The following is a 57,171-nucleotide window of genomic DNA, read 5'->3' on the forward strand; positions in this document are numbered from 1 at the left end:
AATTCCGCGGCGTGGTTTTGTTGTTCGCGGCCATCCCGCAACCGCCCCCCTGCGGGGCCTCTTCCTGCGTGCGGCGTGCCGCCCGCACCCAGTCCCGGGGTGCGGGCGCCTCGTCGTGCCGGATGGACTAGCGGCGCGTGCGGTTGCGGCCGCGCCAGCCGCTGTAGCTGCTGCGGAAGCTCGCCGTACCGATGCCGGCCTGATGCAGCGCCAGCAGGCACAGCCCCAGCAGCATGATCGTGGTCCCCGAGATCCCGATGCCGGCGTCAACCAGCTGAAGCAGGAATCCCAGACCGAAGATGATCGCCGAGACGATGGCCAACATGTCCCGTCACCGCCCTTCGCGGCCCGCCAGCGACACCAGTCGCTCCAGAACCGCTCGATAGTCGCGCAGCGCCAGCCGGAGCTGCTCCGTGTCGTTCTCGCTGGAGTTCTGCCAGCGGTTGCGCAGCTCCGAGGTGCGGGAGCCGAGCGTGTTCGTCAGCGCGGTGACCACCTCGTCGACGAGCTGGTCGGCCCGCTCGACCGCCTCGCGCGGCTCGTCCACGAAGCCCGCCTGCACCTCGCGCCACCGCTCGTGGAGCTGGACGGGGTCCTGGTCGAACAGCTCGAACGGCTGCGCGGTGTGCGCGGCCGGGGGCGGGGCGGGCTGGGTGGGGGCGTCGGAGGCGATCAGGATGTCGCCCGCCTCGCCCTGCCCTTCGGGGGTCCGCTGGCTCGGGACGTGCAGCTCGTCGCGGTCGTCGTTGTCGTGCTGGAGATAGGGGTGGGTGCGATCCGGATCCCCGTGCGGCCCGCCGTGCTGGTCATCGGGCTGCTCGGCGTGGTGGTCGTTGTGCTGGTCGTTGTGCTGCTGCCGGGCCTGGTCGTCGTCGATCCGCTCGTGCCGGCTGGCCAGCTCGTCGTTCGGCTCGCCGTACAGACCGGTCGGCTGCGTCCTCTCCTGCGCGCTGTCCGCGATGCCGTCGCCGTCCCTGTCGCGGGCGTCATCCGCGTGGTCCTGCTCTTCTCGGTGCCCACCGGCCACCAGCCGGTCGCCGTGGTGCTCACCGGTGCCGTCGCCGTCGTGGAAGCCGTGCTCGCGCCGCTCCCGCTCCAGCTCCTCCTGCGTCCTGCCTCTGTCCGTCATATGTCGTCACGTCCTGCGGGGTCTCTGCGCTGCTGAGGGGTGCCGTGGCCGTTGTGCGCGTGCCGCTCGTGGTCGGTGTGATCGGTACGGTCGTCGAGCAGCTCCTGGAACAGGGCCCGGTAGTGCACCATCGCCTGCCGGAGATCCTCCGTCGAGGCCTCCTTGCGTGCGGCGCGGGTGCTGATCGCGTGGGCGTCGCGGTAGTGGCCGAGGGTCGCGCCATGGCCGACCGACAGGGTCGACAGCCGGTCCTCGAAGTCCTCGGTCGGGTAGCCGCGCTCGGCCATGACGGCCGTCACGAGCTGGTCGGCCTCGGTCACCGCGAACTGCGGCGCGTCAACGAACCGCTCCTGGACCTCCGTCCACCGCTTGGCGTACGCCTGGCGGCTCTGGTCCGGCAGCGGGCGGATGTCGAGCTCGGCGAACCGCTGCTCCCGTGCCCTCAGTTCTTGCTCGGCCTCACGCCTGGAGTCGGACTCCGACATGAGGCGGTCGTATTCCGGGCCGAACCGCGTGCGGAGGCGGTTGCGGCGTTGCTGCTGCAGCACGAGGTATCCCACTGCAGCGATCGCCACCACCGCGACCACGACGACGGCCACCCAGATGAGAGTCTCGGTGGACATATCTTCGCCTCCGGGTCAACTTGGTTGACCCCGCGACTGCCCGTCAACCGGCGTCTGAAACGCCTCCACCCCCGCTGGGGGCGGCTATTCAGCCCCCTTTCCCCTTGCCGGTGATCAGCTCACCCCAGCGCTTCCCGCGCTCGGTTCAGCAGCCGTCCCACATGTGACCCATCAGCTCACCCCAGCGCCTCCCGCGCTCGGTTCAGCAGCCGTCCCACATGTGACCCATCAGCCCCCACCGGCACTTCCGCGAACCCCTCGACCGGGTCGTACCGCACGTCCAGCCCCGCGTCCACCAGCCGCTGCGCCCACCTCAGCGCCGTGTTCACCTTCACCTGCGGCGGCGGACTCCCCTGCGCGATGGCCGACAGGTTCCGCAGATTCGTCGCGGGACCCGACTGGCTGTGCTCCCTGGCCACCTTCCACGGGATCGCCCCGCTGTGATCCAGTTGCGGCTTGGCCACCCCTGCCGCCCGCTTCGCCTGGAGGACGCCGGACTCGCTCACCCCGAAGTGCTCGGCCAGCTCACGCACCGTCCGCCCCTCCGCGACCAGCCTCACCAGTTCCGCCCGGTCAATCGAGGGCCGTCTACCCACCCCGCACCTCCGCTCCGGCCTACGGTTGTGCGCAGGCGCCTCCGATGTGCGCTAAGGTTATGACGTCCCGCCGCGACAAGCAGGCGGAGACACAACCGGGACGTAGCGCAGCTTGGTAGCGCACTTGACTGGGGGTCAAGGGGTCGCAGGTTCAAATCCTGTCGTCCCGACGGTTGGAACAGGCCGGTCGGTCTGAGCGAAAGCCCAGGTGGACCGGCCTTTCTCGTTGTTGCGATCATGTCTCCTCCTCTCTTATACGGCTCGGAGCTGGGGACACGATAGGTGTCAGGTGCGCGCTGAGAGCCCTTCCCGCCTCGGCGATGGAGTCAAGGTCGGGATGCAGGTAGCGCTGGGTGGTCGTCAACGACCCCTGCCCCGCAATCTTGCGGAGCACATGAACCGGTACACCGGCGTCGGCCATCCAGGTGAGGCCGGTGTGGCGGAGATCGTGACGCCTGAGGTGCTCGAAGCCAAGGCTCGTGACGACCTGATCCCAGTGGGTGGCGTCCCTGAGCACCGCTGTCATGATGCGCCCTCCACGTGGCCCGTAGAAGAGCCGGGCGTCGTCATCGTCCTCGCGGACGGCCGCCATCCGCCTCAGCACGAGCTCGCGGATCTCCGCGATGAACGGCACTTTCCTGGCCCGTTTGCCCTTGGTGCCCTTGTCGACGAGCCCGCCCGGCCCCGAGGTGGTCTGTCGGCGCACTGTCCACGTCCAGGTGTCGGTGTCGATGTCGCCGACGCGCACGCCTGACACCTCGCCGATGCGGGCCGCGGTGCAGGCCGCGAAGAGCACCACGTCGCCCCAGCCCTCATATTGGTCGGCGGAGCGCTCGACCAGCGCCCGCGCGAGTCGCTCCAAGGTCGCCCGCGCGCAGCAGGGCGTCGACGGTGGTCTCGCCTGGCGGCCCGGTGACGGTGAAGGCGCCATGCGTACGGTTCTGGGCACACGTGAGCATCCATGCCGCCAGGTCCCGGCCTCGAGGTGCGGCTGGACCTGGCCGTGCGATTGCCGCTCGCCACCGCGCGCTGAGCCCTCTGCGGACGGCGCCCCAGGCCCCTCGATCTCGTCGCCGGCGAGGTCCTGCCTGATGTGCCGGGGACCGGGGCTCAGGTCTTCCTCCCGAAGACGCCCCAGCCGCCAGGTAGGTTCTGACCACTCACCGCCTTGGCACTTCCGCTCGGGTACCGTCAGGCTTGTAGGCGGGCAGCCACCTCAGCGGCTGCTCGCTGGCCCGACAGGATCGCGCCGTTCATGGTGCCGGAGGTTTCATCGGCTGTCTCGGTGCCGGCCCAGTGCACGAGTCCGACCGGCTCACGCAGGAACCGCCCGAACGAGGTCCATGCCTTCGGCGCCGGCGCAGGGTTCGGTCCACCGGGCGCGAACGCGTCGTTGCCCCAGGAGAAGTCGGTGTAGTCGATGGCGTGGCGTGCGAACTCACCGTAGAGGTGGACGAGGTGGCTGAGGACGCGGCGACGGCGCTCGTCCTGGTCGTAGGCGTCGAATCCGCGGGCGTCACAGAACACCATGAGGATGCCCGGGCCGCTGGGGGTGGGGCTGACGTCGAAGGTGAGGAAGACGGTCTCATCGTCGGACACCCCTTCTCCGGACAGCCCTTCGTCGCGCCAGAACGGGCGGCTGTAGGCGACGAAGGCCTTGCTGAGCGCTCCCAGCCGCCAACTGCGTGACAGCCCGTAGTGGTGGTCGGGGAGGGCCGGGGTGAACTGGATGGTGGCGCGGTGGGCCGGCGACGCCGTCACGATGGCGTACCGGGCTTCGATCGTGTGCTTGGCTGTCTCGACCGTGACGCGGTCACCGGTCGTGGTGATGCGCTCCACCGGGGAGCCGGTGATCAGGCGGGCCGTCATGGTGTTGGCGAGCTCGCTGACCAGCGCGTAGGTCGTTCCGAGCATCCGGTCCTGCTGGTCACCGCCCTCGACGGCGAGCATGTGCTGGATCCCGCTCAGGTTCTTGATGTAGCGCATCACGTTGAACAGCGACACGTCGCCGACGGGTGCGCCCCAGTGCACCAGGCTGATGACGTTCATGAACGTGCGGGTGCCCTTCAGGGCGCGGAGGCTGGTCAGCCATTCGCCGAAGGACATCGCATCATGCCGCGCGGCCTCGGGGTGCTCCCACGGCGATGAGACGGGCAGGTGGTCGACCATCTTCTGCAGCCGGTTCATGACGCGCCAGAGGTCGAGCATCACCCAGGGCGCCAGGGCGGTAATGCCGTCGGTCTTGCGCTGGCCGCCGAAGGAGATGACCCCCTTGCCCTGATGGAACTGGGGCACGAACGCGCAGCCGAGCCGGCTGGCGAGGTCGCGGACGGCCGTGTGTCCCGGCGCCACCCAGGTCGCTCCGGCATCGACGCGAACACCCGCGATCTCGGCCTGATGGATCCGTCCGCCGATGCGGTCGCGGCCTTCGACGACGACGACGTCGTGCCCTGCTCGGGTGAGCTGGTCTGCTGCTGTGAGCCCGGCGAGTCCGGCGCCGACAACGACGACGTCCACGTCGGATCGGATGCTTGCGCTGGTCATGCTGGCGCTCCGTTCGTGCTCGGCCTGGCGGCTCCGGTCTCCATCCATTTGAAACTGTACTGACGAGTCAGTACAGTTTCAAATCGGTGAGTATCACCACTCGGCCCGCATGGCGAGGAAACGCCCCGGCTCCAAGCGCCCCTTGGCGCTAGAAGCCGGGGTCCGTGAGGTTCTCCAGTTCGGCGCGCAGGGCGTCGAGCTCGGCGCGGTCAGGCTTGAGACCCCATCCGGTCATCAGACCGGCACCGTCCACGGCGCTGAGAATGACAGTGCGCGCCCCTACGGAGAGTCCGTCCTCAGCCATCTCCGCCTTCCACTGCGCCCCGTCTTCGGCGACGATCTCGGAGACCCCGGGAGTGACCGCGAGGGAAGCCAGCAGGAACAGCCGCTCACCGACCGCGTCGATCTCGTCGCCTTCCAGCGATGCCCGGATGAAGGCGCGCGCCAGACGGCCAGGCCGCTGGCCGTCCTCGATGCGGGTGTGGACCGTTTGGTGAAAGCAGGCGAGCACATCGCGAGCCAGTGCGACCCATAGTGCGTTCTTCGAGCTGTAGTGGTAGACCACGGCCCCACGCGTCAGGCCGGCCGCAGCCGCTACGTCGTCGAGCGTCGCCTTCGCTCCCTGCACTGCGACGACTTCCCTCGCGGCGTCCAGAATCAACCGCTTGGTGTCCTCGGGCCCCCGTCCTGCGGTGCGTCCCATCAAGCCCTCTCCCCATCGCGGCGGGTGGCCTCTGGAGTGCTGGGACGTCGAGCATGAGGAGGGCCATCGGCCGACCGGGTCGCCCAGCGCGGGAAGCCGCTTACGCGCCTAACTGGTCTGACTCGTCAGTGTAGTTAAGGGCGTCATCAAGGCCCGCCCGCCCTAGGTGCTAGCCCGTCTAGGACCGGGCACCTCCGGGAGGAGGCCACCGGGTTGGACCGCCGCAGGGGCACCCGTTTCATAGACGACCGCTTATGAACCACGCGCGGCGGGAGACCGTGTCCAGGGCGGACGCCGTTTCAGAGGTCGGGGCAAACAGCGGGGTGTGTGGCTTTCGGGGTGCGCGACGACGACTTTCCCCGCGTGGAGGCCCACGACTGCCCGATGACCGCCTGCGCGGCCCCGGCCGGCTCACCCTGCCGCACCGGCAAGGGCAAGGTCGCCATCCAGTACACACCGCCCGCTTCCGCCTCGTGCCCGCCCTGACCAAGGCCCTCACCGTCGCGACCTTCACCCGATGCGTGGCCCGCTACGGCCTGGACGGCGCCACCCTGCAGCGCGTGGCCGACGAAGCGGGCACGGCCCGCGGGCACATTTGCCACCACGCAGGCAACCGCGAGGAACTGCGCGAGCTGTTCGCCAGCGCATCATCAGCGGGCACACCGACCAGGTCCGCCTCCTAGCGCAGGACGGCCCGCCGGGCAGCGCGCCCAAGCCATGATCGGTTACCTGTTCGGCGAGCAGATGACGCCCGGCGACGAAAGCGCCGCCATCGACGCCCTCCTGGCCGCCGCCCGCTTCGACGACACCCTGCGCGAACGCATCCACGCCGTCTACGCCGGACCGACCCGGCTGCTCCGCGACAGCCTGGCCGACGACCACCCTGGCCGACCAGCCGCCATCTACGACGACGCCGCTTACCAGGTGATGGCCCTGGCCTACGGCCATTGGAGCTTCATGGAGATCGGCTTCCCCGCCACCATGGGAGCATCAGCCCACCGGCTCGCCTCCGCAGTCCTGGCCGACGTCGCCGCCAGCCCACCGGCCTGACCAGGCTCTACTGACCCCACCGTGGAGCTTCTCATCCACTTCGCCAGCCATCTCTGAGCCCACAGAACTGCGATACCTGTGAGTTATGGGCTCGGACCCGAGACAGAGGCCAGTATCGCCGACTCCGGCCCGATCCTCCCCGAAGGCCGATCGGTGAAGGCGGAGGCTGCTTTCTCCGAAGGCGCCACAAAGGACGCCAGAACTGCACGCTTGTCTCAACCCAGCCCTCCGGTCACCCAAGAGGGCCGCTGGACGGACGCGCTGATGGGCCGGCCAACGCGTCCCAGGCGGCCATCGCGCAGGTGATGACCGCTTCCAGCTCCGCCCGGTCGGCGCCGTCGCGGGCCTGGATGGACAGGCCTTGCACCACGGTGGTGTAGTAACGGGCGAGGGCGTCGAGGCCGCCGGGCGCAAGAGTGAGATCGCCTTCGGCGACGCCGCGGGCGAGACGGTCCTTGACGGTGTTGAGCATGTCGAGCCGCAGGTCGGCCAGGAACTCCCGGACAGCGTGGTTTTCCACGGCGCCGGTGGGTGCCGCCAGGATGAGCATGCAGTAGTGCGGATCGTCGGGGCCGGTGATCTGATCGGCAGTGGCGCGCAGCATGGCGTGGATCGCGGCGCGCGTGGTCGGCTGTTCGCGCAGCGCACGTCTGGGCGGCTCGCCCGAGGTCGCGCCGTACAGTGCCATGACCTTGCGAAACAGATCCTCCTTGTTGCCGAAGTAGGCGTAGATGCTGGCCGAGGCGATCCCCATGGCCTCGGCGAGGTCGTTGAGCGAGGTGCCCTCGTAACCCCGTTCCCAGAACACCTGCAACGCCTGACGCAGAGCGGTGTCGGGGACGAACGTGCGCGGCCGGCCGCGAGCAGCCATCCCGGGCTCCCTCCAGGTTTGTTTGTCGTTCGATCAACTCTACCTTGACCGCCGGTGGCGTGGCGTGAAACGGTTTGTTGGTCGTTCGATAAACAAAGGAGTGAGGCGTCCATGGACATCCCTTCCGTCATGCGAGCCCTTCAGCAGACCTCGTTGGACGGCCCGCAGGACCTACGCCTGATCACCGACGCACCAGTTCCACGCCCCGGACCGGGCGAGGTCTTGATCCGGGTCACCGCCGCCGGGGTGAACTTCGTCGACATCTCGCAATCCCGCGGCACATTCGCTAACGGCCCGCGCCCGCCGTACCTGGCCGGAATCGAGGGCGTCGGTGAGGTGATCGCCCTCGGCGAGAAGACGAGCGGGCTGGAGCCCGGCGTCCACGTCGCCGGGGTCCGCATCGCGGGCGGCGCCTTCGCGGAGTACATGGTGGTGCCCGCCGCTGGGGCCGTCCCGGTGCCGGACGGCTGGGCCGACGAGCAGGCTCTGGGTCTGCTCGTGAACTGGCCGACCGCGCTGGCGGCGCTCAAGCCTCTGGGCGGGCTTACTCCAGGGCAGGCCGTCCTCATCCATGCGGCGGCCGGCGGGACCGGCGAGGCCGCGGTGCGGATGGCGAAGCATTACGGCGCGATGGTGATCGCGACGGCCTCGCCGGAAAAGCACGAGGTCGTGCGAGCCCTGGGCGCCGACCACGTCCTCGACTCCCGCAGCGGCGACATCGCCGGCAAGGTCCTCGCCCTGACCGGCGGAGCAGGCGTCGATGTGGTGCTGGAGTCGATCGGCGGCGCCACGCTGGAGGCCAGCCTGGCAGCGGCCAAGCGGGTCACCGGCCGGGTCGTCGTCTACGGCGCGGCCGGCGGAGAGGCCACGCTCAGCAACTCCGACCTGATCTACAAGCACCAGGTCCAGGTCATCGGCCTGAACATCGGCACCCTGATCCAAGCCGCGCCGCACATGTTCGGCGAGGTCATGGGGCAGTTGTTCGGGCTCATCGCGGCCGGCGTGCTCGGTCCCGGCCGGCCCACCGCGCACGCGCTGGCCGACGGGCCCAAGGCCCTCGCGGAACTGGAAGCGCGAGCCACCGTCGGCAAACAGGCACTGCGGATCGGCTGACCCCAGGTACTCCTGGACGCGTGTGGCGCCCTCGCTCGGAATCGATCGCTAGGTCATCCGCGGATGCGTTCCTCCAACGAGTGTGCCCGTTGAGCCGCGGGAGCGGTTGCAGCGCACAATCCACCTGGCGTGAAGCTGCCCCTGCACGCGCTAGGACACCCGCCTGTTGGCAAGGACCGCGATCAGCAGCGGTGCAACAGCCCACCCGCCCAGGACCGCGAAGGCGGCCGCGTCCGGCATGATGTCCGGCACCTGCTCGATGAGCTGGAGCGCCGGATAGCCCGGCAGGATCCGGTTGACCACCTCACCACCCGGCAGCATCCGCCCGACGAGGGGAACCAACAGCACCACCACCACGAGCATGGAGATGGCCACGACGCCGTTGCGGAAGATCGCGCCGAGTGCCAGCCCGAGCATCGTGGTCATCACGATCATAAGCGTGCCGCCCCCGATCACCGCCCAGGCTCCGGCAGGCGGCAGCGTGGGATCGAACCGTGAGGCCACCACATACCCGTACAGACATCCGGGGATCGCGATGAGCAGTGAGGCCGTGATGGCGATCCCACCCAGTACGGACGCCTTGGCGAGCAGTACCCGTGAGCGCGACGGCGTGGCGATGAAGGTCGTGTGGATCATGCCGGAGGTGTACTCGCCGCTGATCGACATGGTGCCGAGCATGCCGAGCGGCAGCTGAGCCAGCACGACGCCAACGTAGACGGCCACGACGATGCCCATCGCGGCCTGCTCGCCCGTCTGTTCCGGTTCCCAGCGTGAGATCACGGTGCCTGCGCCGAGCGCGGTGAGCGCGAGTGCCGTCAGCACTCCTACGCCCAGGGCCCACCAGGTCGAACGCAACGTGCGTAACTTGATCCACTCGGCGGCGACGGTATTCACGAGGTGCTCCCTTCGATGACCTTCATGAACGTGTCCTCCAGCGACATCCCGGGCCGCACGAACTGCGTCATCTCCGCGTCGGCCAGTAGCCGCCCGCGCCCGATGATGATCAGGTGATCGGCGGTGACCGCCATCTCGTGCATGAGATGGCTGGAGACCAGCACGGTCCGCCCCTCGGCTGCCAGCGACTTCAGCAGCCCGCGCATCCACCGGATGCCTTCGGGGTCGAGCCCGTTGAGCGGTTCGTCGAGCAGCAGCACCTCGGGATCGCCGAGCAGGGCGGCGGCCAACCCCAGCCGTTGCTTCATGCCGAGAGAGAAGCCGCCGACCCGCTTGCGCCCCGCTGCGCCGAGCCCGACCAACTCCAGCAGCCCGCCGATGCGCGTGCGGGAGATCCCGTTGGCTCTGGCCAGCCAATGCAAGTGCTGCTCGGCACGACGTCCGCCCTGTACGGCGGTTGCGTCGAGCAGGGCGCCGACATGGGTGAGGGGTCGATCCAGTGTCCGGTACGGCACGCCGTTCACGGTGGCCCGTCCGGAGGTCGGCCGGTCGAGTCCGAGGATGATGCGCAGGGTCGTGGTCTTGCCCGCGCCGTTCGGCCCGAGGAATCCGGTGACCTTTCCGGGCGAGCCTCGTCTAGAGCCTTCAGCATCGATCCGACACCCCTCACACGACTCCCGGTCGTCGAAATCGTGGTAGCCGTAGGCGTCCCGGATCCATCCACGCGTGCTCGTAACGCCGTCATCAGCCACCTCCCGTACCTCTTCACCTGCGAGGGATCAAGGCCGTCGACACCGCGCGGCATTGCCAACAGTGCGGGCGGACTCATGCCCGCAAGGACACCCGGACGATCGTGCTGCGCACCGAGTCCGACACCCTCCGGCTGGACAGCCCGCGCCTGAAGACCTGCCCATGCACCCCGTCGATGGCCTCCGCGACAGCCGCTACGTTCAGTCCCGTCGCCGCGGCGATGCCCGAACGAACCGCTCCTGAGCTGCTGTTGTGGGAGGCCAAGTACGCCGCACTCACCTCCTACGGCAACGCCGCCACCTTGCTGGCCGAGACCTTCCCGCTCGGTCGACCCCTGCACGCCACCAGCATCCGCCAGCAGGTCGAGCGCACCGCGACCCACCTGGAAGACGAGCTCGGCGACGAGCGGTTCAGCTCCATCGACACCTGTCCGCGCGATCTAGAGACCGTGCCGCGCCCCGACCTGCCGTTGGTCGTCGCCCTGGACGGCGGCTATGTCCACTCGGCCAACCAGACCTCACGCCGCGACGGCTGGTTCGAAGCCGTCACCGGCTGCTCCACCCCCACCGGCGGCGGCCCCGCCAAGACCTTCGCGTTCGTCCAGACCTACGACCACAAGCTCAAACGCCGCGTGTACGAACTGCTGCGCTCCCAGGGCATGACCGACAACCAGCAGATCGTGTTCCTCGTCGACGGCGGCGAGGACATCCGCGACCTGCCCTGCTACCTCATCCCCCAAGCCGAGCACTACCTTGACTGGTTCCACATCACCATGCGCCTCACCGTCCTGCGCCAGAGCACCCGATCGCTCCCAGCGCCGCCCGCCGACGTCGCGGACTTCACCATCGACCCGAGCGGCACCGACCGGATCCTGGAGCGGATCAAGAACTACCTGTGGCACGGCAACACCTTCCGCGCCCTGCACCTGCTCAACAACCTTGTCGAGGATTACGAACTGCTATGCGCAGGCGAGCCCGACGACAAGCGGTGTGCCTTCTACACCCGGCTGGCCGAGTTCCATACCTACATCGACCGCAACCAGCACGAAATACCCAACTATGGCGAACGCCACCGCAACGGCGAAGCCATCTCCAGCGCCACTGCCGAAGCCACCGTCAACCACGTCATCAGCCGCCGCATGGTCAAGAAACAGCGGATGAGATGGACACCCCGCGGCGCCCACCGCCTCCTGCAGATCCGTACCCGCGTCCTCAACCGCGACCTCGACGCAGACTTCGCGTGCTGGTACCCCAACTCAGATCAAGCACTCAGCCTCGTTGCCTGACCCGTTCCCGCGGTTCTCCCGGTCTCCTGTAGGGGTGACGCCCACCCGGGCCGGGTTGACATAAAGATAGATGTAGAGCATCGCGACCTGTGGAAACGCGGCCTCTGGCGGGCCGGGGAGGTGCCCGCCAGAGGCCGCACAGCACAGCCCTAGCCGGCGTCGGGCGGACCCACCGTCCCGTCGCCCGTTGCCGTGGGGCCGTCCGGTGCGGGCGGGATGATCTTGTTGAAGAACGGGACCGCGAGCCCGAATGTCCCGCCGGCGTACAGCAGCGCCATCTGCCACACCGTCCCGGCCGACAGGGTCAGCCCGAATGCGATCGCCGCGATGAATGCCGCGGCCATGGCAATGACCGCCGCTCGCAGGTTCAGTAGGTACATCGATTCTCCGAAGGGGACATGGAGGCACGCCTGTCGCGCCTCGCGCCGAGCAGGTCCCTCCGAAGGCTGGTTGCCTGCTCTGGATCCAGGTTCCACCCCTTCCGAAGTAGTTGTTCCTTGTGGTTGAAGTATTTTGAGCGCTATCTGAGTGGAGAATTATCAGGTCTGGAGTACCTAGACCATGGCCTTTAGCGGATGTAGCTGGACTAGCATGGTCGTAAGTTGTCAAAAGTTGATAAGGGGGGTTAGCCATGGTGAGGGCAATCGGCATGCCGACCAAGGACGAGGTGCCTGAAGGCCCTCGCCGAGATTTCCTGGTCACGCTGTTCCAGATGTACAGGCAGGCGGGCCGACCGCCGCTCAAGCAGATCGCGGACAAGGCCAAGGAACTGGCCGAGGCGAAGGGCCCGGACAGGCTCACTGGAACCGCGAGCCAGGAGACGATCCGTCGCACGCTCCGGGGCCTCATCATCCCGGAACGATGGGAGACCGTGTGGGCGGTGTACGCCCCGCTCTGCGCACTCGCGGACGTGGACCCCCAGGCTCAGTACTATCTGCGGCAGGACGAGGACGACAGGTATGAGCCTCCGACCTCCACCCACAAGGAGGAGTTCAGGCGGGTGTGGAGCGCCGCATTCGACACCGAGGAACTGCCGCCGCCGTTCTTCGGCGCTCGTGTCCCATCACCACAGCGTGGCGTCCCTCGCGGCGGCGGATTTGACGACCCATGGGCGTCGGCAGCACCTGCCGCGGATGAGCCACCGTTCTGAGCGTGCCGTATGCAGCGATTCCTCCTATCCTTCTGCAGTCATTGACCAGGCGTTCGGAGGGTCACCTGCCGATCCACCGCCGATGAGGCACTCGCCGGCGACCCCATCTGACTGGTTCCCACGGTTTCCCACACGGCGGTCGCGCCACGCGGCCGGCCGCGGCGAAGGGAGAACCGGCGTGACTGATGTCGTTCCGTTGCCGTACTGGCCGACTCTCCGACCAGGTTTATGATCGGCTGCGACAGGCGGTCATCGACGGCGACCTGACGCCGAACACCCGGCTGGTCGGGTCCGAACTCGCTCGGCAGTACGGGATCAGCCAGGCCCCGGTGCGTGACGCCATCCGCCGCCTCGCACACGAGGGCCTGGTCACCCTGTACCGCTTCAAAACTGGGACACTTGGTCTGAACTGGTGTTCTTTTTGGACCGGCTAGGCTGCTCGGTGGTACTCGTTGATCGCTCCGCTGAGCACCCTGCGGCGCTGGATCCGGCCTTCTCGCGGGACGAACGTGCTCGTCTTGATCGGGTGGGCGTTGTTGACGGGCCTGGTGCGGTCTGTGGGCGTTGTAATGCTCGGCGTACTCTTCCAGGATTGATCGCAGGTGGCGTTCGTCGTAGATCAGCATCCGGTCGGTGCATTCGGCTCGTACGGTGCGCACCCAGCGTTCGGTATAATAGTTGGCCCGAGGCGTCCGTGGCGGTGTCTTCATCATCATGACGCCATGGCTGGTGAAGATCTCGTCGAAGGCGGCGGTGAACTTGGCATCCCGATCACGGATGAGGAACCGGGACGAGCCGATGCTCTGCCCGAGATCCATGAGCAGGTTGCGGGCCTGCTGAGCTGTCCACGCGCCGGTGGGATGGGCGGTGACCGCCCAGGATGTGGACGCGTCGGGTTTCCACCTCCATCACGAACAGCACGTAGAGGCGTTTCAGGAAGATCGTGTCGACGTGGAAGAAGTCGCAGGCGAGCAGCCCTTTCGCCTGTAGCCGTAGAAACGTCCGCCATGAGGTGTCGGAGTTTCGTGGCGCCGGTCCGTGTCGGTGTGAAGGCAGAATCCGTCGCACGGTTGCCTCACTGACCTGCACGCCGAGGCCGGCCAGCTCGCCGTGTACCCGCCGATACCCCCACCCGGGTTCTCTCGTGCCAGCCGGAGGACCAGCTCCCGGACCTCCTTGGTTGTTCCGGGACGGCCAGGCGCTGGGGGAAAGTCCAGGAGGGTTTGATCAGCTGGCGATGCCAGGCCAACAGGGTGCCCGGAGTGACCAGCCGATGAGCGCGCAGCACCGTCGGCAGGAAGCGGGCCAAGGCCGCCAGGAGCGCCCGGTCGGCCCAGTCCGGCTTCGGACGAACGACCTGGCGCTTCAGCACCGCCACCTCGTGGCGGAGCAGCATGATCTCGACATCCTTGGATGCCTGAGCACGTCCCAGCAACGCCAGTTAACCGAACACCCGAATCACAGTCAGATACAGCAGACGAACCGACACAGATCGCGATCTTGCACTCGAGGCGTCTGAGGGCCAAAGCCCCAGATCAAGCATCACACGATGAGTTATGAAGCGGTACAGCCAAGCGGATCGCTTGGTGGCGTGCTCGATGCCAGCGAGGATGTAAGTGGCGATATCCGTTGAGGGCGACGGTTTCGATGAGGGCGCAAGCTAGGAGTACTTCGGCTTGCGAGCTATCCGGATGCGCAACTCGATACGTCGTGTCGTCGGCGGTCCGCAGAGCCGGGGGCCCGACCGTGCCGAGGCGCGGCGGGGGTGCCGTAGCCGGAGGGCATGCGGCGCACGTGAACATCGCCTTCAGTAACGGCGCGGGCCTGGATGAGCCGGTCACGGCTGCGTCCAATGGGCTGGCGCACGGTTGGAACGGGCAGGGGGCCGATATGGAGAAGAGCTGGTCTCCCGTGGATGAGTGGTGAAGACCGGACGCGGTACCCGATCGGTGCTCGGTTCGTGCTCGGGCGTCCCGGGCATGGCACGTCATCGTTGGCCATCTGTGGACACGCAAACTGACGCGTCATCGCACAGACCGGCATAGACAGGCACGTCCGGCCATCAAAGGGTCTTGCTTCTAATCCGACGGTCGCGGACATCCGATCTGTGCAAGTCATCAAGCGGCGATCGCTTCGCGGCTGCGGAAGGCGGCTTCCTCGTTGTAGGGCGTGCCCTTGTGGAGGCAGCCGAGCATGCGGTTGAAGGTGTTGCGCCGAGCGCTGGTGTGCCTGTCGCGTTGGGCGCGTCGGTGGTCGTAGTGCGAACGAGCGCCGGGAGATCGCAGGGAGGCGAAGGCCCAGATGTAGCCGGCGGCAGCGAGGCGCCGGGCCGGGACCAGCCTTGGGCCTAAGGCCGGTGGGCCGACGGCTTCCCCATCGGCTTCGGCACGCAGCGCCGCCTCGTGTCGGCTGTCGTCGGCGAACGCATCGAGCTCGGCGTGCTCACGCGCGGCTTGGCCGCCGCGACCAGCGACGACGAGGCCGCGGTAGGGGGTTTGTCTTAGCGACACGATGGCGTGACCATCCGGCCGCGAGCCGGCATCCGATGCCACCGCCTATCAGCAGCGATGCGCGCCTACCCGCGATCACGCGTTTACCGAGCGTTCCCTGGTGAAAGCGTCTGCAGCGCGCACGACTTGGGCCCCGGAAGGCTTTCCGAGGCCCAAGTGTGTGTCCTACCGGGACGGCGCGCTCATCGGCGGCCCGCGTGCAGTTGTGTCACCTGCTCCGCGGTGAGCTCGTAGCTGTACAGACGGAAGTCGTCGATCAGGCCGTCGAACCTGGAGTCGCCCCAGCTCGTCCCGCCGAGGAAGTTGGCCGTGGTGTTACCGCCCACGCCCACGTCGCCGATGCTGATGGTGAAATCGTTGCGGGTGGCCTGGAGGACGCCGTTGAAGTAGATCTTCCCGACTGAGCCGTTCTGCGTGAACGTCACATGCGTCCACGTATTGAGTGGCAGGTCTTTGCCTGCTCCCAGCAGGAGCCGTTCCTGGGTGGCCACCCCAGGGGCCTTGAAGGTGGCGCCGAAGCCGGTGGTTCCGCCGGTCGTGGCTGACTGGAGCAGGAAGAAGGTGTCCGTGCTGCTGCCGATCTGGACCAGTGGCACCCAGTTCGGCAGTGTGTCGGGACGGGCCCAGAAGGAGACGGTGAACTGGTTGGTCAGGCCTGCCTCGATGTTGTCGGGGAGCCGGACCTCGTTGCCGGAGGTCGCCGCGCCGCCGGGCAGGCTCACCGCGGGGCCGTGGCGACCGGCCGTGCTCCACGACGTAGTACCCAGCAACGTCGCCGCTCCGATCGACGACTTCGCGCCGGTGTTCGCGGCGGCGGTGCCCGTGCCTTCGTCGAAGGTGTAGCGGACGGAGACGCCTTCGTTGTACATGCCCGCGACGTCCGCCGCGGTCAGGGTGGAGGTGTACAACCGGACGTCGTCGATCAGGCCGTCGAAGGCCGCGTCGGGATATCCGTTGCGGCCCAGCCAGTTGTTGGTCGTCGGGCCGACCTCGGTCATGCCGACGGTCAGGTCGGTACGCGTCGCGATGACCTGGCCGTTGAGGTACAGCGTGCCGATCGGGCCCTGGCGGGTGAAGGCGACGTGGTTCCACTGGTTGGCGACCACGTCCTGCGCCGGGCTGGCGTGGACCCTCTCCTCGGGGCCGGTCTTGCCCTTGAAGGTGACGGCGAGCCCGGTGCTCCCGCTCGCCTGGGTCTGCATCTGGATCTGGTAGTAGCTTCCGGCCGAGCCGAGCCCGTCACCGAGGTGGAACAGGCCGGTCCAGTTGTTCTTCACGTCGGGGCGTACCCAGAGCGCGGTGGAGAAGTTCGCCGCGCCCTGGAGCAGGTTGTCCGGCAGGTCCACCGCGTTGGCGGTGCTGCCGCCGGGCAGGTTGACCGCCTTGCCGAGCACGCCGTTGGCGGACCAGCCCGTGGTTCCGGTCAGAGCGGCGGCGCCGACCGCGCCTGCCGTACCGGTGTTGGCGGCGGTGGTACCCGTGCCCTCTTCGAACTCGTACCGGATCGGGATGCCGGTGGCCGGCGGCGGTGGGTTGTCGCCCACGATCACCAGATCGTCGATCATCAGGCCGCCGGCGGTCCCTCGCAGGGTGAGCACCTGGGAGGCCGTCGCGGCGGTGAAGGTGCCGACGTACGTGCCGTAGGCGGCGGTCGACGGCAGGGCTGTGGTGGCGGTGAGCGTCGCGTTCAGGTTGCCGATCGACAGCGTGCCTGTCGCCGCGGCGCTCCCGGACGTCCGGGCGTCGCGGGCGTAACGCAGCGAGATCCGGTAGGTGCTTCCAGGGGTGAGATCGCTGACCGTGCGGCTGAGGTTGCCCGAGCCGCCCAGAGCGAGCTGGTATCCCGTGTAGCCGAGGCCGCCCTGGCCGGTGGCGTTGCCGCGCACGAGCTGGACCTGGCTCGCCACGGCCCAGGGAACCATCCGGGAGTTGCCGGGGGCGACGTCGACCGTGGCCGGGGGGTTGTTGGTACGCCACTCGGCGGGCAGGCGCGGGTACTCGAACTGGTCCACCACCCGCGGGTTCAACTGGGTCATGATCACCGAAGGGTCGATCTTCACGATCTTCGCGACCGACGGGGTGCCGGTGTTGTCCCAGACGAACAGCATGTACGACCCGGGCGGGGCGTAGTTGCCGTTGAGCGGCGAGGTGATGCTCACTGTGCCACCGGACTGGCTGAACGCGAGGTCCTGGAAGTTCTGGTCGTTGTTGAACCCGTGCGTCACGGAACCGTTGCGGACCAGCGTGACCCGGGAGACCGTACCGGTCGCGGTGATCTGGAAGGTGCCGTTGTAACCGATCTTCTGCGGGGCGGCGCTGATCACCGGTCGCGGGGCGGCCTGGTCCCCGTTGAACAGGTACCCCGGCGAGTAGTACTCCACGTCCGTGTAGTTGCGCGGGCCGGGAGCGCCGCCGCCGCCGACCATCACGCGGCCGTCGGGCAGCAGCAGAGCGGTGGAGTGGTAGAGCCGGGCCCGCTCGTGCGGAAGGACGACCTCGGTCCAGTTGCCGGTGACCGGGTCCCAGATCTCCGGGTTGGTGACGTATCCGCCGTTGCCGTTGTTCTCCCGGCCGCCGCCGGTGACCAGCACCCTGCCATCGGGCAGGAGCGTCGAGGTCGCCCAGTGGCGCTGGTACTTCATCGGCTTGGTCGCGGTGATGACCGGGTTGGCGGTGCCGCCGGTGATGTCGACGACGAAGCCGGCACGGGCGCCGTCCGGACCGCCGCCGTTGGCCCACCAGCCGCCGCCGACCTGGAGGATCTTGCCGGGGCGGAACATCGTGGCCGTGGAGGTGGCGCCGACCGGGTTGCCGTTGGCGCCCTGACTGGCGATGTTCGCCGGCAGCGTGCCACGCAGGGTCAGCTGGCCGGTGCCGCCGTTGCCGGCGGGGTTCAGCTCGAACATCTGTGTGCCGCTGATGTTGAACAGCGTGCCGGTCGTCGGGGCGACGAACGCGCGCGGGTACCACCAGCGGTTCTCGTCCGCGCCCGCGTGGTCGGTGCCGCCGTCACCGTAGGCGGCCGGGCTCCTGGCGCCGTCGAGCTTCTTCCAGCCCGAGCCCTGTTCCGGGGTGTAGATCTCCGGAGTGAGGACGCCGCGCCCGCCGGGCCCGCCGGTGAGGCTACCGCCCTGGACGACGATGTCGCCGTTGGGCATGGTGGTGCCCGTCGGGTACCACCGGGGGAAGTTCATGGGCGCCTCGTTCTGCAGCCCGTTGTTGGTGGTGTAGCTCGTGACGCCGATCGCGCCGTCGTTGGGCGCGTTCCCGCCCATGCCGTCGTCGCCGCCGACCGTCATGGTGGAGTGGTCGTGCGGGCTCTGCACCTGCATGGCGCAGAACAGATCGGTGTAGGTGGTGTTCGGGAGGATGCCGCTGCGCAGGTTCGCCAGCGTGCGCGGGGTGGCCGGGTTCCAGATGTCGACCTCCATCTGGCCGCCCTGGGTGACCGAGTCGTTGCCGGTCCAGTCGTAGGGCGTGGTGTCGTTCCCCCAGCCGCCGACGCTCCCGAACGACTGCACCCTGCCGTCAGAGGTCAGCGCCATGTTGATCGGGACCAGCGGCCAGGGCGTGACGCCGCTCCAGGCGCCGGCCTGGTCCTTCACCGGCGGCGAGCAGTCCGCGGCCAGCAGCTTGGCGGCGTAGGCCAGACCGTTCTTCATCTGGGCGCGCATGTACGCCTCGCCGTAGGCGGTGCCCTCGTGCCCCATGGAGGTGTACCAGGACCGGCCGGAGTCGATCTGCTGGCACCAGGTGACCGGGTGCATGGAGCCCTGCCGGCCCATGCCGTACGAGGTCTCGTCGGCCTCGATCAGGGTGCGCACCCAGGGAGCCGGATTGACGACCCAGTCGTACCACTCGTCGCTGCGGGTGAGGCTGGCCGTCACGCCCTGCGTGAGCGGGTGGCTGGTGTTCGTCACGAACACGCGGCCCGGCCGTACCCCGGGGTTCTCCGGGTGTCCTTCGGAGACGGCGCCGACGAGGCGGGCGTAGAACGGGTTGACGTCGTGCTCGCTCTCGCCGACCGACCAGCCGGTGTAGTGCAGGCCCATGAATCCGCCGCCGCCACGGATGTAGCTCTCGAGCGCGGCGCGCTGTGCCGCGTCGAACAGCACACCACCGGTCTGGGCGAAGACCACGGTGTCACGGATGGCGAGGTTGGCGGTGTTGAAGGCCGCCGGGTCGTCGGTCTCCTGGATGTCGACCTGCTGGCCGTACTGGGTGCCGAGCTGGGTGGCCAGGTCGCGTACGGCCTGCCGGGCCTGCACGTGGGAGGCGTGGAAATTGGACTTGTAGAACAGCAGGATGCTGAGCCGTCCGTCGTTGTCTGGGGCGGCGAGGGCTGGGGCAGCGGGGATCGCCAGCCCGGCTAGGGCGACCAGCAACGCGACGAACGCCGCGGTGGTCCGGCTGGATAAGAGGCGGGGCACTTTCATGGGGATCCTTGAGGCAGACGGGGGGTGGCGGAGGTGGGCTAACCACCACGGCGCCCCGAAGTTATGCCGAAAGGAATGCATCGTCAAGAACTCAGTCCATCTATATGAACGTGTTTATTGCTGAGTTCCTATATGTGAACTGCTGGCGGTATAAACGAAATAGGCCCGCCGGAGCTCTTCCGGGGGCCTACATCGTCAAGATGGTCTCAGCGCAGTTCGGCGATGACGGTCTTCAGCTCGGTGTAGTCGTCCAGTCCGAAGGACCCGAGCTCGCGTCCCCACCCGGACTGCTTGAAGCCGCCGCGAGGCAGGGTGACATCGTCGGCGTGCCAGGTGTTGAGCCACACCGTGCCGGCCCGCAGCCGGCCGCCGACGCGGTGCGCCGTGCCGATGTCCTTCGACCAGACGCCCGCGGCGAGCCCGTAGACCGTGTTGTTCGCCGCCGCGACCACCTCGTCCTCGGTGTCGAAGGGTAGCGCCGTCACGACCGGGCCGAAGATCTCGTCGGTCTGCACCGCCATCCGCTCGTTCACCGAGGTGATGAGCGTCGGCGACACGAAGAAGCCGCGATCGCCGACGGCGTCGGCGCTTCCCGCGTTCAGCACGGCACCCTCCTGAAGCGCGCCACGGATGTAGCCCAGCACCTTCTCGTGCTGCTCCCGGGAGACCAGCGGCCCCATCTGCGAGGCCGGGTCGAAGCCGTCGCCCACCCTGATCGCCCGCGCGGCGGCGGCCACGCCTTCGACGACCTGGTCGAAGACACCGCGCTGGACGTAGAGGCGCGAGCCGTTGACGCAGCACTGCCCCTCGTTGAAGTACCCGCCGAGCACCGCGCCGGCGATGGCGGCGTCGATGTCCGCGTCGTTGAAGACGATGTTGGGCGCCTTGCCACCGAGCTCGAGGGAGACCTTCTTGAGGTTGCCCGAGGCCGCGGCCGCGATCTTCTTGCCGACCTCGGTGCTGCCGGTGAACGCGACCTTGTCGACGCCAGGATGGTCGACCAGCGCGGCCCCGGTGTCACCGAAGCCGGGCAGGATGTTCACCACACCGGCGGGCACGCCCGCCTCGAGCAGGAGCTCGCCGAGGCGCAGCGCCGTCAGCGGCGTCTGCTCGGCCGGCTTGAGGATGACGGTGTTGCCCGCGGTGAGGGCCGGGACGATCTTGAAGCACGCCATCAGCAAGGGGAAGTTCCACGGCACGATGCCCGCGACGACGCCGACCGCCTCGCGGCGGGTGTACGCGTGGAACTCGCGCCCCGGCACGGACATCGGGATGGTCGTGCCCTCCATCTTGGTCGCCCAGCCCGCGAAGTACCGGAAGAGCTCGGCGGAGACGGCCACGTCACCGTCCCGGGCCGCTTCGACGCGCTTGCCGTTGTCGAGCGCCTCCAGCTGGGCGAACTCGTCGCGATGGGCGTCGATGAGATCGCCGATGCGCCACAGCAGGTGGGAACGGTCACGCGGGGTCATTCTCGACCACGGGGACGGGGACTCGAAAGCCGTGCGAGCGGCCACGACCGCGCGGTCCACGTCCGCGGCGGACGCGTGCGCGACCTCGACCAGTAACTCCTCGGTCGACGGGTTGACGGTGGCGAACGTCCTGCCGTCCTTCGCGTCCACCCACTCGCCGCCGATGAGCAACTGCTTCGGCGAGGAGAGGAACGATCGTACGGCAGGCAGGAGCAGGGAGTTCTCGTGGGACATGACGGCCTTCCATGGACAGTCCGGACTATTTGCTGATCGACACTTTCGACCAGTCGAGGGTGAGGGTGACGGCGAGGACGATGATGACGCCGTAGAGGATCTGCTCGTAGGCGGACGGCACGCCGACGATCGGCAGGCCGACCCGGAGCAGCGTCACGACGAACGCGCCGGCCAGGCTTCGCCACACGCTGCCGTGACCACCGGTGATGGCGGTGCCGCCGACGACGATCGCCGCGACCGCCGGCAGAAGCAGGTTGTCGGCCATCGTGGGACCGCCGCTGAACTGGCGGGAGACCAGCATGATCGCGGCGAACCCGGCGCCGGCGCCGGAGACGGCGAACGCGCCGATCTTGACCAGGTCGACCGGGGTGCCGGCCAGCCGCGCGGCCGATTCGGAGTACCCCGTGGCGGAGATCCAGCTTCGTAGCGGGGTGAGCTTCAGCGTCAGGGCGATGAGGGCGACCACGACGAGGGCCATCACGAAGGACATCGGCACGTAGCCGCCGACGTAGAGCTCGAGCCACTTGACCGTCGAGTCGTCCACCACCCGCACGGTGCCGGCGCCGGAGACGACGAGGGCGACGGCGGACAGGATGCTCATCCCGCCCAGGGTGACGATGAAGGAGGGTATTCGGAGCAAAACATGCGCCACCCCCTGCACCGCGCCGATGGCCGCCGCGGCGAGGATGACCACGGGTGTGGCCAGGCCTCCGAGGTGCGGCAGCCACAGGGCCAGCAGGACGGTGGACAGCGAGGCCATCGCCGCGATCGACAGATCGATCCCTCCGCAGAGGACGATGAGCGTCGCCGCCGCGGCGAGCACGATGAGCGGCGCAGCCGTACGGGCCACCGCGGTCAGACTCCGCTGCGTCAGGAAGCCCGGGTCGGCGATGGCCAGGGCGGCCACCAGCGCCACCAGGGCGATGAGCGGCATGAATCCGGTGAGCCGCCGGCCCAGCCGGGGGCCGCTGTCACCGGTGGCCGGCTCGGCGGCCGGCTTCAGGGTGATGGGGGTGCTCATAGCATCTCTTTCACGAGGTCCAGAGGGCTCGGCTTGCCGCCGGCCGGGCAGGCGACCTCGGAAACGACCCGCCCGTCGTTCATGACCAGGATGCGGTCGGCCATGCCGATGGCCTCCTCGAGGCTGTCGGCCAGCAGTACGGTGGCGACCCCGCTCGCCGCGAGCTCCCGCATCAGCCGGTACACCTCCGAGCGGGCGCCGATGTCCAGGCCTCGCGTCGGGTGGTCCAGCAGGAGCAGGCGGATGTCGCCGCCGACCAGCCAGCGGGCCAGGACGACCTTCTGCTGGTTGCCGCCGGACAGCCGCTGGATAGGGGTGTCACGACCCGGTGTCCGGATGGACAGCCGCTCGATCCAGCGGTCCACCAGCGCGGCCTGTTTCCTGGGCGCCACGAAGGGGCCCGCGCACCGGGCCCGCTGCTTGGCCAGGGTCATGTTCTCGGCCACCGACAGCGGACCGACCATGCCTTCCGTCTTGCGTTCGGCCGGGACGTAGCCGATGCCGGCGGCGCAGGCGGCGCGCGTGCCGGAGATCTTGACCTGCTTGCCGTCCATCCGGATCTCGCCGGCGGTGACCGGCTCGGCGCCGAACAGGGCGCGGCAGACGTCCTCCCGGCCGGATCCGTGGACGCCGACGATCGCCACGATCTCTCCTGCCGCGACGTCCAGGTCGATGTCCTTGAACGACGAACCCGACAGCCCGCGTACGGCCAGCCGAGGCTCCCCCGACTCGACGACGGCCGCGGCGTTCTCGTGGTAGTGGTCGTCCGACCCGGTGGACCCGATCATCATCCGGTGCAGCTCGCGGGGGACGGCTCCGGCCGCGGCGACCTCGCCGACCGACCGGCCGTTGCGGAGCACAGCCACCCGGTCGCACACCTCCAGCACCTCGTCGAGGCGATGGGAGACGAAGACGACCGAGGCGAACTCGCGCAGCCGGCGGATCTGCGCGAACAGGGTCTCGATCTCCTTGGACTCCAGCACCGACGTCGGCTCGTCCAGGACGATCACCGGTGGGTGCTGGCTCCGCTGCTCGATGCGCAACACCTTCGCGATCTCGACCATCTGCCGGTCGGCGAAGGACAGCGCGTCGGTGCGGACCATCGGGTCGATGGTCGAGCCGATCTTGTCGAGCTGCTCCTGGGCCAGGCGGCGCATGGTGTCCCAGCGATAGACGCCCCGGCGGACTCCCGGCCCTTCCCCGCCGAGGAGGATGTTCTCCGCCGCGGTCAGGTTCGGCACCAGCGACTGCTCCTGGAACACCATGCCGATGCCGTGGTCGGCGGCATCGACGACGCTGCGCAGCTTGACCGCCTCGCCGCGGACCCGGATCTCGCCGGCGTCGGGGACGACCAGGCCGACCAATGCCTTGAGCAGGGTGGACTTGCCGGCCCCGTTCTCACCGACCAGACCGAGGACTTCGTGCTGGCGGACGACCAGGTCGACACCGTCGAGGGCCTTCACCCCCGGATAGTGCTTGACCAGGCCGCGGACCTCCAACGCCGGCGTCGAGGCTGGGACGCTCACTTGACCACCTGGTTTCTGCGACGCTGGGGGATGACCGCGGCCGCCACCGCGGCCACGACGATGAGCCCCTCGACCCCGCCCTGCCAGTACGGGCTGACCCCGATCTGCACCAGACCGTTCGTGAGCACCACGACGAGCAGGACGCCCACGGCGGAGTGCAGGACGCCGCCCCGGCCCCCGGTGAGCAGGGTCCCGCCGACGACGGCAGCGGTGATGGCGGAGAAGTCGTATCCGCTGCCGGCCTGGACGAGACCGGCCCCGAGCTGGCTGGTCACCATGACTCCGGCAAGGCCGTAGAAGGCGCCGGCGACGGCGAAGACCGCGACCTTGTACGGTTTCACCCTGACGCCGGAAAGGGCGAGCACTTCCTCGGCGCCGCCGATCGCGAACGCGTACCGGCCGAGCCGGGTGTAGCGCTGGACCAGCCAGCCCGCCAGAACGCACGCGGCGGCGATCCAGGTGAGATAGGACAGCCCCAGTAACCGCTCGATCGCCCAGCCCTTGAGCATGGGGTCGGAGATGTTGGGCTGGACGCCGGCGAACAAGAGGGTCGCCACGCCGAGCCCGACGGCCGACACCCCCAGCGTCGCCATGAACGAGGGCACCTTCAGCAGGACCAGGGCGAGCCCGCTCAGGCAGCCGAACGCGCAGCCCAGCAGGACGGCGACCCCGATCCCGAGAAGTCCGAGGTCGTTGTCGTTGCGATTGTTGGCCACCAGGAGCGACACGGTCAGGGCGGAAGCGCCCATCACTCCCGCGGCCGAGAGGTCGATGGAGCCCATCACCAGCACGAACGTGATGCCGCAGGTGACGACGGCGAGCACGGCGGCGGCGTCGACGATGTTCTGGACGTTCTCGATGCTGCGGAACCGCGGGCTCAGCACCGCGAACATCAGGAAGATGACGGCCAGGGCGACCGGTGGACCGGCGTCTCGTAACGACGCGCCTCGCCTGGAGATGCGGCGAGGCACGGAGGCGACCTCGGATGCCAACGTCACGTCAAGGCCCCGGCCACACGCTTGAAGACGTTGCCGCACTCGAAGTCGGACGGGTTCGTCTTCGGCTGTGCGAAGCTGGCGGCGTTCTCCTTCGTCACCAGGAACTGCTCGGCGAAGAAGGCGCGATTGGCCGCGGGCAGGTCCTTCACCGCCAGCTTGCCGGTGGCCACGCAGAAGCCGATCGCCAGGCCGATCCCGCCCTGCCAGCTACCGTCGCTGGAGACGGTGGCGGTCATGGATCCGTCCTGTACCGCCTTGACCGCGTCAGGAACGGCGTCGATCCCGACGACCGCCACCTGCCCGGCCTTGCCCGCCTGCTGGAGTGCTTCCAGCGCGCCGAGTGCCATGTCGTCGTTGGCGGTCCAGATGCCCTTGACCTTGTCGCCGTGCTTGGTGAGCAGCGTCTGGGTCACCGTACGCGCCTCGGCGCGGGAGAAGTTGGCGGTCTGCTGGTCGAGCAGCTCCACACCGGGATTCTTCTTGAGCGACTCCTGGAGACCGGCGAACCGGTCCTTCGCGGCCGCGGTGTCCAGCACGCCTTGCAGCGCGATGATGCCTCCCTGCCCGCCGATCGCCTTGGCGAGCGCGTCACCGATCTGCCGGCCCGACTCGACGCCGTTGTAGGTGATGTGGCTGATCCATGTCTTGTAGTCGGCCGGCTTCAGGTCGGCCGGCTTGTTCCACTGCGTGACGAGGTAGGCGCCGGCCTTGTCGGCGCCCTTGACGATCGCCGTGGTGTCGGAGTCGCCGTTCGGCAGCACGTTCATGACCAGGCACTTGGTGTCGCCGGCGAGGAGCTGGCTGATCTGCTCCTGCTGCTTGGTGGAGTCGCCGCCGTAGGTGAGGCGCTGCTGGGTGAGACCGACCGTCTTGGCGAACTCGTCGCCGCCGGTGAGCCACGAGGCCTCGTACGGGTTGGACTCGTTGCGGACCTGACCGACGAGTTTGACGTCAGCCGGCTTGCAGCCGGCCGCGCCGGCGGAGTCGCCGCCTCCGGCCGCCTGTTCGCTGCAGCCGGTCAGGGCGGCGGCCGCGAGCGAGAGGCTCAGTAAAACCACGGTGGGGCGAGTATTGATCTTCATGGGTGATCCTCGATCTCTTCGGCGCCGGGGGGAGCCGGCGGGGGGCGCGACGGGAAGAGAAACCTGTCGTCGGGGGACTGATGGCGACAGGTGCTGTCGTATTTTGCGGTTATGGACGCGCCGGAAGCCAGCGTCAGCGGGCCATCCAGCCGCCGTCGACGACCAGGACATGGCCGTTGACGTAGTCGGCGGCGGCGGAGCTGAGGAAGACGGTCGCTCCGGCGATGTCGGAGGCGTCTCCCCAGCGGCCGGCCGGGATGCGCTCGAGGATGGACCGGGATCGATCCGGGTCCGCCCGCAGCGCGGTCGTGTTGTCGGTGTTCATGTAGCCGGGCGCGATGGCGTTGACCTGCACGCCGTGCCGGGCCCACTCGTTGGCCAGAGCCTTGGTGAGGCCGGCGACGCCGTGCTTGCTGGCGGTGTACGACGCCACGCGGATGCCACCCTGGAAGGACAGCAGGCTGGCGATGTTGACGATCTTTCCCTGCCCGCGCTCGGTCATCGGGCGGCCGAACGCCTGACAGAGAAAGAACAGGCCGTGCAGGTTCACGTCCAGGACGCGATGCCACGACTCCTGGGTGACGTCCACCGAGTCCTCGCGGTCGATGACGCCGGCGTTGTTGATCAGGATGTCGACCTGACGATCGCGGTTCACCTCCGCGGCCGCTCGCCCGATGGCGTCGTGATCGCTGATGTCGAGGTCCACGACCTCCACCGCGCGGCCAAGGCCGGTGATCTGGTCCCGGGTGGCTGCCTGGCTTCCCGGTCTGCCCAGGAGGACCAGGTCGGCCCCGGCCTGGGCGAGGCCCAGAGCGACGGCGCTTCCCAGCCCTCGGCCCGCGCCGGTCACCACGGCGCAGCGGCCGGTCAGATCGAACGGCGAGCTCATAGATCCTCCAGCGCCACCGGCGTGAGATCGGTGTACTGGTTGTTCTCGCCGGCCATGGCCCAGATGAAGGCATAGGAGCCGGTGCCGGCCCCGCAGTGGATCGACCACGGCGGCGAGATGACGGCCTCGCGGTTGCGCACGATGAGGTGACGAGAGGCGCCGGGATGCCCCATCACGTGGAAGACCCGGTCGTTCTCGTCGAGATCGACGTACAGGTAGACCTCTGTGCGCCGGTCGTGCAGGTGCGGCGGGAAGGTGTTCCAGACCGAACCTTCGGTGATGACGGTCACGCCGAACTGGAGCACCGAGGTCCGCAGCTCCTGGCCCCAGGCGTACCGGTAGAGGCTGCGCTCGCTCGCGCCCTGCGGCGTGCCCAGCTTGACCGGGTCGATCGCCGAGTGGCTCAGCAACGTGGTGGGGTACGCGGCGTGTGCCGGGGCGGACACGAAGTAGAACGCGGCGTCAGGACCGGTGAAGACGACCTCGTTGCCCAGGCCGACGAACAGCCCGTCGAGATGGCGGAGTTCGAACTTGTCCCCGTTGACCAGCACATGGCCGGGCCGGCCGACGTTGACGATGCCGAGCTCCCGGCCGGCCAGGTGCGACGGGGTGCCGATGACGTCCCAGGCCGGCAGCTCGAGCTGCCGGTCGGCGGGAACCGCACCCCCGACCACCAGCCGGTCGTCGTGGGTGTACACCGCGTGCACCTCGCCGGTGCGGAACAGGCGGTCCACGAGGAAGTTCTTCCGCAGGTCCGCGTTCGTGGCCGTCTCCACGCTGTCAGGCGAAGCGGAGTACCTTACCTCGATCAAGTCCTTCTCCTTATGTGAACCAAGTTCTGCTATGTGAACTGAGCGCGACGATAGCTGTGGCCTTGATGGCGAGTCAAGGCATGGAAGTCAGTCCTTATATGTGAACTGTGGTTTATTGGTATCTGCCGGATGCAGGCACCATGATTGATCGATCCCTTGAGAAGGAGGCCTCGGTGGGCGCGGACAAGACGGTCAACGGCAGCTCTGCCACCTCGCAGGTCAAGTCCGCCGCGCGCGTCCTCGACATCCTGGACGACATCGCCGCCCACGGCGAGGGCACCCAGCTGCAGCTCGCCACGCGCCTCGGCATCCCCAAGAGCAGCCTGCACGCGCTCCTGCGCACCATGTGCGCTCGCGGCTGGCTGGACACCGACCAGACGGGCAGCATCTACCGGCTCGGGGTGCACACCTTGACCGTCAGCTCGGCCTACATCGACGGCGATCCGGTCCTGACGCGAGCCAGGGCCGTGATGGACGAGATCGCCGCGGCCACCGAGGAGACGGTGCACCTGGGCCGGCTGGAAGGCTCCGAGATCATCTACACGGCGAAGCGCGAGTCCAAGCACCCGTTGCGCATGTACTCGGCGGTCGGCCGCCGGCTGCCCGCCTACAGCACGGCCCTCGGCCGGGCGATGCTCGCGGAGATGCCGGAAGACGTCCGCGATGCGCTGGTCCCGCAGCAGATCAAGGCCATCACCCCGCAGACGGTCACGGACCGGGACGCCCTGCTGGCGATCATCGACAAGGCGGCCAGGCTCGGGTACGCCGAGGAGAGCGAGGAGTCCTGCCTGGGCGTGCGCTGCTTCGGTGTGGCGCTGCCGTTCTCCCGCCGATCGGTCGACGCGCTGAGCGTCGCGGTTCCGATCAGCCGCCTCAAGCAGGGCCGGGAGGACCTGATCATCGAGACGCTGCTGAGCGTGAAGGCTCGCCTGTCGGCGATGAGCGACAACAGGCTGGGGCGCTGACCCGGTCGCACGCCTCGGCGGCGGAACGACTTCGGGGCTGACCCTGCCGCAGGTCAGCCCCGTCACTCTCACTCTCCGATACCGCCCGCTGGTCGCGCTTGCCGTACGAGCGCGGTGTCAGTCCTGGCTCAGCTTGGCCAGCACGCCCGCCCGGCTCGCGTCCTCGCTGGCGAGCACGCCCCCGTTGGCCACGTCGTCGGCGGTGATCTCGGTGAACACCATGCGGACGTCCTGCCGGCGGGCTCCCAGGATCTCGACGGCGTGGTCGGCCACTGCCTGGGCGAAGGCCTTGCGTTGCTCCAGCGTCCGGCCCGCGAGCAGTTCGACGGTGATGTTGGGCATGACGTCCTCCCTCTGGCTGGCTGTCCAGCATGCGGGCTTCAGTTCACTAATGTGAACGAACGGTACAGCGCTCCAGGGGACGGCGCAATGTACGGCTCTGCTGGTTCACATACTTGACATCGGTTCAGCCTGTTGGTCGAATCGGAGCGACCCCCTGGCTCGGCGAACCCTCGGAGCAACGCCGGCGAGCCGGCTCGTCTTCAGGCGCGAGGATGCGACATGCGGCGCAATGACAGCGGATCTGTTCGAAGGGCGCGGGTGCGGCGCCTCGTGTACGCCGGCGCTGCTGCGCTCGTCGTCGTCCTCGGCACCGCGTCCCCGGCGAGCGCCCACGTGACCGTCACGCCTTCCACGACCGCGGCCGGGGCGCATGCCGTACTCCAGTTCAGCGTCGGGCACGGCTGCGAGAACTCGCCCACGACCAGGATCACCATCCAGCTTCCGCCGCAGATCACCTCGGCGGCCCCCACCCGGGCGGCGGGGTGGACGATCACGAAGCAGACGGAAGCGGTCAGCCCGCCGGTCGTGGACACCCACGGCAACCAGATCGTGCAACGGGTCGCGTCGGTCACGTTCAATGCGGAGGTCCCGCTGCCGGACGGCTACCGCGAGGTCTTCGAGCTCGAGGTCACGTTGCCTGCGGCCAAGGGGACCAAGCTCGTCTTTCCCACCATTCAGACCTGCGAGCGCGGCGAAGCCGCCTGGACAGAGGTCCCACAGGACGGGCAGCACGTCGAAGCGCTCGAACTGCCCGCGCCGAGCTTCGTCGTCTCCGAGCCCGCCGGCGGCACACACCACCACGCTCAGTCCGCCTCGGGAGGGGGCGGTGTCTTGACGCTCGCCGCGCTGGCGCTCGGCGCCCTCGGCTCGGCCCTCGGCGGCGTGGCGCTCGTCCGGCAGCGCCGCCTCACATGATCAACCGGCGGGCGGTGATCCTGGCCTTCGCCTTAGCGGTGCTGCTCGGCTTCCCTCAGCCGGCGTACGCACACGCGCACCTCATCAGCACCGATCCGGCCCAGGGGGCGGTGCTGCAGACCGCGCCCGGCCGGGTCCGGTTCACGTTCGATGAGGCAATACGCGGCGTCCCAGGCGGTGTCCAGGTCTTCGGCTCGCAAGGCGAGCCGGTCGCGGCCAAGCCCAGCGTCAAGGGCGCCGAGCTCGACGTCGTCTTCTCCGCGCCGCTGGGCACCGGCACGACCGTGATCACCTGGAGGGTCGTCTCCGCGGACGGGCATCCGATCAGCGGCGCCCTCACCTTCTCCGTCGGCGCGCCGACCACTGTCGTCACCCCGCCTCCGACTGGCCCGACCGCTGTCGCCGACGTCTCCTGGCCACTGACACTGGCTCGTACGGCAGGCTACCTCGGCCTTCTTCTCGCCGCCGGGCTGGTCGCGTTCGCCGCCATGTTCCTGCCTGCGGCGTCCTACGCCGACCGCCCTCGGCGCCGTGTCACCGTCTCGGCGCGTGCCGCCGCGGCCGTCGCCGCCGGAGCGTGGCTCACCGCGTTGCCGATCACCGCGGTCTACCAGCTCGGCGGCGGGCCGGGCCTGCTCCTCGAAGGCGTGACCTGGGCGTCGCTGCCGCTCACCGAGTACGCCGTCGCCACGACCGTCGCCGGTGGCCTCGCGCTGGCTGTGGCACTGCTCGGACACGGGCCGGCGTCGCGACCACGTCGCCTCGCGACGGTTGCGGCAGCCTCGGCCGCGGTCACAGCCCCCGCGCTGGTCGGGCACACGCGCGCGGCGAGCCCCGAACTCCTCGTCATCGGCGTGGACGCCCTGCACCTCCTCGCGGGCAGCATCTGGCTCGGCGGAATCACCGGTCTCGCTCTCACCCTGCCGGCCCTCTCGGCCCGTGGCGCCGTCGCGGCTGAGGTGCTCACCCGGTTCTCCACCACGGCCAGCACCGTCCTCGTGGCTCTGGTCGCCACCGGACCGCTCCTCGTGTGGCGCATCTTCGGTTCTTGGCCCACGCTGACCGGCACCGAGTACGGCCGGCTGCTGCTGGCCAAGATCGCCATAGTGCTGATCGCTCTCGCGATCGCGGCGTGGAACAGATGGTCGCTCCTCCCGCGCCTCGAACAGGCCTCAACCACCACCAGCCGGCAACGCCTCTCCCGGCCGGTGGTGCGCGCCACCACGATCGAGGGCGCGCTCCTCGCTGCCGCACTCCTCCTGACCGGCATCCTGGTCGACACCAGCCCCGACGGAGACCCCGCGCCAGCGGCGTCCAACCTCGACACCCACACCACGGCACTGGGCGACATAAAGGTGCAGGCTTCCCTCACTCCGCTCACCCGTGGCCCCAGCACCCTCACCCTCCGGCTGCGCTCCGCCGCCGGTGAACCTGCCGAGGGCGTGGCTCCGCCGGTGGTACGGCTGGCCTCCGACACAGCAACGCTGGGCGCCGTCCCCCTGACGCAGGCGTCGGCGGGCTTCTACACCGCGCAGGTCGTGCTTCCGGTAGCGGGAACGTGGCGGATGCAGGTGTCCCTGCGCGTCAGCCAGTTCGTCAATCCCGTGGCGGAGCTGAGGTTCGTAGTCAAGGGATGATCGACGCTCCCTAGGTCAGACCCCGCCCACATCGCCGAGCCGGGTGTGCCATGGTGAACCGAGTCTTCGTCGTCGGACCCTGTCCACACAGGCGGTCGCCATCGAGAAGCGCCGGCTCCCAACCACTGGCAGCGCCGGCACCACCGAGCGGATCGCCGTCTGCTTGCGGTCGCATGGACGGGGCGAGGGGGCGGTCACCGGTCGCCTGTTCCGCAGGTGAGCGGGCTGATCGTCTGGGGGCCCGCTGGGACCACACGCTGTGCGCACGAGTCGCAGGTAGGGAAAGCTGTGTCCTTTCCCTTCCGCTGGCGTAAGCGTGTGACGTGCGGAAACAGTCGGCTCCTTTGCTCGCTGACCGGCTCGACCACATTCGAGCGCAACAGGCAGCCGCCCCATCCTGACCCATCAGCGCCCGGATCGAGGTGTTCGCACACCCCGCAGCAGCGGCGGTCCCGCCCAGTTGAGATCCAGTAATCGCCCGGCTCACCTGCCTCGAACGACAGGAACCGCTCCAGCCGCTCGGGTCCGGCGTTGGGACCCCAAACCACCCGGTCGAGGTGAAGCCAAAATCCGTCATGCTCCGGGGCCATTTAATTCTCGGGCGCGGCCGGGGAGGCGCCGCAAGCCTCCGGCTGGTGCGTGGAGCCGTACGACGTCTTCGACTCCCAGGTGGCAGCCGCGTTCGGGGGAACTAGAACCGGTAGAGCGTGTGTGCTTGTCCCAGCCATTCGAAGGAGAGGCGGAGGCCGGTGATTCGTTCCGCGAGGATCAGGGCGTGGACGCGCCAGTCTTCCAGCAGCCCCTCTCCCGGAACCTGTCCGGCCGCCACGTCGGCGTACCTTTCGTGCAGGTGGAAGAGTCCCTGGAGCTGCTCTTCGAGAGCCGCTGTGTCACCCCATTCGGCATCGCCGTACCTGAATCTGCAGGCACGGCGTCCATTGATCGAATAGTGCAGGGAGAAGCGCTGCAGGGTCTGCTTCCTATCAGGCATAGCGCCTTTCCATCTGACGAGAGTTGCTCGAGCGCCTTGTACGCTCGGTCGCCCGTGTACTCGATGGCGAGGAACCAGGGCGTTGCCTCACCCAGCAGCAGGAACCCGCCGAAGCCGCCTTCCATCTGTTCCTGAACGGCCTTGTCGATCAGGTCGGTGAAGTTTCCGGGCACGGGGGCGGCCGGTGCCCCGGCGTGTAGGACACTCATCGCCGTGTTGGCCGAGGACGGCTGGAACCAGGTCAGGCACAGTTCGCCGGTGATCTCACTTCGCTTAATCAGATCCCGGTAGTGTGCCTCGGTGTCGCTGAGCAACCTGTTTCCTCCGTGGGCGCTGGCTGACCGGGATTCAGGGCGATCAGCGCTCGCTCGCTGATGGTCTTGCTCACACGCAGCCGAGGAGTGTGAGGGTGGCCCGGGTTTCGCCGTCAGGATGCCATTTTCGCTTGGTCTCGATCAAGCCGGGTCGAGGGGCGTTGGATGCGATCGGGCGGGATCCGCTCAGCCTGGAACGCGAAGATCGCCGGCAGGTTCAGGCTGTCGCGGCCTAGCTCACAGGGCGCTCGTGCGCGTGGTGGTGCTCCAGAACCACTCGATCTTCACCTCGGCGCGGCGGGCGGCGAGCCACTCGTCGAAGATGCGCCGTTCGACCCGGCGGCGGGTGGCGGCGTCGAGCACGGCCTCGTGGATGGAGATCACTTTGACCAGCGGTGAGGCGAACGCCTGCGACGCGGGCACGTCCTCGATGGTCAGCCGGGCGCCGGGGGTGTGTTCGGCCAGAGTGTAGAGGTCGGTCTCGTCGGCGAGGTCGGCAGCGGGGTGGGGGAGTTCGAGCCGGGCGATCCTGGCGATGGCGAACTCGGCCCGGTGCGCCTCGAAGTACGCGTCGACCTTGCCCTCGGTCACCCGCTCGCGGATGCGGGCTATGGCCACCTCGCCGGCCACGAGCCCTTCCAGCTCGCTCTGCGTCAGGCCGCGCCGGTCCATCCAGTCCTGGGTGGACGCGGCGGTCAGCAGGCCGCGGGCGCGGCGGAAGGCGTCGACGGCCTCCTGGAGTTCCTCGTCGGTGAGCTCGAGGCGAGACTGCTCGACCTCGGCCCTGAGCAGCGCGGCGGAGATGATCCGGTCGGTCAGCCGGGCCTCGTCCCACAGGAAGTCGAGGGAGGCGACCGCATCGGCCACCCGCACGTCGACCCCGTCCACGCGGAGCAGCAGGTGTTCCCCCGCCCGGTGCACCCCGCGCAGCGGCCAGGGCAGCGCCCGGTCCGGGCACCAGGACAACGAGACGGTGCCGGCGCCGTCCTGCTTGATGAGGAGGTCGTAGTGCAGCGAGCCGTCGGACTCCTCCCGCTGCCACAGCAGGCGGAAGCGGGCCTCCGGGTGGCGTTCCCGCAGGTCGTCGACGCGGGTCTGGGCCTCGGGCGGCTCCAGGCCGGCCAGCTCGCGAAGGACGCCGAGCGCGTCGGGCAGCATGCCGTACTCCTCTCGGATGAGCGGCGCGGGACGCTGCCGGCCGTCCCGCGCCGTGGTGCCGTTTACGGGAAGCAGGCGTCGACGTCCTCGTAAGCCCTGCACCAGGGGCCGTCATAGCCGATGTCGGTGACCGAGGTGCTGAACTCGCGCGGCCTGCCGCCGTTGACGAGCTTGAGGTCGCCTTCGTCCAGCTCGGGTCCGACGGCCCCGATGTCGCTGATCTTGATCTTCGACATGATCCTCCCTTCGTCTGGTGACCGGATGATCACCTGGGGAAGATGATCGAGCGGGCGTCTTGCAGCTCAGTTGGGAACAGCTGCAAGGGTCTCGCGCCGGACCTGCCCGTGCAGGAGCAGGTCGCACAGGGCCTCGGTGATGGGCAGGCCGACGGTCTTCTCGACCCAGACCCACTGGCCGCTCGGGTTGATCTCCAGGAAGACGTACCGTCCGTCGGGGGTGAGGATCAGGTCGATCGCGCCGTACGACAGGCCGAGCCGCTCGACGATCTCGACGCAGCGCCGGGCCACCTCGGCGGGCAGGTGATGCACCTCGTGGCGGGTGGTGCCCAGGTCGTAGCGGCGCCAGTCGAACTTGGCGTGGTTGCTCTGCTGGGAGTGGATCTCGGCGGCGAACACGGTGTCCCCGACGACGGTGGCCCTGATCTCGACCTTCTTCGGCACGTACTCCTGGACGATCACCGGGGCGAAGCGGATCGCGTCGGCGTACGCCACGTCCCGCGTGGACACCGGTTCGGTGTACCTGCTGGTCCGCTCGCCGTCGGCGCGGATCAGCCAGGGCAGGTCCAGTGCCTTGGTGATGATCCGGCCGTCGTGGCGATTGTAGAAGTCGAGCAAGTCGTCGGGATCGGTGGTGATCAGCGTCTCGGGCAGCTCGAACCCGATGCGTCCGGCCAGGGTGAGCTGCCGAGACTTGCGCTGGGCACGCAGCACGGCCGACCTCGGCGCCGGCACCGTCCGGCAGTCGAGCTGCTCCCACAGGTCGGAGCTGAACGCCTCGCACTGCTGCTGGATGTAGGCACGCGCCTCCGGGTCCTCGATCTCGGGGTGGGGCTCGGGCTGCTGGGGCCGCCGGACCAGCACAGCCGTCAGCGCGTCCAGCTCGACGGTCTGCCGTTCCGTGCGCAGCCGTCGTCTGACCTGGCCGCTTCGGTCGTAGGCCGCGTCGAGGCGGGCGCGGGCGGGGAACTCCACCGGGTCGAAGAGGGTCACCTCGGCACCGCGCCGGGCCAGCAGGTTCGCGAGGTGGACGCCGTGGGGGTCCCCGTCGATCGTGAGGATGAGAACGTGATCCGCCATCGCCTGTGCTCCTGGGTCGTCCTGGTCAGGTCATGCGGACCCTAGGGAGCGCTGCTTGGATCTGACTGGCAAGCCCCTTCAGCCCGAGGTTGCGCGAAAGGAGTACGAGCCTGACCCCACCAAGAAGACCGCATGGCCCTCTTCCCGGCGGACGAGCGACACTCCGGGGGCCCGCTCGGCGGGCAGGCCGCTCTCGGTGACCGCGGCTTCCGTGGCCACCCAGACCTCGGCGGTGCAGGTGGGCGGCACGGTGACGTCCAGCTCGTAGTTCGAGTCCCCGGCGCGCCAGGCGATCTCCACCGGCCCGTGCGGGGTGCGGTGCGTGGTGGTGGCCCAGGTGATCCCGCCGCCCGGCCGCGGGCGGACCACGAGGTGCCGGTAGCCGGGAGCGGCCGCGACCAGCCCGCCGATCGTGCGGTACATCCAGTCGCCGACCGCGCCGTAGGCGTAGTGGTTGAAGGAGTTCATGCCGGGATCCTGGAGACCCCGGTGCTCGCTCCAGCCGTCCCAGCGCTCCCACATGGTCGTGGCGTCGCCGTGCACGATCGGATGCAGCCAGGAAGGGAAGGACTCCTGCGTCAGCAACCGGTAGGCCACGTCGAGGTGGCCGGTGCGGGTCAGCGCGTCCAGGAGGTACGGCGTGCCCAGGAAGCCCGTGGACAGGTGCCAGCCTCTGGCCTCGACGTCGCGGGCCAGCCGGGCGCCCGCCCGGGTCAGTTCCGGCTCCTCGAACAGGTCCGCCGCGATGGCCAGCGCGTAGGCGGTCTGGGTGCCGCTCACGAGCTCGCCCGGCCCTGAGACGAACTCGGCACGGAAGGCCTGGCGCGTGCGGGTGTACAGGTCGAGGGCGGCCCGCTCGTCCTCGGGCCGGTCCAGGGCCGCCGCCAGCTCGGCGAACTGCCGGGCCGACAACGCGGTTATCGCGGTGCCGACCAGGGGTTTGGGCGTCTCCGCCCCGAGGCTCAGCCAGTCGCCGAAACCCTCGTCCGGGAAGACGCCGCCGCAGGCCCGTCCGTCCAGGTAGTCCAGCCAGCGCCGCATCGGCTCGTAGCAGGCCTCCACGACGGCGATGTCCCCAGAAAGTCGATGCATCGCCCACGGGACCAGCACGATGGCGTCGCCCCAGCCGGGGGAGCCCGCCGCCTTGGGGTCGCCGCGTCCGGACAGCACGTCGGGGGCCACGAAGCTGATCGCGCCGTCGTCGCTCTGCGCAGCCACCACGTCGACGAGCCAGCTACGCAGGAACGCCCGCACGTCGTAGTTGAACAGCGCGGTGGGGGCGAACGCCCAGATGTCACCCGTCCAGCCGAGCCGCTCGTCCCGCTGCGGGCAGTCGGTGGGGACGGACAGGAAGTTGCCGCGCAGGCCCCACACGATGTTGCGCTGCAACTGGTTGAGCCGCTCGTCGGAGCAGGCGAACTCTCCCGCGGGCGTCATCGCGGCGTGGGCGACCCGCGCCCGCAGCGCCTCAGGGGTGAGCGGGCCGGCGAGCCCGCTGATCTCGGCGTAGCGGAAGCCGTGGAAGGTGAAACGGGGCTCGAAGGTCTCGGCGTGGGGGCCGCCCGTGGCCACGAACTCGTCCACGGACCTGGCCGAACGCAGGTTCGCCAGGTGGAGCTCCCCGTCGTGTTCGAGGACCTCGGCATGGCGGATGATGACGGGCCGCTCCCGGCTCGCGCGTGCGGTGAGCCTGACCCAGCCGACGACGTTCTGCCCGAAGTCGGCCATCCACACTCCGGGCCGCGACTGCCACACCCTGACCGGCTCCAGCTCCTGGTGGACTCGGATGGGTGGAGCGACGGCAGCGGTCACCGTGCCCGAGGGTGGGCTGACCGCGACCGCCGGCGCCCACGCGGAGTCGTCGAACCCGGCGACCGTCCAGCCTTGGGGTTCGGCCGTCAGGTCCTGGCGCTCGCCGTTCTGCAGGTCGGCGTATCTGATCGCGCCGCTGCCCGTGCGCCAGCCGGTGCCGGTCATCACCCGGGTGATCGAACCGTCGTCGTGGACGAGGTGGAGCTCGGCTCGCAGAGCGGGGCGCCTGCCGTACTGGAACGGGCCCAGCCAGCCGACGTGCCCGGCGTACCAGCCGTCGGCCAGGACGGCGCCGAGCGCGTTGCCCCCCTCGGCGATCAGCGCCGTGACGTCGTAGGACTGGTAGGTGATGCGATGGCGGTAGTCGGTCCAGCCGGGGGCGAGGTGGTCGGCTCCCACCCGGCTGCCGTTGAGGTGCAGCTCGTAGACGCCGAGCGCGGAGGCGTACAGCCGGGCGCGGCGCACGGGGCGCGGCACGTCGAACTCCGCGCGCAGGTACGGGCTGGGCCGGTCGGTGACGGGTTCGCGGCCCCAGGGCGGGTCGCCGTGCAGGCCGACCTGCTCGGCCCGCGGCCACGCGGAGTCGTCGAAGCCGGGACGCTCGAAACCGTCGGCGGGTACGGCGCAGCCGCGCCACCGCCCGTCGGAGGTGAGCGTCACGGCGGGCTGCGGCTGCGCGACGCGGTCGTCGAACACGACCTCCAGCCGCGCGCACACGCCGCCCGGCCGGCCCTCGCGGGCGACGGCCCGCACCGCCAGCACGTTCTCGCCCGGGCCCACCAGGTCTCCGACGTCGGCGAGGAACGCCCCGTCGACGGTCTCCCCGTCGGCGGCGGCACCGTTGAGATGAACCTGCGCCGCGCCGCCGGCCACCAGCCGGGCCGACAGCGGGCGCGCATCACAGGGCACGGTGACGCGGGCGCGAAAGCCGGCGGACGTGGCGGGGGAGGGGCCGCCTTCCCCCGCCACCCAGATGTACGGCACGCTCTCCAGCGTCGGCACGCGCGGCGAGAAGGGCTCCTCGGGCGCACCGATCCAGTCCGCGGTCCAGCCCGCGGTGTCGCCCAGCCCGGTCTCGAACCAGTGCCAGGGGCTCCACTCCGACCACGTACCGCGCTCGTCGGCGACCCTGACCCGCCAGTGGTAGCGGGTGCGGGGCCGCAGGGGTGCGCCACCGTAGGCGATGCCGTACGTGCGGTCAGACGACACCGGACCGCTGTCCCAAACGCTGCCCGGCCGCCCCTCCTCCTTCACCGTGATCCGATAGCCCCGCTGCGTACGGCCTCGGCCCTCGCCTGCCAGCCGCCAGGAGAACGCCGGCGAGGCCGCGTCCAGGCCGAGCGGCTCGGCCTCGCCCTCCACCCGGAGATCCACAGGGTCCAGAGGGCCGGGAGAATGGTTCACCGCGTGGTCTCCTTCACGGCCGGGTCTACTTGCCGGCGCCGTTGGAAAGGCCGCCCTGCACCCCGGCGAGGAAATGCTTGGACAGGAACACGAAGAGCAGCAGCAACGGGATGCTCGCGATGGCGTACCCGGCGAACAGCGGGCCGTATTCGGTCGCGTTCTGGGTCTGGAAGAACTGCAGACCCGCCGACACGGTGCGCAGCTCGTTCTCCGTGACGGTGAGCAGCGGCCAGAAGAAGTCGTTCCACACGCCGATCACGGTCACCAGCGCGATCGTCCCCACGATGGGGAGCGACAACGGGACCATGATGGAGACGAACATGCGCGGCCCGCTGGCGCCGTCGACCCGCGCGGCGTCGAAGAGCTCCTGCGGCAACTGCTCGACGAACGTCTTCATCAGCAGGGTCCCGAGCACCGCGCCGCCGACGATGTGCGGGATGACGAGGACGGCCCGGGTGTTGAGCAGGTCCAGATCGCGCATGAGGACGAACATCGGGATCAGGCTGGAGATCCCCGGCACCATGAGCAGCGCGACGATCAGCCCGAACAGCACCTTCCGCCCCACGAACTCGTAGCGGGCGAAGACGAACGCCGCCACCGTGCACAGCGCCAGCGCTCCGATGATGGAGCCGGCGGCGACGATCACCGAGGTGACGAAGTACGGCTGGATCTGCGCCCAGGCGCGGGCGTAGTTCTCGAAGTGGAACGGCGCGCTGGGCAGCCACCACGACTCGTAGTACTGCTGGTTGGACTTCAGCGACGCCATGAGCATGAACAGGAACGGGAAGAGCCCGACGAACGCGATGAGGCTGAGCACAGCCTTGATCCCGAACTGGTTGCCCGGCCGGCGACTCCGGGGCGCGGCCGGCCGTGTCGCGGCTCGCCCCGCCCCGCCCAGGTCCGGCGTGGAGCGGGGGCGGGGTTCGACCTCAGAGTCGACGGACATTGGCCCGGTCCTCCCTTCGTACGAACGCGATGACGACGCTCAGGATGATCGTCAGGACGAACAGCGTGGTCGACAGCGTCGCGGCGTAGCCCCAGTCGTTGGCCTGGAACGCCACGGCGAGCATCCGGAGCACCGGCACCTGGGTCGCGTTGTCGGGACCGCCTCCGGTGAGCAGGTGGGCGGCGAAGCCGTACTGCAGGACGTTGATCGTCGCCAGGAAGACCAGCAGCTTGACCTGGCTCATCATCAGCGGAAGGTCGATCGAGACGAGCCGTCGCAGCCGGCCGCACCCGTCGAGCGCGGCCGCCTCGAAGACTTCGGCCGGGACGTTCTGCAGGGTGGTGAGGAACACCAGGAACGGAAGCCCGGCGACGAACGGGAACCCGATGAGCAGCAGCGACAACAGGGCGAACTGCGGATCGCCCACCCAGTTCTGGGCCAGCGCGTCGAGGCCGACGGATCTCAGGACGCGGTTGATGACGCCGTCGCCGGGTTCGTACATGGCCGCCCAGAGCAGGACGGTGACGACCCCGGGGAAGGCCATCGGCGCGATCAGGACCGTGCGGAAGAAGAACTGCGCCCGCCTGCTCTTCAGTGTGATGATGAGCTCGGCCGCGAGCAGCGGGATCGCCCACGACACCGTGATGCCGAAGACGAAGATGACACCGAGGTTGCGGAAGGAGTCCCACCACAGGTCGTCGGCGAGCATCGTCGCGTAGTTGTCCAGCCCGACGAAGGGCGAGTCGAAGCCCGGCCGCCACTCGTAGAACGAGTGCCAGATCCCGCTCGCGGCCGGGTAGTACGCGAACACCGCCAGCGTCGCGAAGAGCGGCAGGAGGGCCAGATAGGCGTACCAGGGAAAGCGCCTGCGCGACCTCGTCCCGGCGTCGGTCATGCCTTCGCCCAGGGCTCGTCGTTCCACTTCCTGTCCTTGACGATCTGGCGGGCGCCCTTGACCCACAGGTCCTGGAGGTAGCGTTGCTGCTCCTCCAGCGACTTCGTGCCCAGCAGCCATCCCTCGACCAGGCTGAGCTTGGTCACGCTCGTCGGCCCGGCAGGGAACTCCAGGGGAACCGAGTCGCCCCACGTCCCCTCGGCGAACGCGTTCGTCTCCTCGGCTCCGGTCGCGCCCTCGACCGCGGAGATGCCGCCGGTCGCCTTCAACCAGGGGTCGATGTGCTCCGGCGTGCTGATGAACTGCAGGAACTTCAGCGTCGCGGCGAGCTTCTCGCCTTTGACCGTCGACGGGATCATGTAGCTGGTGCCGCCGATGCTGGCTCCGAACCGCGGCGCGGCGCCGCTGGCCAGCGGGGTCGACTCCGCGGTGATCTGCGGGAACGGCATGCTGGCGACGTCGAACTTCGCGTCCTGCAGGGCGCTGACGCCGAAGTTGACGCCCCACGCCATGGCGGCCTTGGCGGTGGCGAAGTCACGCAGTCCGACGACGGCGCCGTTGAGCCCCTCGGTGTTGCCCGACCAGTTCCTGTCGACGCACGCGTCCCACATCTTCTTGAGGAGCTCCAGCGTCGCGGCGACCTCGGGGGTCTTCGTCGTGAGCTCGCCGGAGAGTACGGCTTTCGCCATCGCCTTGTCGGCGACGGCCGGCGCACCGGTGGCCGACGTCGCCTTTCCCGGCTTGCCGTCGAAGGTGTAGGTGTTGAGCCGGTCGACGTGCTTGTCCAGCAACATCCCGCTGATCGCGCGGATCGTCCACTCGGGCCCGATGTCGGACCGGTCCATCGCGAGCGGCGTATAGCCCGCGGCCTTGAGCTTGGCGCAGCCCTGGAGGAGGTCTTCGAAGGTCTTGAACGGCGCCGTCAGCCCGGCCTTGGCGAACGCCTCCTTGTTGTAGAACAACCCGATCCCGACCAGGTTGAAGGGCACGAGCTCGACCTTGCCCTCGGCGTTGCGGATCTTCGGATTGCCCTGGACGTAGTAGCGCTGCCGGAAGACGTCGATCCACTTCTCGCTGCCCGGCCCGGACTTGATGTAGGGATTGGGCTTCGCGAGGTGCTCGTCGAGCGGGTGCACCATGTGCGGCTGGTGGGGCACCTGCTGGAACACCAGTTCCGGCGCGGTGCCGGAGGCGAGGTGCGTGGAGATCGTCTGCGAGAAGCTGCTCAGCGGCAGGACGACGGTCTTGACCTTGATGGTCGGCTCCGCCTTCTGGAAGGCCGCGATCAGGTCCTCCCACGGCTTACCGAAGGACGAACCGCTCTCGTTCCACTGGTTCGGGCCCTCCAGCGTGATGGTGAGGGTCTTGTCCGCCGACGGGTCGGCTCCGCCGCCACCGCAGGCGGCCAGGCCGACCGCCACGGCCGTGGCGCCGGCGGCCAGCCTTAACGCGGTCGAACTCCGCGGCCGTGATAATCCACGGCGGGTGCTTTCGATCATGCTGAATCGGAGCATGGAGATACCTTCCGCTGGGTCCACGGCCGTTGTGGTCCGGCCATGGTGTCGACGAGCACTCTGGATTGGCCCAAGGGGCAAGCTGCACGATCGGCTCCGGACCGGGCAGGCCGCGGGAGACCGGAAACCGGTCGGAGCTCGCCAGGGTTTCGGCGGAGGCCGGCGGGTGCGCCGAACGGTGCCAGATCAGCGGCTTGGGGTTTCGCTGGAACCGAATCCCTGGTTGGGGTCATGCCGACAGGCTAGGATCTCGCCTGGTCGTTCACAATGTGGAAAGCGCTCCGTTGATGGACGATCGGATCGTTCACCTGGATACGGTTTTAGAACTGACCGGTCCTTTCGGCCGGGTGGAGATACGGCGCCGGCTTGGGGTCGAGCAGGGACACCACCCGGTCCTTGATGGCATAGGCGAAGAGATGGTTGCCCAGCGGGTTGTAATGTCCCGCGCCGTCGACGAAGAACTGGCTCAGGTACTCGTCGAATCCGAGCCGGTACTTCCGGTGGTCCCGCAGGTGCACCTCGTTCATGTCGAAGTACGCGAGGTCCTCCCGCCGGAGATGGTCCACGACGTCCTGGTCATGGCGACGCTCCTGGCGATGCATCTGCCGGACCGAACGCACCGGGTCGGACAGCGCCACCAGCACCTTCCGGCCATGACGCGCGGCCCAGGCCGTGACCTTCTCCAGGATGTGGACGCTGGCCCGCTGCGCGTAGCGGTCCAGCAGGTCGCCTGTCTCGGGCAGGGACACGCTCGGAGGAAACCCGAGCAGCTCGGCCAGCCGGGCGACCTTGGCCTCGTCCACGTCGCTGACCCTGCCGCGATGGTGGAGGAAGAGTTGCAGGGCGAGTTCGTCGCGGTAGGCGTCGTGGATCCACTGTGCGTCTGTCAGGCGCTCGAGCGACTCGACGGTGGGGAAGGGGTTGTCTCGTTCGATCATGGCGCCGCTGTCGAGGTCGATCGCGATACTCGGCGCCGACAACGTGAGGACGCCCTTGGCCTGCGGCAAGTGCCGGATCAGCGGCATCGACCTGCCGAGCAGGCTCCGGGTCGAGTCGTCTCCCCAGATGTAGAAGATCACCAGTTCGGAGGGGTGCTTGCTCTCCTCCAGGACCATGCGGCGATAGGTCTGGTAGACGCTGCCGCCGCCGACGCCGAAGTTCCGGATCGGCTCCCGGAGGTGCCCGGCCAGGTACTCCTGCCAGCACTCGCCGTCGTTCACCTGGTCGCCGTGGGTGAAGCTGTCGCCGTAGGTGCTGATCCGCGCCACGCCGTCGGCGTGCACGAACGAACGCCGCGCCCCATCGTCCCGCACCTGGACGAAGACGGCGCTGCCGTCGATCCCGCCGGGCAGCCAGACGCCGGGGAACTCCGCCCCGCCACCGGGAATCACGTAGTCACGCTCGACGAAACCCAGATGGGGATCGAGCGCCCAGCGCGAGCGACCCTCCAGCGACCGGGACAGGTCCTCAGAGGTGATGGCGCAGCCGCTCAGGTAGTCGGCGTAAGTCGGTGCGGCTTCACTGATCATCGTGCCCCGCCCACGCCTGCCGGCAGGACCAGGTCCAGTCGCGCGCCGGGCTCCACCGTGTGCACGAGGCCGCCGTGGCGCAGCCGCAGGCGCGCGGTGGGGCGGGCCGACCAGTGCAGCGCCTGGTCCTGCCGTCGCCACCGAACCTCGACCGTGCCTCCGCCGGGCAGCGGGAGCCGGCCGGATGCCCCGGTTCGTTCGCCGGTGAGCAGGTCCAGGCGCAGCCCGCCGTCCGGCTCCACCCAGAGCCCGAGCAGCATCCGCGACAGCAGCCACGTCGGGGTGCCGGACCACTGGTGGCACCGGCTCCACCGAGGGTCGAAGTTCTCCCACCACGTCGTGGCCCCCTGGTCGAGCAGCCAGCCGTACAGCCGCTCGATCCGGGTGAGCACCTCGTGCGCCCGGCCGCGCCGGGCCAGCTCCACGAGCGAGAAGTGCAGGAAGTACGGCGTGGCGAAGCGCGTGCCCGTGGCGAGGTGGCTGGACAGCCGTGGTCCGGCGGGGTCGAGGGGGAAGCAGGAGTCGAGGTGGTCGAGCACCATCTGGACGGCTGCCGGCTCGGCGCTCGCCGGCAGCACGCCGGTTCGCAGCGCCAGCGCCGCGGCGTGGTAGCCGAGCGGCTCGGCGGACGTGCGCCGGGCCAGCGTCTCGCGCAGCGCCGTGGCGGCGTCGGCGGCGGCCGCGGCGTCACCGTGCTTCACCTCGCGCAGCCAGCGGGCCGAGGCGTCCAGGCCGTCGAGGGCCAGCAGCGAGATCGACAGGCCGTCGTCGGCCGCGCCCCAGTCCACGAACGGCCAGGGGAGGGGCCCCTCGACACCGGTCGCGCCGAGGCGGACGCGGAAGGCCGCGGCGTTGCGTGCCGCGGCGGGCGCCAGCTCGCCGAGCAGTTCGCCGCTGCCGGTGAGCGCGGCGTGCCGCAGGACGGCCCCTGGCCACAGCGCGGAGTACGACGCGAGGTGCCGCGGGGAGCCGGGGCCCTGACCGGCCACGAACCCGTCGTCGTCGGCGCAGGCCGCCGCGGTCCGCAGCGAGCGCGCGATGATCCGCAGATCCCCGTGCGAGACGGCGGCGATCTCCATCCCGACCACGGCGTCGCCGAGCCACTGGCCGCGCTCGCGGACCGGGCAGTCGACCAGCGCGTCCTCCGAGCAGGCCCGCAGCGTGTCGACGCCGACCTGCCAGATGCGGTCGAGCCTGGGCGAGCCGGTCACCAGGCCGCCGACCGGCTCGGCCGGGACGCTGCCGCGCTCGTCCCAGCGCAGTTCGCCGATGCGGGCCCGCGAGTCCAGCACGTGCACCTCGACCCAGCGCCCGGCGCGCGGAGAGACCGGTCCCAGGCGCTGCTGACCGCCCGCGGCGACGTAGTGGTCGAGGTTGGCCGACAGGCCGTTGCTCATCGAGATCCACGGCGTGACCCGGCCGTCGACGAGGTCCTCGCAGTAGACGAGGTCGACGGCTGCGCCCGCAGGCGCGCTGATCTCGACGGTGGGCCGGCCGAGCCGGACGCGACCGAGGTCGAAGCGCGCCCACACGCCCTGCGCGGGCACCTGCCCGTCCGGCGCCAGTTGCCGGGCGAACAGCGCGGCGGCGGGGTCGTCCTCGAAGAGCAGCAGGCGCTCGACCAGGTCCCCCTCCGCCGCGCGGCCGGCGGTGAGGGGCGTCCAGGACACCGGCGGGCCGGTGTCGGGTAGGGGGGTGGGCAGGCCGGGCACCGGCACCGCGGGCGCCCAGGCGTCGGCGGCGAGGTCGGGGCCTGTCCACGCGGGCAGCTCTCGCGTGTCGCACCACTCGACGAAACCGAGGTTGTCGTTGAGGCGGCGGACCCGCGACCGGTAGCCGGGCAACCGCGTTGCCCGCCAGTCGAGGCCGGGGCTCCCGTCCACCTCGACCCACAGGTGCGGCGGCACGACCGCCGCCTGTTCGGTCGGCACGCCCGGGTGCACGACGTGGAAGGCCAGCACGTGCGGGCCGGAGGCCAGGTCGAGCGGGACCTCCACGTGTTCCGGGCGGCCGGCGGGGGCGCGCGGCGGGCCTTCGGCGACGGGTGTCCCGTCCACGTACAGCACCGCCCACCACGAGGCGGAGAAGCGCACGACGAGGCGGCGCGCCTCCGGCAGGTCGGCCACCGCGCGGACGCCCACATGGGCGTCGACCTCCACCCCGGAAGCCGTGCCGTCCGTCCAGAGATGTGTCATGAGGTCCCCTCGGGTCGTACGGCGACGGCGACGGCGTCGAACCGGTCGGGCAGGTGGATCGTGAGCTCCGTCCCGCCCACCAGCTCCTCCGGTACGGCTCCCGCGGGAAAGCTCCGCACGCGGTAGCGCTCCCCGTCGCGCAGCCCGTGCAGCCGCACCCGCAGCCGGTCGTCCTCGCAGTCCTGCCGCCACACGCCGAGCAGGCAGCCGGCCTCGGAGAAGACCTCCAGAGCCGTCACCGCCTCGGTGCGGTGCAGCGGCTGCTCCTGCCCGTGCCGGCGCACCGAGGCCCCCGCGAGCAGGTCGGCCGAGGCGTTCGCGAAGGCCACCGCCTCGACCATCAGCGCCCGCCGGTCCGCGTCGAGGCGGTCCACCGGCCCGCTCAGGGTCATCCGCCCGAGCAGCCCGGTGACCAGGCGGTATCTCGTCTCGGCGAGGCTCAGCTCCGGCTCGAGAACGGCCCAGCTGACCGCCTGCGCCGGGTGCAGCACGTCGAGCACCGCCCGCAACACGTTGGGGAAGCTGCGCCAGCCACCGGGCCAGTGGCCGTGATCGCTGACGCTGCCCAGATGGGTGCGCGACAGCAGGCCGTAGTCGGTGCGCCCGCCGCCGCTCGCGCAGTTCTCCAGCACGACCTGCGGGTGCCGGGCGCGCAGCCCGTCGAGCACCGCCTGCCAGCCCGCGGCGAGCGCGAGCGCGCCCTGCCCCGGCCCGTGCGGCGGCGCGTCCGGTCCCGGGACGACCTCGGTGTTGTAGTCGAACTTGAAGTAGGCATAGCCGTCGCCGACGAGCCCGTCCAGCACACCGGCCAGGTGCTCACGGACCACGGGCAGCCGCAGATCGAGGAACGCGCGGCCGGCGTCCAGCAGCGGCCGCCCGTCGCGCTGCAGCAGCCAGTCCGGGTGCTCGTCCACCAGGCGCGAGCCGAGCCCGGCGACCTCGGGCTCGAGCCAGATGCCCGGCACCAGCCCGCCGTCCCTCAGCTCGCCCGCCAGGGCTTTCATGCCGTCGGGGAAGCGGCTCTCGTCGTGCGTCCAGTCGCCCGCCAGGGTCCACCAGGTGGCCACCTCTCCCTCGGGCGTCTGCGGCGAGTACCAGCCGGCGTCCAGGACGAACGTCTCCACGCCGGTGCCCGCCAGCGCGGCGGCCTGTGCCGCGACGGTCGAGGCGTCGAGCGTGTTCATCGTCGCGTGGTACTCGTTGTAGACGACGCCGCGCCGCGGCTCCCGAGGCGCCTGGTGCAGCCGGCGGTGCCGGTGGAAGGCGTCGACCACCTCCGCGCGGTCGCCCTCCACCACGCCGACCACGACCGGCACCGTCTCCAGCCGCTCGCCCGCGCCCAGCACGTGCCGCCAGTGCCCACCCGCGTGGTTGGGCCCGCCGGCCTGCGTGTAGACCGTGCCGGACTCGGCGCCGACCTCCATGCGCCAGCTCGCGGAGGAATCGACCTGCATGCCGTACGAGATGCCCGTCGCGCGGTCCTCGAGCACGTAGAACGGCAGGAGGTGCTTCGACGACCACGACCCGGTCGTCTCCACCGACCAGGCGTTGATGCAGGACACCGGGTACAGCCCGGCGTCCGTCACCGGCCGCGACCGCAGGGCGCCTTCCCAGCACCAGCCACCGTCGTAGGTGTGCAGCCACAGCGCGTCGAAGTCGCCGTGCGCGGCCAGGCCGCGCAGCAGGCCGCTGCTGACGTGCTCGACGGTCAGCGGTCCCTCGGCGGCCCGGACGCCGGTCCAGCGGGTCAGGCAGGACGAATCGGGCCTGGCCACGAAGTGCAGGTCCACCTGGAGGCCCCGTGCGCCCGACGAGCTGATGACGACGTGCAGGCCGCCGTCCGGCAGCCGTTCGGCCCGGTGGCTCTGGACGGTGGTGCTCCACGTGCTGCCGCAGCCCGTCCACCGGGTGCCGTGCTGGGGGAGCGGGCGGTCGTCCCCGGCCAGGTGCAGCTCGACCTCGGCGCCGAGAGGGCCGGTCAGGTCGAGCCGGTGGCTCGGGGCGAACCCGGCCTGGCGTGCCGTACCGGCGATGTCGACCGCGTGCACCACGCCGGCGGTGCTGAGCAGGAGCAGCGACCCGTCGGTGTCGAGCTCGGGGCGGCTCACCACCGGCGCTCCTTCAGCGCGGCGGCCAGCGGAGCGTCCAGGAAGAACAGGTCGTTGCCCGCCGTGGCGGACTCTCCCGGGGCGATGGGACCGAAGGCGCTGGCGGCGTGGATGCAGGAGTACTCCCTGTTGTGGAACAGGAACGCCGCCGGACGGCCGACGGTGGCGACGGTGCGGGTGCCGTCGCGGCTCTGCACCGCCAGCCACGGGTCGAGGACGACGTCGGGTGTGGCGCGGAAGCCGGCGACGAACGGCAGGTCCGTCGCCGGTGGCGCGCCGGCGGTCGAGTAGAGCTGTACGGCGGGGCGGGTGCTGTGCCGGCGGGGCACGGAGAGCAGGGGCACGGGCTCGCCGGCGATGCCGGTCCAGTGCCTCTCGCAGTCGTGGTCCCGGACGTCCCAGGCGTCGCCGCAGGCCAGGCAGTTGAAGGCCAGGGCGTGCCGCCAGGGGCGGTCGCTCTCGTTCGTCAGGGTGTAGGAGACCACGACGGCGTCGTCGCCGGACAGGTCGACCGTCATCCGGTAGGCCAGCTCGCCGGGCCGGCGTCCGGTCGCCTGCCAGAGGCGGGCGTCCGGCTGCTCCCACTCCGGCACGAGCGTGGTGTACCAGACGGCGGCCGCGGCGTCGCCGATTGCTTCCGGGAAGGCGAGGGAGAAGCGGGCGCCGGGAAAGGCGGGCACCTCGCTCAGCCAGGCGCTCATGGTTCCTGCGGGCTCGAGCTTCATCATCTCTTCCTCAGCTGCTTCGCGCGACGCGGAAGCCGATGTAGTCCGTGCGGTTCAGCGCCCAGCCCGACTGCCCGACCGCCGCCACCCGCAGGTTGACCGGGGCCGTCGTCAGCCAGCTACCGCCCTTGACGATCGCGGTCGCGGGGTCGGGCTGGTCGGCGGTCCACTCGGCGACGTTGCCCGACAGGTCCAGGACGCCGAACGGGCTGGCCCCGGCCGGCCGCGATCCGGCCGGAGCGGTGCCGAGCGCGCCGTAGTGGGCCGACGACGGCGCGAACTCGTCGCCCCACGGGAAGAGGCGGCGGTCGTCGCCCCGCGCCGCGCGCTCCCACTCCGCCGCCGACGGCAGCCGCACCCCGGCCCACGCGGCGAAGGCGTGGGCGTCGTGCAGGCTGACGTGCGTGACGGGGTGATCGGCCAGGTCCGGCGGCGGGGCCGAGCCTTGCCACCAGCCGGGCGCCTCGCCGCCGCCGTCGGCGACGAAGCAGGCCCACTGCTCGTTGGTGACGGGCGTGCGGCCGATGTCGTACCCGGGCAGCTCGACCCGGGCGCCGGGCACCTCGCCGTCGAACCAGGACGGGTGCAGGCCGAAACGCTCGGCGAGCTCGTCGACCTGCGTGCTCAGGGTCCCGGTCCGCGCGGTTCCCGGCGGGATGCGGACCAGGTCCAGCTCCAACTTGCTCGGCACAGTGCTCCTTCTCGTACGGCGAAGCCGGGGTTCTAGAAGTCGATGGTCAGCGTGGACTGCTGGGCGTGGCGCATCTTGACGAACGTGGTGCCGTTCGCGCCGTGCTTCCACCCCTCCGGGGCGGCGTCGAGATCGGTGACCGGCGGGAGAGTGCGGCCGTCGACCTGGACGGCACGCGGGCTGGGAAGGCCGGTGACCAGCAGTTGCGACGCGTGCCCCGCGAAGAACCCCAGTCTGGCGGTCAGCCTGGACGAGGTGCGCTCGGCGCTCAGCACGTCGGCGGCGGTGGAGATCCGGGTGTTCGGGTGGATCAGCGCGGTCTGCACGTCGACGGGGTGGCCGAGAAGCATGACGACGGGCTTGAGGATGTCGTCGGGGTTGAGGTCGAAGTCCTTCACCGGCGTGTTCGGGACCAGCAGCCAGCTGTCGGGGTAGCCGCCCTTGTAGGGCTCGGTCGTCCGCTGCTGGTGCAGCGCGCTGATCACGATGGCTTCGGCTATCCGGCGCCACGGGAACCCTCCGATGTCGGCGGGCAGGTGGAACGGCTTGGTGCAGGACGGGTCGGCGACGGCGTCGAGGAGGCTGAGCAGGAAGTAGGCGTAGACCAGGCCCACCCACTGCACCGGCCGGCCGAACCACGGGATGGTGAACATCGTCGCGCCGTAGTCGGAGATGGAGGCGTACGGCATGTACGGCCGGTCAGGCGCCGACCACGCGTACAGGAACGGCAGCCCGGTCCGCGCCCAGTAGATCGCCCGGTCCAGGTGCCGGGTGTCCCCGGTGAGCCGGTACGCCTCGGTGTAGGCGGCGATGCCGTACGAGGAGCCGAGCAGCGTGGGGGTGTGGATCGGCATCTCCCAGACGCCCACGGCGCGTGGCACGTCGAACTGCTCGATGAAGGCGAGCGCGCGCATGCCCGCCTGATGGGCGACGGGGTCGCCGGTGAGCCGGGCGTAGCGCAGGAGGCCGTGCGCGTGGACGGTCGAGACGCCCATGATCTCGGTGCCGGGCACGCCCAGGATCTCGTCTTCCTTGTCCTTGGGGTTGAAGGCCCAGCCGCCGGACGGCAACTGCGAGTTGATCCTCGCGTCCCTGTTCTTCTCGAACTCGGCGATGGCGCCCTCGAGATGGCCGAGGTAGAACGGCGCGTGGAACCAGCCGCTGTAAGTGCCGTCCATGTTCCCCAGCGCGCTCGGGCCGTTGTTGGTGAGGACGCTGACCACGAATTCGTGCACCCGGGTGAGCGCGGCGGAGTCACCGGTCAGGAGCCCGGCGAGGTGCAGGTTCACCGCGTACGGCACGTACTGCATCGCCTGCTGGCCTGACCACGCCGCCCACCCCTTGACCGCCGGGTCCCAGTAGGAGTCGAGGTAGGCGTGCCGGACGAGCGCCAGCTCGTCCGTCCAGGTGAACGGCATCGTCCCGGGTTCGGGGACGCCGTGCAGCGAGTACCAGTCCTCGACGGCGGTGAGGACGTCGGCGGTGGGGTTGACGACGAAATCTGCGGTGACGGAGAGCGGCCGACCGGCCGCCGCGCTGTAGGGTGTCGTCGCCCAGGGCGCGTTCTCCGCGACTTGGTCGGGCACGGCCGGGACGAACAGCGACAGCAGATGGTTGGCCTGCCCGGCGAGCCAGTTGGGCGAGGCGAACCGCGCGCTGGGGTATCGGTTCTGGCCGTCCCACTGCTGGTTCGTGTCCCAGGCGAGCGAGACGGTCGAACCGCCCGCGGAGATCGCCATCACCGGGACGGTGACCCTCAGCGGATGCGGTGTCGTCCGGAGGCTGTCCGGCGGCCACACATCGAGGGTGCTCGACGATCTCTCGCCGGCGACGAGCCATTCCAGCCCGGGGAAGAGCCCCATGTGCTTGGGCTTGCCGAAACTGCCCTCGCCCGCGGTGAGCGAGGGGCCGCCGAAGGCCAGGAGCCTCGCCTGACGGTCGGGCGTGATCGAGTACGTGGCCTGGATGGCGCGCGCGGCTGTGCCGGCGTCGTCGGCCACGGGCCGGGCGGCGAGCCGTACCCGCGCGGTCCACCGCACGCCGTCGGCGTCGGTCACCTGCCCGGTCAGGACGACATGGTCGGCGGCCAGCTGAGCGGTGTCCGGGACGATCGGCAGCAGCTTGACGCCGTCGGCGGCGGGGCCGATGAGGTAGCTCAGCGGCTGGGCGGTCGCCATGCGCCGCCACTCCTGGCCGTGCCGGACGTCGAGGAGGAGCTGGGCGTAGCCGCCGGAGCCGCGCACGACGATCGCGCGGACGTTCTTGTTCTGCAGGTGCACGTGCCCTTGCTGGTCCTGGAAGACGTGCACGCCGCTAGGCCACCAGTGGGCGGACGGAGGCGCCACGGGGACGACGGGCAGGATCGCGCCGAACTGCTGCCGGCTGCCGGGCGCCTCCAGGTCGAACGTGGCCACGCCGGGCACGTCGGTCGCCGGGCGGGCCGTCCACAGCAGTTGCGCCTTGCCGTCCGGCTGGATGACGGGAGCCGTCTGTGTCGCGTTTCCCGTGACCAGGCTCACCCCGTTCGGCAGCGTGAGCTTCGCGGGGAAGGCCACGGACGGCTCGCCGCCGACGTTGGACACCTGGACGGCCAGGGTGAGCTCCTCGCCGGGGCGGACCGAGCCCGGCCGGACGATGAGCGGCGCGATCGCGATCCTGGCGCCGAGCCGGTCGATGCGGATGTAGTCGAACTCGATCTCGGCGCCGTCGGCGGCCGGCGGCTCCCGGTCCAGCCGGAAGACCTTCACCGTTCCCTGCTGCCACAGCGCGTTCTTCGCGGCGAGGTCCACCGTGTACTCGTGGAAGGCGCCGTCGGCCTTGATCGGGATCTCGATCAGCTTGTCCACGCCGAGCGTCGGGGACTTGTCGGTGGCGAAGTAGACCGCGATGCTCTCGCCGGAGGTCGCCCGCATCCGGAACCGGAGAATGCGGTCGCGGATGCCGTTGAGGTTCAACGGCGGCGCGGTCATGTAGGGGTCGAAGCCGGTGACGCTGGTGCTGAGCGTGCCGCCGCGCACGACGAACGGCGCCAGCCCTTGCGCCGCCGTCCAGCCTTCGGCGTTGCCGTCGGTGTTGAACTCCCACGCCACCGCCGTGCCGGTGGTGGTGATCGGCTGGATGAACAGGCCCCGGGCCGAATCGAACTCCCAGAGCCCGGCCGCGGCCGACTCGGCGGACTCGGCGGCGTCGGCCGCGGTGACCCTGAAGAAGCCGCTGCCGAGCACGGCGACGGTGCCCATGCCGCTCAGTTGGAGGAACTGCCGCCGTCCGATGCCGTTGGTGCCCATGGCTCCGACCTTTCGTTCGCTGGGGGGTGAGCCGCGTGAGCGGCTGGGGAGATCGATCACGCCGTGATCACCGGAAGGGCCCGGGGAGACGGGACGGCATCAGCGGAGGCGTGGGCGTCGAAGGATCTCCCGGAGTCGAGCCACCAGGCGGAGGGGACGTCCCCGCCTGTCTCGACATCCAGACTCGGGCAGGTTGCCTGGGCGCGACATGGCGAAACAGGTCGATAGCTGGACGATCCTGTCAACATGCCGCCTGTCGGTCACAGGACGTGCTGGGTGCGCCGCCAGCCCTGGGGCGACTGGCCGACGTGCCGCCGGAACAGGCGGGAGAAGTAGTACGGGTCGGCGACGCCGCACCGGCGGGCGACCTGGCCGACCGTCAGGCCGGTCGTCCGTAACAGCTCCTGCGCCTGGGCGATCCGCCGCCCGGCGACCCAGCCCATCGGCGAGGTGCCGAGGTGCTCGCGGAAGCGGCGCGCGAGCGTGGCGACGCCGCAACCCGCCACGCTCGCCAGCTCGCCGATCGTGAGCTGGTGGTGCAGCTCCTGGTCGATGTACTGCAGCACCCGGCGCAGGTCGTCGGGCACGAGCGGCCCGTACGGAGGCCCGGACGGGCGGTGCACCTCCGACAGCTCGCGGACGACCAGCGTCCCGAGCGCCCGCATCAGCGGCTCGTCCGGCACGCCGCGCCGGAACACCTCGACCGCGTACAGGGAGAGATCCAGCAGGTGCGGGCGTTCCTCGACGGAGGAGACCACCACCGAGCCGCCGGGAAGGACCGCGCCGTCGCGCCGCCACCCGCATCCCATCAGCGGATGGTCCAGGTCGTGCGGAACGCCGGCCTCCACCGGCCGCCCTGGATCGTGCTCCGGAATGAGATGGGTGCCGACCAGCAGGAAGGGGTCCACCGTGTCCGCGGCGTACTCGATCGAGCGCCCCCACGGCAGGATGAGAAGGGCCCCGGGTCTCACCAGGTGATGGTGTCCGTTGACCCAGATCCGACCGCCCCCGCTCCGGCAGATGAGGATCATGCGTGACTCCACCCGCGCGTGCCGCAGCCGCCTGTCCGGCGGGAACTGGTACACGTTCGACTGGCTCACGACCGGGAACGGCGCCGCGCTTACCATGGGCAGATTGTCCAGCGAACCACCGCTTTGTGTCACCACTCCGGCGGACAATCGCGCCGACTGCCCGGGGCATCGATCCGATCGTCCATGAACGGAGCGTTTCGCGCATTGTTCGACGCGAAGCCGCGATCTTAGCCTTCCGGACATGACCCGTCCCAGGGATTCCGTCCCAGCCGACCGCCCTGCCTCCGGCCCCGCTGATTTGGCGCCGTTCGACGACTCCACCGACCTCCTCGGCGTTCCCGGCGAGCTCCGGGCCCGAGCCGAGCGCGACGGGTACCTGTTCTTCCGCGGGCTGCTCGATCCCGAGCCGATTCTGGAACTGCGCTCCAAGGTCCTCGATGTGCTGGCCAGGCATGGCTTGCGCGCCCCGGATGCCGGTCCTCTCGGCGGCAGGCTGGACCTTGCCCGGCTCGCCGAACTGCCCGCCGAGCGGATGCGCGCCGACATCGGCGTCACCGCCGACATCTACGCCGACCTGCAGAAGTTGCCCCAGCTGCACAGGCTCCCGCACCACCCGTCGCTGCTGGAGGTCTACCGGACCCTGCTCGACACCGACGAGGTGTTCGTCCATCCCCGGCACATCATGCGGGCGATGACCTCGCACCCGGCGACCGGCGCGACCCCACCCCACCAGGACTTCCCGCTGGTCCAGGGCACCAGCTCGACCTGGACGAGCTGGTTCCCCATCGGGGACTGCCGGCTCGGGAACGGTCCGCTGGCCATCCTGCGAGGCTCCCACCGGCAGGGCTGCCTCCCGGTCGGCACCGGCGCCGGCGACGGGCACTGGACCAGTTGGGGCGCCCAGTTGTGCGCGGAGGAGACCGACTGGGTCGGCGGCGATTTCGCCGTGGGAGACGTGGTGACCTTCCCCAGCTTCACGGTCCATCGGTCGCTGCCCTCGGCGGTCAGAGACGAGATCCGCATCTCCATGGACGTCCGATACCAGCGCAGCGACGACGTGATCGAAGCCCGCTCGCTGACCAACCACGCGGAGCGGCCCTGGGACGAGATCTATCAAGGCTGGTCCGGCGAGGACGCGGACCTGATGTATTACTGGCGCCCGGAGCGGCTCTCCTACACGCCCTGGGACGATTCGCTCGTCGAACCCGGCGCCCGCCGGATCTGCTGATCAGGCCTGAGGATCGGCACGAGAGGACCTGCCATGTGCTGCGACGACGAGTTGTCCCCCGAGGCCGGCGAGGCGCTCGCGCGCTACCGCGCGTTGCTGGCCGCCTCGCCGCTGGACTGGGGAGCCGAAGCGCCCGACGTCATGCTGGACGTCCTGGACCTGGCCCGCCGCTGGGGCGTGCCGGCCCTCGGCCCGGTGCTCGCCGCGATGGGGGAGGAGCGGCGCGTCGACCGCGCCGCCGCGCTCCGGCTGCTCGTGGCCGGGGACGCGGCCCTGCCTCCCGGCGTGGTCGTCGTCGACGTCCTGACCGAAAAGGTGCGGTACGGCGAGCCGCTGCACGTGCTCGACCGCTCCTCCGGCCCCGGCACCTGGTGCCCCGGCGGCGTGCTGGTGGTCGTCGTGAACGACACACCCCATGCGGTCGACGTCACGGGTGAGGCCGGGGCCTGGACGGTAGCGGCCGGTTCGGTCGGTCGCATGGAGGTGGAGCCGAAGCCGGGACTGGGCGCGCTGCGGGCCGGTGCGGTGCGGGTCGACCTGTCGCCCGCCGTGCGCCGCGTGCCGGTCAGCGTGCTGGAGCTCTCCTCCGCCGTGCCCGTCCGATGGACCGTCGTCGATGCGGCGGGCCAGCCGTGGGCGCCCGCCGGGGGCCGGGTGAAGTACGACGTCCACGACCGGCCGTTCTTCCACGCGCGGGAGGCGACGCTGGAGGTGCCCGCCGGTGTGGTGTGGGTGACGGCCGCGCGAGGTCTGGAGCACACCTCGGTCTCGGAGCGGGCCGACCTGCCCGCCGGCCGCACGACGCGGCTGCACCTGGAACCGCAGCGCTGGTGGGACGGCGACGGCGGCGGCTGGACCGGCGCGGACCTGCACGTGCACGCCAACTACTCCGGCGACCAGGTGGTCTCGCCGCACGACGCGGTCCTCATGCAGCAGGGCGAGGGCCTGGACCTGATGGGCCTGGTCGCCGGCAACTGGCACGGGGACGAGATCTACGACCAGGCGCTCGTGGAGAGCCGGCTGGGGCGGCCGCTACGTCACGAGTACGGCACGACGGCCTTCGGGATCGAGTTCCGCAACGACCTGCTGGGGCACTTCCACGCCACGGGCGGCCACACCGCACCGGCTCGCTGGGCGACCGGGCACGAGGGCAGCTCGCACCCCTGGGACTGGCCGGCCAACGCGGAGACGGCGGCCGAGCTGCGGGCGGGCGGCGCGGCCATCGGCTACTGCCACCCGGTGGTCCGCCCGTTCCCCCCGGATGCCGAGTCGGCTCCGGACCACCTCTTCGACTGGGTGATCCGGTCGGTGGAGGCGCGGGAGCTGGTGGTGGACGCCGCGCTGGGCCTGGTCGACAGCATCGACCTGCTGTTCTCGGCCGACCCTTCCGGTCCGGCCGAACTGTGGTACCGCCTGCTGGGGTGCGGGCTGCGGCTCGCGCCGACGGCCGGCACCGACGTCTTCCTGTCCTTCAGCCGGGCCGCCGCCTTCTCCGGGCCGCCGGGTTCCGGGCGGGTCTACGCGTGGACGGGTGGTGACCACGATCCGGTGGCGTTCAGCCGCGCCCTGCGCAGCGGCCCGGTGGTCGTCACGAACGGGCCGTGGGTCCGGCTGCGGGTGGACGGGCAGGCCGAGGGCGGCCGGCTCGACGGCCCGGCCGGGCGGCGCGTCCACCTGTCGGCGGCCGCGTACGGCCCGCACGCCCGCCGGCTCGACGTGGTCACGGCCGGCGGGCGCGTGCTGGGCTCGGCCGAAGGTGACGGCCCGCTCGCGGTCTCGCTCGACCTGGAGGTCCAGGAGGCGACCTGGGTGGCGGCCCGCTGCACGGGCGAGGCGCATCCCGACGTGCTGGCCGACCATGCGTGGTCGCACACCGGCGCCACCTGGCTGGACGTCGACGGGGCCGGGGTACGGCGGGAGCCGGACCTGGCCTTCTGCCGCCGGTGGCTGGACCTGCTGGCGAGCTTCGTGCGGAAGCACGGCCGCTTCCACGACGAGCGCCAGCAGGCCGACCTGCTCAGGACGATCGACGCCGCCCGCCCCTTCTACGCCGCGGGCGCCCCTACCTCAGCGCCGGGAACAGGTCTCCGGTGAGGCGGTCACCCTTGCGCAGGCCGAGCGGATCGGTGACGACGTGCGGGGTGCCGGAGTAGGTCGTCTCCGCGTCCATGAAGATGACCACGTGGGCCAGGCGGGCGAGGTCCGTCCGGTTCGGCAGAGCCATGTGCGGGGTGTAGCTGTGGTGGAAGGTGCAGTCGCCCGCCCGCAGCGGCACCGTCACCCGCCGGCTCCACCGCAGGTCGGGGGCGAGCTGGAACAGGTCCTCCTCGTCCCACAGGTCCTGGGGGCGCAGCGAGGTCACCTCGTGCGCCTCCGGGATGAACGTCATGCAGCCGCGCTCCGGCGGCACGTCGACCAGGGCGATCCAGGCGGACAGGGCGTGCCGCGAGCCGGCGTGCGGCCAGTAGGGCTGGTCCTGGTGG

General features: G+C 70.0%; 48 protein-coding genes, 1 tRNA gene and 2 pseudogenes (1 of these 51 only partly in view). 13 read left to right on the top strand and 38 right to left on the bottom strand.

The window, feature by feature from the left end; genetic code table 11:
• Window positions 1–127: 127 nt before the first annotated feature.
• The 4 genes from AB0I67_RS20405 to AB0I67_RS20420 all read right to left on the bottom strand — a co-directional run bounded on the left by AB0I67_RS20405 (window position 128) and on the right by AB0I67_RS20420 (window position 2,348).
• A complete protein-coding gene (locus AB0I67_RS20405) occupies window positions 128–325 on the bottom strand; it encodes a hypothetical protein (RefSeq protein WP_357925650.1) in 198 nt (65 codons plus the stop codon).
• A gap of 6 nt (window positions 326–331) precedes the next feature.
• On the bottom strand, window positions 332–1,129 hold the full coding sequence (locus AB0I67_RS20410; RefSeq protein ID WP_357925652.1) for a hypothetical protein: 798 nt from the start codon (window positions 1,127–1,129) through the stop codon (window positions 332–334).
• Window positions 1,126–1,752, bottom strand: a complete 627-nt coding sequence (locus AB0I67_RS20415) for a hypothetical protein (RefSeq protein WP_357925654.1) — start codon at window positions 1,750–1,752, stop codon at window positions 1,126–1,128. Before AB0I67_RS20415 ends, AB0I67_RS20410 begins: the two co-directional genes overlap by 4 nt.
• 176 nt (window positions 1,753–1,928) lie before the next feature.
• Complete coding sequence (locus AB0I67_RS20420; protein WP_357925657.1) at window positions 1,929–2,348, bottom strand: helix-turn-helix domain-containing protein; 420 nt, start codon at window positions 2,346–2,348, stop codon at window positions 1,929–1,931.
• A gap of 96 nt (window positions 2,349–2,444) precedes the next feature.
• On the opposite strand from AB0I67_RS20420, the gene AB0I67_RS20425 reads away from it, so the two are divergent.
• A tRNA-Pro gene (locus tag AB0I67_RS20425) sits at window positions 2,445–2,518 on the top strand.
• Window positions 2,519–2,583: 65 nt separating this feature from the next.
• Here AB0I67_RS20425 and AB0I67_RS20430 read toward each other — a convergent pair.
• The 3 genes from AB0I67_RS20430 to AB0I67_RS20440 all read right to left on the bottom strand — a co-directional run bounded on the left by AB0I67_RS20430 (window position 2,584) and on the right by AB0I67_RS20440 (window position 5,595).
• On the bottom strand, window positions 2,584–3,210 hold the full coding sequence (locus tag AB0I67_RS20430; RefSeq protein WP_357925660.1) for a site-specific integrase: 627 nt from the start codon (window positions 3,208–3,210) through the stop codon (window positions 2,584–2,586).
• Between the two features lie 329 nt (window positions 3,211–3,539).
• A complete protein-coding gene (locus tag AB0I67_RS20435; RefSeq protein WP_357925662.1) occupies window positions 3,540–4,892 on the bottom strand; it encodes an FAD-dependent oxidoreductase in 1,353 nt (450 codons plus the stop codon).
• A gap of 148 nt (window positions 4,893–5,040) precedes the next feature.
• The gene (locus tag AB0I67_RS20440; protein WP_357925665.1) at window positions 5,041–5,595 is read right to left on the bottom strand and encodes a TetR family transcriptional regulator; all 555 of its coding nucleotides are present in this window, start codon (window positions 5,593–5,595) and stop codon (window positions 5,041–5,043) included.
• Between the two features lie 327 nt (window positions 5,596–5,922).
• Between AB0I67_RS20440 and AB0I67_RS20445 the strand changes: the two genes are divergently transcribed.
• Genes AB0I67_RS20445 through AB0I67_RS20455 form a run of 3 tightly spaced genes read left to right on the top strand, consistent with a single transcriptional unit; the run spans window position 5,923 to window position 6,645 of the window.
• Window positions 5,923–6,081, top strand: a complete 159-nt coding sequence (locus tag AB0I67_RS20445) for a hypothetical protein (RefSeq protein WP_357925668.1) — start codon at window positions 5,923–5,925, stop codon at window positions 6,079–6,081.
• A complete protein-coding gene (locus AB0I67_RS20450) occupies window positions 6,069–6,278 on the top strand; it encodes a TetR family transcriptional regulator (protein ID WP_357925671.1) in 210 nt (69 codons plus the stop codon). The genes AB0I67_RS20445 and AB0I67_RS20450 overlap by 13 nt, the downstream gene beginning before the upstream one ends.
• A gap of 34 nt (window positions 6,279–6,312) precedes the next feature.
• Entirely contained in the window at window positions 6,313–6,645 is a 333-nt protein-coding gene (locus tag AB0I67_RS20455; RefSeq protein WP_357925674.1) for a hypothetical protein, read from the top strand.
• Between the two features lie 232 nt (window positions 6,646–6,877).
• Here the strand turns inward: AB0I67_RS20455 and AB0I67_RS20460 are convergent, their stop codons facing one another.
• A complete protein-coding gene (locus AB0I67_RS20460) occupies window positions 6,878–7,516 on the bottom strand; it encodes a TetR/AcrR family transcriptional regulator (protein ID WP_357925677.1) in 639 nt (212 codons plus the stop codon).
• 111 nt (window positions 7,517–7,627) lie between these two features.
• On the opposite strand from AB0I67_RS20460, the gene AB0I67_RS20465 reads away from it, so the two are divergent.
• Complete coding sequence (locus AB0I67_RS20465; protein WP_357925680.1) at window positions 7,628–8,629, top strand: NADPH:quinone oxidoreductase family protein; 1,002 nt, start codon at window positions 7,628–7,630, stop codon at window positions 8,627–8,629.
• 150 nt (window positions 8,630–8,779) lie between these two features.
• Here the strand turns inward: AB0I67_RS20465 and AB0I67_RS20470 are convergent, their stop codons facing one another.
• Window positions 8,780–9,523, bottom strand: a complete 744-nt coding sequence (locus AB0I67_RS20470) for an ABC transporter permease (RefSeq protein ID WP_357925683.1) — start codon at window positions 9,521–9,523, stop codon at window positions 8,780–8,782.
• Between the two features lie 68 nt (window positions 9,524–9,591).
• Window positions 9,592–10,149: pseudogene (locus tag AB0I67_RS20475) on the bottom strand (ATP-binding cassette domain-containing protein); the annotation flags it as partial.
• Window positions 10,150–10,301: 152 nt separating this feature from the next.
• On the opposite strand from AB0I67_RS20475, the gene AB0I67_RS20480 reads away from it, so the two are divergent.
• Complete coding sequence (locus AB0I67_RS20480; RefSeq protein WP_357926344.1) at window positions 10,302–11,558, top strand: ISKra4 family transposase; 1,257 nt, start codon at window positions 10,302–10,304, stop codon at window positions 11,556–11,558.
• 149 nt (window positions 11,559–11,707) lie between these two features.
• Here the strand turns inward: AB0I67_RS20480 and AB0I67_RS20485 are convergent, their stop codons facing one another.
• Window positions 11,708–11,938: a hypothetical protein gene (locus AB0I67_RS20485; RefSeq protein WP_357925686.1), complete on the bottom strand. Its 231-nt coding sequence runs from the start codon at window positions 11,936–11,938 to the stop codon at window positions 11,708–11,710.
• A 269-nt stretch (window positions 11,939–12,207) separates the two neighbouring features.
• Here AB0I67_RS20485 and AB0I67_RS20490 point away from each other — a divergent pair, with 269 nt between their 5' ends.
• Both AB0I67_RS20490 and AB0I67_RS20495 read left to right on the top strand, forming a co-directional pair.
• The gene (locus AB0I67_RS20490; RefSeq protein WP_357925689.1) at window positions 12,208–12,708 is read left to right on the top strand and encodes a hypothetical protein; all 501 of its coding nucleotides are present in this window, start codon (window positions 12,208–12,210) and stop codon (window positions 12,706–12,708) included.
• A 185-nt stretch (window positions 12,709–12,893) separates the two neighbouring features.
• Window positions 12,894–13,142 carry a GntR family transcriptional regulator gene (locus AB0I67_RS20495; protein WP_357926347.1) on the top strand — a complete coding sequence of 83 codons (249 nt, stop codon included), beginning with the start codon at window positions 12,894–12,896 and terminating at the stop codon, window positions 13,140–13,142.
• Between the two features lie 102 nt (window positions 13,143–13,244).
• On the opposite strand, the pseudogene AB0I67_RS20500 reads toward AB0I67_RS20495, so the two are convergent.
• From AB0I67_RS20500 to kduI, 10 genes and pseudogenes are all read right to left on the bottom strand, one after another.
• Window positions 13,245–13,526, bottom strand: a pseudogene (locus AB0I67_RS20500) (integrase core domain-containing protein); the annotation flags it as partial.
• 1,299 nt (window positions 13,527–14,825) lie between these two features.
• Window positions 14,826–15,260: a hypothetical protein gene (locus AB0I67_RS20505; protein ID WP_357925692.1), complete on the bottom strand. Its 435-nt coding sequence runs from the start codon at window positions 15,258–15,260 to the stop codon at window positions 14,826–14,828.
• A 140-nt stretch (window positions 15,261–15,400) separates the two neighbouring features.
• A complete protein-coding gene (locus AB0I67_RS20510) occupies window positions 15,401–19,654 on the bottom strand; it encodes a LamG-like jellyroll fold domain-containing protein (protein ID WP_357925694.1) in 4,254 nt (1,417 codons plus the stop codon).
• 206 nt (window positions 19,655–19,860) lie between these two features.
• Window positions 19,861–21,357 carry an aldehyde dehydrogenase family protein gene (locus AB0I67_RS20515; protein ID WP_357925696.1) on the bottom strand — a complete coding sequence of 499 codons (1,497 nt, stop codon included), beginning with the start codon at window positions 21,355–21,357 and terminating at the stop codon, window positions 19,861–19,863.
• A 25-nt stretch (window positions 21,358–21,382) separates the two neighbouring features.
• Window positions 21,383–22,378, bottom strand: coding sequence for an ABC transporter permease (locus tag AB0I67_RS20520; RefSeq protein WP_357925698.1), 996 nt, complete (start codon window positions 22,376–22,378; stop codon window positions 21,383–21,385).
• Window positions 22,375–23,904 carry a sugar ABC transporter ATP-binding protein gene (locus tag AB0I67_RS20525; protein WP_357925701.1) on the bottom strand — a complete coding sequence of 510 codons (1,530 nt, stop codon included), beginning with the start codon at window positions 23,902–23,904 and terminating at the stop codon, window positions 22,375–22,377. The genes AB0I67_RS20520 and AB0I67_RS20525 overlap by 4 nt, the downstream gene beginning before the upstream one ends.
• Window positions 23,901–24,875: an ABC transporter permease gene (locus tag AB0I67_RS20530; RefSeq protein ID WP_357925704.1), complete on the bottom strand. Its 975-nt coding sequence runs from the start codon at window positions 24,873–24,875 to the stop codon at window positions 23,901–23,903. The genes AB0I67_RS20525 and AB0I67_RS20530 overlap by 4 nt, the downstream gene beginning before the upstream one ends.
• A 23-nt stretch (window positions 24,876–24,898) precedes the next feature.
• On the bottom strand, window positions 24,899–25,984 hold the full coding sequence (locus AB0I67_RS20535) for a sugar ABC transporter substrate-binding protein (RefSeq protein WP_357925707.1): 1,086 nt from the start codon (window positions 25,982–25,984) through the stop codon (window positions 24,899–24,901).
• A gap of 133 nt (window positions 25,985–26,117) precedes the next feature.
• Window positions 26,118–26,873 (bottom strand): 2-dehydro-3-deoxy-D-gluconate 5-dehydrogenase KduD, encoded by a 756-nt coding sequence (gene kduD / locus AB0I67_RS20540; RefSeq protein ID WP_357925711.1) that lies wholly within the window; start codon window positions 26,871–26,873, stop codon window positions 26,118–26,120.
• Entirely contained in the window at window positions 26,870–27,685 is an 816-nt protein-coding gene (kduI, locus tag AB0I67_RS20545; RefSeq protein ID WP_357925713.1) for a 5-dehydro-4-deoxy-D-glucuronate isomerase, read from the bottom strand. Before kduI ends, kduD begins: the two co-directional genes overlap by 4 nt.
• A 140-nt stretch (window positions 27,686–27,825) precedes the next feature.
• Between kduI and AB0I67_RS20550 the strand changes: the two genes are divergently transcribed.
• Complete coding sequence (locus AB0I67_RS20550) at window positions 27,826–28,650, top strand: IclR family transcriptional regulator (protein WP_357925716.1); 825 nt, start codon at window positions 27,826–27,828, stop codon at window positions 28,648–28,650.
• 117 nt (window positions 28,651–28,767) lie between these two features.
• On the opposite strand, the gene AB0I67_RS20555 is transcribed toward AB0I67_RS20550, so the two are convergent.
• Window positions 28,768–28,992 carry a tautomerase family protein gene (locus tag AB0I67_RS20555; protein ID WP_357925719.1) on the bottom strand — a complete coding sequence of 75 codons (225 nt, stop codon included), beginning with the start codon at window positions 28,990–28,992 and terminating at the stop codon, window positions 28,768–28,770.
• Between the two features lie 258 nt (window positions 28,993–29,250).
• Between AB0I67_RS20555 and AB0I67_RS20560 the strand changes: the two genes are divergently transcribed.
• Window positions 29,251–29,907: a YcnI family protein gene (locus AB0I67_RS20560; protein ID WP_357925722.1), complete on the top strand. Its 657-nt coding sequence runs from the start codon at window positions 29,251–29,253 to the stop codon at window positions 29,905–29,907.
• Window positions 29,904–31,544 (top strand): copper resistance protein CopC, encoded by a 1,641-nt coding sequence (locus AB0I67_RS20565; protein WP_357925726.1) that lies wholly within the window; start codon window positions 29,904–29,906, stop codon window positions 31,542–31,544. The genes AB0I67_RS20560 and AB0I67_RS20565 overlap by 4 nt, the downstream gene beginning before the upstream one ends.
• A gap of 768 nt (window positions 31,545–32,312) precedes the next feature.
• On the opposite strand, the gene AB0I67_RS20570 is transcribed toward AB0I67_RS20565, so the two are convergent.
• The 15 genes from AB0I67_RS20570 to AB0I67_RS20640 all read right to left on the bottom strand — a co-directional run bounded on the left by AB0I67_RS20570 (window position 32,313) and on the right by AB0I67_RS20640 (window position 53,400).
• Complete coding sequence (locus AB0I67_RS20570) at window positions 32,313–32,849, bottom strand: hypothetical protein (protein WP_357925729.1); 537 nt, start codon at window positions 32,847–32,849, stop codon at window positions 32,313–32,315.
• Window positions 32,850–33,086: 237 nt separating this feature from the next.
• Window positions 33,087–34,007 (bottom strand): TIGR04500 family putative peptide maturation system protein, encoded by a 921-nt coding sequence (locus AB0I67_RS20575; protein ID WP_357925731.1) that lies wholly within the window; start codon window positions 34,005–34,007, stop codon window positions 33,087–33,089.
• Window positions 34,008–34,069: 62 nt separating this feature from the next.
• Window positions 34,070–34,243, bottom strand: a complete 174-nt coding sequence (locus AB0I67_RS20580; protein ID WP_357925733.1) for a hypothetical protein — start codon at window positions 34,241–34,243, stop codon at window positions 34,070–34,072.
• A gap of 66 nt (window positions 34,244–34,309) precedes the next feature.
• Window positions 34,310–35,323 carry an MvdC/MvdD family ATP grasp protein gene (locus AB0I67_RS20585; protein ID WP_357925736.1) on the bottom strand — a complete coding sequence of 338 codons (1,014 nt, stop codon included), beginning with the start codon at window positions 35,321–35,323 and terminating at the stop codon, window positions 34,310–34,312.
• Between the two features lie 78 nt (window positions 35,324–35,401).
• The gene (locus AB0I67_RS20590; protein ID WP_357925739.1) at window positions 35,402–38,509 is read right to left on the bottom strand and encodes a family 78 glycoside hydrolase catalytic domain; all 3,108 of its coding nucleotides are present in this window, start codon (window positions 38,507–38,509) and stop codon (window positions 35,402–35,404) included.
• Between the two features lie 55 nt (window positions 38,510–38,564).
• Entirely contained in the window at window positions 38,565–39,485 is a 921-nt protein-coding gene (locus tag AB0I67_RS20595; protein WP_357925742.1) for a carbohydrate ABC transporter permease, read from the bottom strand.
• Window positions 39,469–40,407, bottom strand: a complete 939-nt coding sequence (locus tag AB0I67_RS20600) for a sugar ABC transporter permease (RefSeq protein ID WP_357925744.1) — start codon at window positions 40,405–40,407, stop codon at window positions 39,469–39,471. The genes AB0I67_RS20595 and AB0I67_RS20600 overlap by 17 nt, the downstream gene beginning before the upstream one ends.
• Window positions 40,377–41,894 carry an extracellular solute-binding protein gene (locus AB0I67_RS20605; protein WP_357925746.1) on the bottom strand — a complete coding sequence of 506 codons (1,518 nt, stop codon included), beginning with the start codon at window positions 41,892–41,894 and terminating at the stop codon, window positions 40,377–40,379. The genes AB0I67_RS20600 and AB0I67_RS20605 overlap by 31 nt, the downstream gene beginning before the upstream one ends.
• A 320-nt stretch (window positions 41,895–42,214) precedes the next feature.
• Complete coding sequence (locus AB0I67_RS20610; RefSeq protein ID WP_357925748.1) at window positions 42,215–43,423, bottom strand: hypothetical protein; 1,209 nt, start codon at window positions 43,421–43,423, stop codon at window positions 42,215–42,217.
• Entirely contained in the window at window positions 43,420–45,618 is a 2,199-nt protein-coding gene (locus AB0I67_RS20615) for a hypothetical protein (RefSeq protein WP_357925751.1), read from the bottom strand. The genes AB0I67_RS20610 and AB0I67_RS20615 overlap by 4 nt, the downstream gene beginning before the upstream one ends.
• The gene (locus AB0I67_RS20620; protein ID WP_357925753.1) at window positions 45,615–47,726 is read right to left on the bottom strand and encodes a glycoside hydrolase family 36 protein; all 2,112 of its coding nucleotides are present in this window, start codon (window positions 47,724–47,726) and stop codon (window positions 45,615–45,617) included. The genes AB0I67_RS20615 and AB0I67_RS20620 overlap by 4 nt, the downstream gene beginning before the upstream one ends.
• Window positions 47,723–48,454 carry a hypothetical protein gene (locus AB0I67_RS20625; protein WP_357925756.1) on the bottom strand — a complete coding sequence of 244 codons (732 nt, stop codon included), beginning with the start codon at window positions 48,452–48,454 and terminating at the stop codon, window positions 47,723–47,725. The genes AB0I67_RS20620 and AB0I67_RS20625 overlap by 4 nt, the downstream gene beginning before the upstream one ends.
• 7 nt (window positions 48,455–48,461) lie before the next feature.
• Window positions 48,462–49,142, bottom strand: a complete 681-nt coding sequence (locus AB0I67_RS20630; protein ID WP_357925758.1) for an SUMF1/EgtB/PvdO family nonheme iron enzyme — start codon at window positions 49,140–49,142, stop codon at window positions 48,462–48,464.
• Between the two features lie 32 nt (window positions 49,143–49,174).
• Window positions 49,175–52,429 carry a hypothetical protein gene (locus tag AB0I67_RS20635; RefSeq protein WP_357925761.1) on the bottom strand — a complete coding sequence of 1,085 codons (3,255 nt, stop codon included), beginning with the start codon at window positions 52,427–52,429 and terminating at the stop codon, window positions 49,175–49,177.
• 260 nt (window positions 52,430–52,689) lie between these two features.
• Window positions 52,690–53,400 carry an AraC family transcriptional regulator gene (locus AB0I67_RS20640; RefSeq protein WP_357925763.1) on the bottom strand — a complete coding sequence of 237 codons (711 nt, stop codon included), beginning with the start codon at window positions 53,398–53,400 and terminating at the stop codon, window positions 52,690–52,692.
• A gap of 301 nt (window positions 53,401–53,701) precedes the next feature.
• On the opposite strand from AB0I67_RS20640, the gene AB0I67_RS20645 reads away from it, so the two are divergent.
• Together AB0I67_RS20645 and AB0I67_RS20650 are read left to right on the top strand one after the other, a co-directional pair.
• Window positions 53,702–54,688 (top strand): phytanoyl-CoA dioxygenase family protein, encoded by a 987-nt coding sequence (locus AB0I67_RS20645; RefSeq protein WP_357925766.1) that lies wholly within the window; start codon window positions 53,702–53,704, stop codon window positions 54,686–54,688.
• Window positions 54,689–54,721: 33 nt separating this feature from the next.
• On the top strand, window positions 54,722–56,782 hold the full coding sequence (locus AB0I67_RS20650) for a CehA/McbA family metallohydrolase (RefSeq protein WP_357925769.1): 2,061 nt from the start codon (window positions 54,722–54,724) through the stop codon (window positions 56,780–56,782).
• On the opposite strand, the gene AB0I67_RS20655 is transcribed toward AB0I67_RS20650, so the two are convergent.
• On the bottom strand, window positions 56,751–57,171 hold the 3' portion of the coding sequence (locus AB0I67_RS20655) for a phytanoyl-CoA dioxygenase family protein (protein WP_357925772.1). Its footprint extends 299 nt past the window's final position; only the last 421 of its 720 coding nucleotides appear in the window; the start codon falls outside the window, past its right edge; the stop codon is at window positions 56,751–56,753. The genes AB0I67_RS20650 and AB0I67_RS20655 overlap by 32 nt on opposite strands.

It is taken from the genome of Nonomuraea sp. NPDC050310 (assembly GCF_040655795.1).
Taxonomy (GTDB): Bacteria; Actinomycetota; Actinomycetes; order Streptosporangiales; family Streptosporangiaceae; genus Nonomuraea.

Excerpts from the sequence above, each read along its gene's own strand:
- AB0I67_RS20405 (WP_357925650.1), bottom strand. The coding sequence starts at position 325 with ATGTTGGCCATCGTCTCGGCGATCATCTTCGGTCTGGGATTCCTGCTT.
- AB0I67_RS20410 (WP_357925652.1), bottom strand. The coding sequence starts at position 1,129 with ATGACGGACAGAGGCAGGACGCAGGAGGAGCTGGAGCGGGAGCGGCGC.
- AB0I67_RS20415 (WP_357925654.1), bottom strand. The coding sequence starts at position 1,752 with ATGTCCACCGAGACTCTCATCTGGGTGGCCGTCGTCGTGGTCGCGGTG.
- AB0I67_RS20435 (WP_357925662.1), bottom strand. The coding sequence starts at position 4,892 with ATGACCAGCGCAAGCATCCGATCCGACGTGGACGTCGTCGTTGTCGGC.
- AB0I67_RS20440 (WP_357925665.1), bottom strand. The coding sequence starts at position 5,595 with ATGGGACGCACCGCAGGACGGGGGCCCGAGGACACCAAGCGGTTGATT.
- AB0I67_RS20455 (WP_357925674.1), top strand. The coding sequence starts at position 6,313 with ATGATCGGTTACCTGTTCGGCGAGCAGATGACGCCCGGCGACGAAAGC.
- AB0I67_RS20460 (WP_357925677.1), bottom strand. The coding sequence starts at position 7,516 with ATGGCTGCTCGCGGCCGGCCGCGCACGTTCGTCCCCGACACCGCTCTG.
- AB0I67_RS20465 (WP_357925680.1), top strand. The coding sequence starts at position 7,628 with ATGGACATCCCTTCCGTCATGCGAGCCCTTCAGCAGACCTCGTTGGAC.
- AB0I67_RS20485 (WP_357925686.1), bottom strand. The coding sequence starts at position 11,938 with ATGTACCTACTGAACCTGCGAGCGGCGGTCATTGCCATGGCCGCGGCA.
- AB0I67_RS20490 (WP_357925689.1), top strand. The coding sequence starts at position 12,208 with ATGCCGACCAAGGACGAGGTGCCTGAAGGCCCTCGCCGAGATTTCCTG.
- AB0I67_RS20495 (WP_357926347.1), top strand. The coding sequence starts at position 12,894 with ATGTCGTTCCGTTGCCGTACTGGCCGACTCTCCGACCAGGTTTATGAT.
- AB0I67_RS20510 (WP_357925694.1), bottom strand. The coding sequence starts at position 19,654 with ATGAAAGTGCCCCGCCTCTTATCCAGCCGGACCACCGCGGCGTTCGTC.
- AB0I67_RS20515 (WP_357925696.1), bottom strand. The coding sequence starts at position 21,357 with ATGTCCCACGAGAACTCCCTGCTCCTGCCTGCCGTACGATCGTTCCTC.
- AB0I67_RS20520 (WP_357925698.1), bottom strand. The coding sequence starts at position 22,378 with ATGAGCACCCCCATCACCCTGAAGCCGGCCGCCGAGCCGGCCACCGGT.
- AB0I67_RS20535 (WP_357925707.1), bottom strand. The coding sequence starts at position 25,984 with ATGAAGATCAATACTCGCCCCACCGTGGTTTTACTGAGCCTCTCGCTC.
- kduD (WP_357925711.1), bottom strand. The coding sequence starts at position 26,873 with ATGAGCTCGCCGTTCGATCTGACCGGCCGCTGCGCCGTGGTGACCGGC.
- AB0I67_RS20550 (WP_357925716.1), top strand. The coding sequence starts at position 27,826 with ATGATTGATCGATCCCTTGAGAAGGAGGCCTCGGTGGGCGCGGACAAG.
- AB0I67_RS20555 (WP_357925719.1), bottom strand. The coding sequence starts at position 28,992 with ATGCCCAACATCACCGTCGAACTGCTCGCGGGCCGGACGCTGGAGCAA.
- AB0I67_RS20565 (WP_357925726.1), top strand. The coding sequence starts at position 29,904 with ATGATCAACCGGCGGGCGGTGATCCTGGCCTTCGCCTTAGCGGTGCTG.
- AB0I67_RS20575 (WP_357925731.1), bottom strand. The coding sequence starts at position 34,007 with ATGCTGCCCGACGCGCTCGGCGTCCTTCGCGAGCTGGCCGGCCTGGAG.
- AB0I67_RS20580 (WP_357925733.1), bottom strand. The coding sequence starts at position 34,243 with ATGTCGAAGATCAAGATCAGCGACATCGGGGCCGTCGGACCCGAGCTG.
- AB0I67_RS20585 (WP_357925736.1), bottom strand. The coding sequence starts at position 35,323 with ATGGCGGATCACGTTCTCATCCTCACGATCGACGGGGACCCCCACGGC.
- AB0I67_RS20595 (WP_357925742.1), bottom strand. The coding sequence starts at position 39,485 with ATGTCCGTCGACTCTGAGGTCGAACCCCGCCCCCGCTCCACGCCGGAC.
- AB0I67_RS20605 (WP_357925746.1), bottom strand. The coding sequence starts at position 41,894 with ATGCTCCGATTCAGCATGATCGAAAGCACCCGCCGTGGATTATCACGG.
- AB0I67_RS20610 (WP_357925748.1), bottom strand. The coding sequence starts at position 43,423 with ATGATCAGTGAAGCCGCACCGACTTACGCCGACTACCTGAGCGGCTGC.
- AB0I67_RS20615 (WP_357925751.1), bottom strand. The coding sequence starts at position 45,618 with ATGACACATCTCTGGACGGACGGCACGGCTTCCGGGGTGGAGGTCGAC.
- AB0I67_RS20625 (WP_357925756.1), bottom strand. The coding sequence starts at position 48,454 with ATGATGAAGCTCGAGCCCGCAGGAACCATGAGCGCCTGGCTGAGCGAG.
- AB0I67_RS20635 (WP_357925761.1), bottom strand. The coding sequence starts at position 52,429 with ATGGGCACCAACGGCATCGGACGGCGGCAGTTCCTCCAACTGAGCGGC.
- AB0I67_RS20645 (WP_357925766.1), top strand. The coding sequence starts at position 53,702 with ATGACCCGTCCCAGGGATTCCGTCCCAGCCGACCGCCCTGCCTCCGGC.
- AB0I67_RS20650 (WP_357925769.1), top strand. The coding sequence starts at position 54,722 with ATGTGCTGCGACGACGAGTTGTCCCCCGAGGCCGGCGAGGCGCTCGCG.